Genomic DNA, 57,671 nt, shown 5'->3' with positions numbered 1-57,671 from the left:
AATACCCGGACCGCACCGGTCGTGTCCGCGTCCGGGGGCCGGTGGGCGCGGAACATCCGCGCCGTACGGCGGAAGAACTCGGCCTTGTCCGACGGCGGCAGCCGGTCCGGCTTGGCGAGGATGTCCAGGCAGTGCTCACCCATCTTCCGGTGCAGATAGGGACGCCAACTGGCCAGCTCGGGGCGGGAGTCGAGATAGGCGAAGACCCGCTCGTACTGGTCGTGGATGTCGAAGTGCTTGCGGCTGGTGGTGGACAGGATGTTGCCCTGTCGGCGCTGGCGGTAGTACAGGCAGATCCGGTCGAGCGTGGCGATCCGCCGGGCGGTGAGCAGGACCGGGAACGTCCAGGGAGTGTCCTCGTAGTAGCCGGGCGGGAAGGCGAAGCCGTGCTCCTCGACGAAGTCGCGCCGGTAGACCTTGTTCCACACCACCATCAACAGGTCCAGGATCCGCGGCTGTTCGGCGGCGGTGAAGGTGCCGGGACCGGCCTCGGCCAGCACCGCGGCCAGCACGTTGCGCCGGGTCCCGCCCCACCAGTAGGTGCGGGCGTAGTCGAAGACCAGCACGTCCGGGTCGCCGGTCTCCTCCAGCCGGTCCGCGATGGCCCGCAGCGCGCCCGGGGTGAGGGTGTCGTCGCTGTCGAGGAAGAACAGGAAGTCGCCGGTGGCGAGCGGCATTCCGGCGTTGCGGGCGCGGCCGAGCCCGACGTTCTCCGGCAGGTGCAGCACCCGTACGCGCGGATCGCGGGCGGCGTACTCGTCGAGGATGGCGCCGCTGCCGTCCGGGGAGCAGTCGTCGACGGCGATCACCTCGACGTCGCCGAAGGACTGCGTCAGGACCGAGTCCAGGCAGTCGCGCAGGAACCCCTGCACCTTGAAGCAGGGGACGATGATGCTGAAGCGGGGCACTGCTGCGTCAGCTCCTCAGTGGGTGGCGGCGGGGGCCGGGACGCGCTCGGCGAGCGGGATCACGGGCGGTAGCGCTTCGGGCGGCTGGCCGAGGAACACCCGGCGGACGACTCGCTCGGCGGCCCGCCCGTCGTCGAACTGGCAGAACCGCTCCCGGAACCGGGCCCGCAGCGCCGCCGACTCCGGGCCCGCGTACGAGCCGTCGCGGAAGACCGCCGCCAGTTCGCGCGGTGTGCGGACGACCGGGCCGGGCGGCGTGTCCATGAGGTCGAAGCAGACGCCGCGGGTCTCCCGGTAGACCTCCCAGTCGTCGGCGTACACGACGATCGGGCGGTCCAGGTTGGCGTAGTCGAACATGATCGACGAGTAGTCGGTGATCAGCGCGTCGGCGGCCAGGCACACGTCCTCCGAGGAGCGGTGCGCGGTGACGTCGATGATCCGGCCGTCGCTCCGCGGTCCGCTCCGGTCGTAGAAGTAGTGGGCGCGCAGCAGGACGACGACGTCCTCGCCGGCCGCCGCGCAGAAGGCCGCCAGGTCCAGGCCGGGCTCGAAGCCGGTGCGGTGGTCGCGGTGGGTGGGCGCGTACAGGACGGCCGTCTTCCCCTCCGGGACGCCCAGCTCGCGGCGGACGCGGGCCACGTCCTCGGCGCGGGCGGCGCAGTAGACGTCGTTGCGCGGGTAGCCGTACTCCAGGGGCTCGTAGGAGCCGGGGAAGGCCCGTTCCCACATCTCGGTGGAGTGGCGGTTGGAGGAGAGGTTGTAGTCCCACCGGTCCACGCGGCGCAGCAGTTTGGCGAAGCTGCCGGACTGCGCCGCGACCACCGGGTACGTCGACTGGTCGCAGCCCATCGTCTTCAGCGGGGTGCCGTGCTGGGTCTGGAGATGCACGCTGCCGGGGCGTTTGACGACGGCGTCGGCGAAGTTGGCGTTGTTCACCAGGTACTTGGCGCGGGCCAGCACCTTCCAGTACCGGCGGCTGCCGATCACCGCGTGGTCGACGCCCTCCGGAACGGTGTGTTCCTGGCCGGGTTCCACCAGGAACACACCGCGCAGGTGCGGGGCGAGTTCGCGGGCCTTGGCGTGCAGGGCGGCCGGGCTGCACGCGTAACCCCGGCCCCAGTAGGCGCAGTACACGACGAGGTTCTCGTCGAGCGGGCGGTGCAGGTGCCGGCGGTAGGCGAGGCGGGTGCGCAGCCTGGCCGCGCGCGGCAGGCGACGGCCGGCCTCCGCCGCCCGGCCGGTGGCGCACCGCGCACGGAACGCCGTGTACGCCCCGGTCGCCAGCAGCCGGTGCGGCACGCCGGACCGGCCGCGTGGGGTGCGGTGGCCGGCCGGGCGGTGGCGGCGGTACAAGCGGTGGGCGCGGCGGAAGAACGCGCGGCGCCGGTGAGCGGGCACCCGTTCCGGATGCGCGGCCACCGTCAGCACCGTGTCGAAGAGCTGCTCGAACAGTGGCGTGAACCGTTCCTTGGGCAGTCCCTCGGCGGTGGCTCGGACGAGCACCCGCTCGGTCTGGTCGAGGAGGTCGAACTGGTGCTCGCCCGGGAGGTCGAGCCGGCTGCCCTGCCGGCGCAGCAGATGCCGTACGACGACCCGCCGCAGCACGGCGACGTGCTCGGCCGCGACCGTGACCAGGCCGCCCCAGCCGACGTCGACGCGGTGCCCGTCGGGGAAGGCCAGGCCGCGCCCGGTCACGAAGGAGCGGCGGTAGACCGCGCTCCACGCGGGCAGCGGAACGCCGGTCAGGTCCGGGGCCTCGGCGGGGGAGAAGGCGGGCTCGCGGACGGTGACCGGCGGCGGCCCGGCCGTGGTGGCCGGCTCGCCGTCCCACCAGGGGGTCCGCTCGTGCTCGAAGTACAGCACGTCGACGTCGCCCGTCTCCTCCAGGCGGGCGGCCAGCGCGGACAGCGCGCCCGGCACCAGGGTGTCGTCGCCGTCGAGGAACAGCAGATACGCGCCGCTCGCCGCCCGCGTCCCGGCGTTGCGCGCCGCGCCGAGGCCCGCGGACGGGGGCGAGTGCACCAGGATCACCCGGGAGTCCCGCCCCGCGTGGTCGGCGGCGACGACGGCGGCCGGGGCGGCCGGGCCGTCGCACACCGCGATCAGCTCGAAGTCTCCGAAGGACTGGGCGAGGACCGAGTCCAGCGCCAGGGACAGCCGGCCCGCGACGCCATGCGACGGGACGACGATGCTGAATCGGGGCATTCTGCTCTTTCTTCTGTTGATCTGGTCCGCTGCGTGCATACGGACTCCCAAAAGAGCAAACGATGTTCAAAGGCTCCGGGTGACGGTCTGTGGGCCGGTGGGTTGCGGCAGGGTTGCGAGCGGGCATCGGCCCGGGGTCGTGACCTGCGGCGACACGTGACGGCACGGGGAGACGGCGACCGGTTCGACCATGCCGTGCGGGACCGGGCGCGCAGTACGGCGGCCCGCAGCACGCGCAGCGGCTTGACGGCCCGCTCGACCGCCCGGCGGCCCAGGGCCGTCACCAGCAGCAGCACCCGGATCGCGCGGTGCGGGGCCAGCCGGACCAGGGCGTGCCGCAGCCCGGTGCGCAGCGCCGGCCGGAGGCCGAGGGCGTGGCAACGGCGCCGGCACGCCTCCAGGAACGCGCGCGGGTACGCCGGGACCCGAGACGCGGGGACGGTGACACTGAGCCTGGGCAAGGGGGGCATCCAAGGGCCGACGTGGGCGTTCTGCCCGGGAACGGCCGGTGGAGCGAGTCGGTCACGGCCCGCTGGGGCATCCGGGGGACGGCGGGCCGGCGGCTTGGGGCGGGCCGGTGCCGGACCGCCCCCAACCGCACGTCCCGTGCGATTACTTGACCGCTCCCGCCATCACGCCCGAGACGAACTGCCGCTGGAAGGCGAAGAACACGGCCAGCGGGATCACCATGGAGATGAACGCCCCGGGTGCGAGGACGTCGATGTTGTTGCCGAACTGGCGTACCTGCGTCTGGAGGGCGACCGTGATCGGCTGCGTACCGGACTTGGTGAACACCAGCGCGACCAGCATGTCGTTCCACACCCACAGGAACTGGAAGATGCCCAGGCTCGCGATCGCGGGCCCGCCCAGCGGCATCACCACGCGGGCGAACAGCCGCAGTTCGCCGGCGCCGTCGAGGCGGGCCGCCTCCAGCAGTTCGCGGGGGATCTCCGCGAAGAAGTTCCGCAGCAGGAACACCGCGAACGGCAGGCCGTAGCCCGTGTGGAACAGGATCACCCCGAAGATCGTGCCGAACAGGCCGATGTTGCCGAACAGTTCGGCGATCGGGATGAGCGCGACCTGCACCGGCACGACCAGCAGGCCGACCACGGCCAGGAACCACCAGTCACGGCCGGGGAACTCCATCCAGGCGAAGGCGTAGCCCGCCAGCGAGCCGACCAGGACCACCAGGACCGTCGCCGGCACGGTGATCAGGACCGTGTTCACCAGGGAGTCGGTGATGTCGCCGTTCTCCAGCAGTTTTTGATAACTGCCGAAGGTGAGCTGCGCGGGCTTGCTGAAGACCGTCCACCAGCCGCTCGCGCTCATGTCCTCCGGAGCGCGCAGCGACGACAGCAGCAGGCCGATCGTCGGGACCAGCCAGAACAGGCCCACCACGATCAGGAAGACCCTCAGCGCACCACCGCTCACGGCCTCTGCCAGCCGCGACCCCAGGGACGGCTTCGCCTTCACGGCCTCGGGAACGGGCGCCGCCTTCGTCGGACTCCCGGTCTGCGCCGTCATCGCCGCACCTCCCGCCGCAGCCCGCGCATGTTGCTGTGTTCATCCGGGGGACGACCCCCGGACCCCCGGCGGACAGCCGGACGCGCCGTCATCGCCGCACCTCCCGCCGCAGCCTGCGCATGTTGAACAGCATCACCGGGATGACCAGCAGCAGGAGGAACACCGCGATGGCGCTGGCGATGCCGGGTTGTCCCTCCGAGAAGCCCTTGCGGTACAGCTCCAGGGCCAGGACGTTGGCGTCGTCCTGGGAGGAGCCCGGGGCGATGATGAAGACCAGGTCGAAGATCTTCAGCACGTTGATCATCAGAGTGACCGCGACGACCGCGAGCACGGGTGCCAGCAGCGGCACGGTGACCCGGCGGAACACCTGCCACTCGTTGGCGCCGTCGACCCGGGCCGCCTCCAGCAGTTCCCTGGGCACACCCGCGAGCCCGGCGGCGATCAGCACCATCGCGAACCCGGCCCACATCCACACGTAGGCCCCGATGATGGCCGGAGTGACCAGCGACGGGCCCAGCCAGTCCACGCCGTTGTACGGCGCCTTGAAGTTGCTCGCCGGGAGCCGGAGCCGAGCGCCGTCCGCCTGCGCGGGCAGCGTGAACGTGCCGTCGTCGGCTGCCTTCGCCGACGCGACCACCTTGCCGTCCTTGACCGCCTCGATCCGCATCCCGGCATAGCCGAACTCCGACGGGTCGATCGCGCCGAGCTTCCCGACGCCCTTGCCGCGTGTGAAGTCCTGCCAGGCGGTGCCGGTGATCCTCCCCGGCTGTGGCTCGGCCCGCACGGCCTGTTTCGCGCTCTTCGGCATCTGGTCGGGGGCGACGCCGACGAGGGGGAGGGCCACCGACTCGCCGGTGCGGACCGTGGCCGAGGTGATGAAGCCGCCCTGGTCCGGCTTCAGCGGCGAGTCGCGGCCCGGGTGGGCCTTCGGGAACGCCGAGGACTGCGCGAAGGTGTCGTGCACCCCGACCCACACCGCGTTGGCGACGCCCCGGTCCGGGTCCTGGTCGTACACCAGTCGGAAGATGATCCCGGCCGCCAGCATGGAGATCGCCATCGGCATGAAGACGACCAGCTTGAACGCCGTTCCCCAGCGCACCCGTTCGGTCAGCACCGCGAAGACCAGGCCGAGCGCGGTGGCGACGGTCGGCGCGAACACCACCCAGATGATGTTGTTCTTCAGCGCGGTGCGGATGCCGTCGTCGGTGAACAGGGCCTTGTAGTTGTCGAACCCGGCGAAGCCGTCGCCGGAGGCGTTGTAGAAGCTGCGGACGACCGAGTACCCGATGGGGTAGACCACGAGCGCGCCGAGCAGCACCAGGGCGGGCAGCAGGAACAGGGCCGCCACGGTCCTGCGGGTGCCGGTCACGCTCTTGCGACGACGGGGCGCGGCGGGGCCCGCTGAGGCTCCCGCCGCCGTGGCCGGCGTCATCGCCGGATCAGCTCCCGCCGCCGTACGCCGCCGCCGCGTCCTTCTCCAGCCTCGCCTGGGTGCCCGCGACGTCCGAGGGGTTCTTCAGGAAGTCCTGGAGTTCCTTCCACTCGCCCTTGCCGGGCGTGCCGCCGAAGGCCTGCGGGGCCTGGTCGGACATGTCGAAGCGGAAGTCGTCGCCCGAGTCGATCAGCGCCTTCGCGATCTTCTGCTGGACCTCGTTCGGATACGCGGAGTCCGGCACGTTCTTGTTGGGTGACAGGTAGCCGCCGAGCTTCGCCTGGATCGTCGCCGCGTCCGCCGAGGCCAGGAAGGTGACCAGGGCCTGGGCCGCCTTGGAGTCCTTGAAGATCACGGCCGCGTCGCCGCCGGAGACCACCGGCGAGGTGGAGCCCACGGCCGGGAACGGGAACACCTTCGCGTCCGTGCCCACCACGGCCTTGGTCTCGCCGATGTTGACCTGGGCGAAGTCGCCCTCGTAGACCATGCCGGCCTTCGGCTGGTCGCCGCCGGTGAACGTCTGGGTCACCGAGGCCGGGAACTCGGTCTGCAGCGCGCCGTTCGGGCCGCCCGCGATGTAGTCCTTCTTGGACCAGATCTGGGCGAGCGTGGTGAGCGCGTCCTTGACGGACGGGTCCGTCCACTTGATCTTGTGCTGGGCGAGCTGGTCGTACTTCTCCGGGCCCGCCTGGGAGAGGTAGACGTTCTCGAACCAGTCGGTGAGGGTCCAGCCGTCGGCGCCGCCCACGGAGAACGGGGTGACCCCGGAGTCGTAGACCTGCTGCGCGGTGCTCAGCAGGTCCTTCCAGGTCTTGGGCTCGCTCGCGCCCGCGTTCTCGAAGACCTTGGCGTTGTACCAGATCAGCGACTTGTTGGCGGCCTTGTAGTAGGCGCCGTACTGCGCGCCGTCGACCTTGCCGATGTCCTGCCAGCCCTGCGAGTAGTTCTTGGCGAGCTGCGCCTGGGCCTCCGGGCCCAACGGCTTTGCCCACTTCTTGTCCACGGCCTGCTTGATGGCGCCGGGCTGCGGGAGCAGCGCCACGTCCGGCGGCTGGCCGCCTGCGATCTTGGAGCCGAGGAAGTTGATGATCGGGTCCTGGGCGGGGACGAAGGTGACCTTGGCGCCGGTGCGTTTCTCGAACTCGGCGAGGACCTGCTTGAAGTTCTTCTGCTCGCCGCCGGTCCAGACGGCGGCGACCTCCAGCGTCGCGCCGTCCAGCTTGGGGAGGGTGACGACGCCGCCGGGCTTCGTGCCCCTGCTCTGGTCGTCGCCGCTCTTCTTGTCGTCGCTTCCGCCGCACGCGGTGAGGGAGAGGGCCAGTGCTCCCGCGGCGACGGCCGCCGCGGTCCTGGCTGCCCTGTGGCTGAGGATGGTGCTGCTCGTGCTGCGCATGACTGCCCCGTTCTCCGTTCCTCGTCGAACGTCCGAACGCTGTCCCGTGGGCTCTGGTGTACGCCGGGGTCCGGGAGTCGGCAAGAGCGCCCACAGTGTCAACCGGGCGATCGTGACCACGTCGTGACTCCGAGTCAGGTCTCGATCACGGTGGCGGGGGTTGCTTGCGGCAACGGCGGCGGAGGCTGATTACAGCAACGAGGGAACGTGGGCCGCCGACACCTCCCGTGCCGCGCGCTCCAACGCGCTTGCCAGCAAGGCCAGGTCCGTCGGCCCGTTGCCCAACTCCCGTACCGAGCGCCGGGTGGGCGGGTCGCCCATGCGGTGCCACTCCAGGGGGACGACCGTGGGGCGCTGGGTCGCGGTGCGCGGGATACGGCCGGTGACGCGACCGCCCTGGAACGCCGTCACCCGGCCGTCCGTGCAGGCCAGCCGGCCGCGTCCGGGCACCGGCTCGTCCGGTCCCGGGGCCGGTGCGTCCAGCGTGACCCGCAGCGCGGCCCGGCGCGCCGGTTCGGTCTGCGCCGTACGGCCGCCGGGCGTGGTGGCCGCCACCAGGTGGACGCCGAGCCGCTCGCCCTCCCGGGCCACCGCCTCCAGCGCGCGGATCACCGACCCGGCCGAGGGCCGGCCGGGCGAACCGAGCGAGGGCGAGACCAGGGCGTCCAGGTCGTCGACGACCACCACCAGGCGGGGCAGCGGCGGCGCGGCCTCCGCCTGCCTGCGGGCGGCGGCGGGCCGCAGCCGCATCGTCGAACTGGGCGGGCTGTCGAGATCCCCCGCGTCACCGGCGTTGCCGGCGGCGCCCGCTCCGGTGTGCCCCGGGGCGAACGCGCCGTGAGTGGTCGCCGTGCGCTGGGCGGTGCGGGCCGGGTCCGGGCCGGGCGTGCCCGCGCCGGGCGTCCTTGCGCCGGTCGGGGCCGTGTGGGCCGCGCCCGCGCCGTTCGAGGCCGCGTAGGTCGGGGTCGGGCCGGGCGTGCCGTGCGGTTGCGGTGTGCGTTGGGAGACGATGCGGCCGGAGACCTCGCGTCCGGTGTGCCACTCGGTGAAGTCCGTCAGCCCCACCAGTTCGGCCCGGCGTTTCAGCTCGGCGCTCAGCGACTGGGCGAACTCCCGCATGCGGACGGGGTCGTTGGCGGTGAGGTGGGTGGTCACGTGCGGCACGTCCGTGCAGACCCGCAGGCCGTCGCCGTGCCCGCCGCCCGCGCCGGTGCCGTCCCGGCCGTCCACCAGCACGATGCCGAGGCGGTCGGGCCGCTCGGCGGCGGCGAGTGAGGCGACGACGGATCGCAGCAGTTCCGTACGGCCGCTGCCCGCAGGTCCCTCGATCAGCAGATGCGGTCCCTCGGCCACGAGGTCGGCGCAGACCGGTCCGCGCGGACCGGCGCCCAGTACCGCCCAGGCGCGCCCGCCCAGGGCCGTCGTGTCGTCGGCCGCGTCCGCCCAGCGGGCCTGGAGCGAGGCCGGGGTGGCCCGGGCCAGCCCCAGTTCGTCCAGCAACCGCGCCGACAGGGGCAGCGGCGCCGACACCCGGGCCGGCCGGGCCGCTCCGGGCCCGTCCGTCCGCAAGGGCGCCAGGGCCCGCGCGAACCGCTCGGCCCAGGCGAGGGACACCGCGTCGACGACGGCGACGGTGCCGGGGGGTATGGGGGTGCGGTGCGGAGCCCGTGCCGCCGGGGTTCCGGCGGGCGCCTCGGCGTGCGGTGCGCGGAGGGGGGCGTCCGGGTGCCGCCGGATCCGCTCGGGTCCGCCGTCCGGATGGGCCGTGGCCGGGTGTCCCGCGACGCGCATCAGCCGCAGCGCCGTCGCCACGTCGCCGCTGAGCAGGGCGACGGCTCCGCACTCCCCGAACGCCGGCGACACCGCGCACGCCGCCCCGTAGGTGTCCGTCACCGGGGACGAGGGCGAGGCGGGCGTCGTCTCGGCGAGGCACATCAGGTGTATCCCGGCCCGGGGACCCTCGTGCGCCAGGCGTGCCACCGCCTCGCGCGCCCCCGCGCCGCCCAGGTCGCCGTCCACGACCACCACCGTGTACGGCCCCGCGAAGCCCTGCTCGTCCGCCGGATCGTCTTCCCGCGCCCAGGAGGGCCGCCCGGCGCCTGCGCGCGCGTCCTGCGCCCCGTGGTCGCCGGCCGTGGGGTCCGTCCCGGAAGCAGGGTCGCCGCTCGGTTGGTTCGCGGTGTGGTCCTGGACGCGCCGGAGGAGTTCGTCCGTGCGGGCCGCGGCCTGCTCCCGGTCGTAGGCGAGCAGGAGACGGCAGTCCTGGCCGTGGGCCGGGCGGACGTGCGGCAGCCAGCCGAGCCAGGACCACTCGGCGGTCCGCTCCTCCACCGGGCGGGCGGAGTCGGCGCTGAGCAGCACGATCTCCAACGTGTCCGGGGAGTGCGCCGCGGCGAGCTGGGCGAGCACCGCGCGGGCCAGTCCCGACAGGCGGGCGCGCGGTCCCGCCAGGCCCAGCCCTCCCACCTCGCGCAGATCGGCGGTGACCGGGACCGCGGGCAGCAGCCCCGAGCCGTCGGGGGCCTGCCGGTCGGCCGTGCCGAGCCGTACGGTGAGCGCCTCCGAGTGCCCCGGCCCGCGTTCCCACAGCCGCGGTCCCGGGCCCAGGGCCGCGAGGAGCAGTGCCGCCGGGTCCGGCCAGGTCTCCGGCTGCTGCGGCGCCCTGTACCACGCGGGCGCGTCCTGCGCGCGCACGCCCGCCGCCGTGCCGTCGTACGTCCCGTGCCGGTCGGCCGCCTGCTCGCCGCGTCCGCCGGCCAGCCGCCGCGCCCACGCCCCGAGCCCGCCGCGCCGGCGCAGGACCTGCGGCACACCGGTGCCGCCGTCGGCCGTGATGGCGAACGGCACGGGCGGCTGCGCCTGCGCGCTGTGAGCGCCTTCGCCGCTCTCGATCCGGGGTGCGCCGGCCTGCGGGGGGACCGCGGGGGGCTCGACGGTTCCCGGCGGGTGTGGTGCGAATGTTCCCCGGTGGGTCACGGTCGGGCCGGTGGCATCGCCGTACGCGCGCGTGGCCGCCCCGTGCGCACCGCTGACGTCGCCGTCGCCCACGCCGTCCCGTACGCGCTCGTGTGCGGTGGTGGCGTCCGGTGCGGGCGCGCCCTCGGAGGGGAGCCGCACATGGCCCTCCCCGTCGGGCGTCGTCCGTACGCGGGCGTCCGGTCCCGCGGCCGGTGTCAGGCGCAGGGCCGACTCGCCGATGCGCAGCAGCGCCCCCGGGGCGAAACGGACCGGGCGGGACCCGACGGGCCTGCCGCCCAGCACCGTGCCGTTGGTGGAGCCCAGGTCGGCGACCGAGACGCCGCCGTCGGGAGCCACCGTCACCGCGCAGTGCACGCGCGAGACGTCGGGGTCGTCCAGCGGCACGTCGGCGTCGGCGGAACGGCCCACCGTGATCTGCCCGCCGTGCAGCAGGTGCACCCCGCCCGCGTCCGGCCCCGCGACCACGTGCAGCTGGGTCGGGGCGTCGTCGAGCTCGGGGTGCGGCTCGGGGTCGGCGGGGGCGCCCAGGGACAGCACCGCGCCGTCGAGCAGCGGGGGCTCGCCGAGCGTGCAGCGCTGGGCGTCCAGCCGCTCCGCGCCCGCGTACAGCACCACGGGGCCCGCGCCCGGCTCCCGGCCGCCGGACGCGCCCCGCTCCCGGCCGCCCCGCTCGGACGCCGACGCCCCCTCGCCGGAGGCCGCCGCGGCCAGCGCCGCCGCCACGGCGGCCAGGGCGGTGCCGGCGGGCGCCGTGACCAGCACGTCGCAGCTCGCGGCGCGGCTTCGGGCCGGTGGGTGGCCGCCCCGCTCCTGCGAGGCCGAGACCGTGGGGGAGGGCGGGCCCAGCGGATCTACGACGGTCAGCCGGATCTGCATCGCCGTCAGCGGTCCCTTCTGCGCGGGCGCCCGCGACCGGCGTGGGGCGAAACCGCCCCGCGGTCCCCCACCGCGGACTTTCCCCCACCACCGCACGAGCACGTCGGCCAGTTCTGGAGGCATCCTCGCACCTACCACTGACACCGCGCCCGCCGCCCACCGGCAAGTGATCTTGATTGGTCGGCTCTGCCCGCAAAAGTTCCCGGCCTATGCCCGGCGAATGTCCGCTCGATGCCTGCTTGGGATCGGTCATGTCCGTACCGGGCAACCAACCGACCCGAGCCGAGCGTCTTTCCATCGAACATGTACGGGGCCCCGTGCGTACGTCGCCGTGGAAGGAGCCGGTGCGGCGCGGGCGGCGGCACGGGCGCGGCAGCTCGACCGCCCGGTACCGCGGAGGGCGGCACTAAAGTGGGTCGGAACACCCGCGCGGCGGGTCGCAGCACCCGCGGGACGCCCCAGAAGCGCGGGTTCAGGCAAGCAAGCAACAGGGAGCGCATGACGTGCGGCCGGTAGGCAGCAAGTACCTCCTGGAGGAGCCGCTCGGACGCGGTGCCACCGGGACCGTCTGGCGAGCCCGCCAGAGGGAGGCGGCGGGCGCGGAGGCAGCCGTGCCCGGGCAGCCCGGTGAGACCGTCGCCATCAAGGTCCTCAAGGAGGAGCTGGCGAACGACTCCGACATCGTGATGCGGTTCCTGCGGGAGCGGTCCGTCCTGCTCCGGCTGACCCACCCGAACATCGTGCGGGTGCGCGACCTGGTGGTCGAGGGTGATCTGCTGGCGCTGGTCATGGACCTCGTCGACGGCCCCGACCTGCACCGCTACCTGCGCGAGAACGGCCCCTTCACGCCCGTGGGCGCCGCGCTGCTCACCGCCCAGATCGCCGACGCGCTCGCCGCGAGCCACGCCGACGGGGTCGTACACCGCGACCTGAAGCCGGCGAACGTCCTGCTGAGGCAGGACGGCGAGCAGATGCACCCGATGCTGACCGACTTCGGCATCGCCCGTTTGGCCGATTCGCCCGGACTCACCCGCACCCACGAGTTCGTCGGCACGCCCGCGTACGTCGCGCCCGAGTCCGCCGAGGGCCGGCCGCAGAACTCCGCGGTCGACGTCTACGGCGCCGGAATCCTGCTGTACGAGCTGGTCACCGGCCGTCCGCCGTTCTCCGGCGGATCGGCGCTGGAGGTCCTGCACCAGCACCTGAGTGCCGAACCACGCCGCCCGTCCACCATTCCCGACCCGCTGTGGACGGTCATCGAACGCTGCCTGCGCAAGAACCCCGACGAACGGCCCAGCGCCGAGAACCTCGCCCAGGGGCTGCGCGTCGTCGCCGACGGCGTGGGCGTGCATGCAGGCGCCGCGCAGATCGCCGCCGCGGAGGCCGTGGGGGCGCTGCTGGCGCCCGACCCGGCGCCCGCGAGCGTGCCCGCTCCCGACGTGGTCGGCGCCGCCGACCCCACGCAGGTGCTGCCGCAGGGCGCGGCCTCGTACGACCCGAACGCGGCGACCAGCTTCCTGCCGCACACGGGTGGCCCGGCCGGCGCGGCCGACCCGACCACCGCGCTGCCCGCTCACGGCGGCGACTCCACGCGCGTGATGCCGCCGATGCCGCAGGGGGCGCCGGGCGACATGAACGGCCCCGGCGGGCCGTACGGGGACCAGCAGCCCGATCAGCCGCACCCCTGGCAGAACCAGTTGCGCGCCGCCCGCGACCGCAACGAGCAGACACAGGTCCAGTACCTGGACCCCAGCGAGGACCCGCTGCGCCGCCGCCCCCAGCGGCAGGTCGCCCGGCCCCAGCAGCAGCCGCAGCGTCCCCAGGCGCAGCCCGGTCGCGGCTATCAGCAGCAACAGCCCCAGCGGTACGCGCCCCAGCCCCAGCGGTACGCGCCGCCCGCCCAGCCGGAGCCCCGGCAGCCGGTGCGCGAGCCGAGGCCGCCGCGGCAGCGCAGCGCGAACCCGATGAAGATCCCCGGTCTCGGCTGCCTCAAGGGCTGCCTGGTCACGATCGTCATCCTGGTGGTGGCCGGCTGGCTCATCTGGGAACTGACCCCGTTGCAGCACTGGATCGGGACCGGCAGGGGCTACTGGGACCAACTGGGTTCCTGGGTCGGCACGGTGAGCGACTGGGTCAAGAGCCTGAACGGCAACTAGGACAGGCCCGGGCGCGAGTCTGGGGATTTGTCGACAGCCGGGGGGTGAATTCCGGCTCCGTGGTGAGGGTTGGCTCGCCGGACGCGTAGCTTTGTCGGCAACACGCGTCTGTAGGAGCAGTCTTGGCACGGAAGATCGGCAGCCGGTACACCGCCAACCAGATCCTGGGGCGGGGCAGCGCCGGCACGGTGTGGCTCGGCGAAGGACCCGACGGCCCCGTCGCCGTCAAGCTGCTGCGCGAGGACCTCGCGTCCGACCAGGAACTCGTGGGTCGCTTCGTGCAGGAGCGGACGGCGCTGCTGGGCCTGGAGCATCCGAACGTGGTCTCCGTACGGGACCTGGTGGTCGACGGCAACGACCTGGCCCTCGTCATGGACCTCGTCCGCGGTACGGACCTGCGCACCCGGCTGGAGCGGGAGCGGCGACTGGCGCCCGAGGCGGCCGTGGCGATCGTGGCCGATGTGGCGGACGGGCTTGCCGCGGCGCACGCGGCCGGGGTGGTGCACCGGGACGTCAAGCCGGAGAACGTGCTGCTGGACATGGAGGGGCCGCTCGGCCCCGGCGGCGCGCACCCGGCGCTGCTGACCGACTTCGGTGTGGCCAAACTCATCGACTCGCCCAAGCGGACCCGGGCGACGAAGATCATCGGTACGCCGGACTATCTCGCGCCGGAGATCGTGGAGGGGCTGCCCCCGCGGGCCGCCGTGGACATCTACGCGCTGGCCACGGTCCTGTACGAGCTGCTGGCGGGCTTCACCCCGTTCGGCGGCGGGCATCCGGGCGCGGTGCTGCGCCGGCACGTCACGGAGACGGTGGCGCCGCTGCCGGGCATCCCGGACGAGCTGTGGCGGCTGATCGTGCAGTGCCTGGCCAAGGCGCCGGCGTCGCGGCTGCGGGCCTCGGAGCTGGGCGCCCGGCTCAGGGAGCTCCAGCCGATGCTCGTGGGGATGCCACCGCTGGATGTGGACGAGCCGGAGGCGGAGTCTTCGCAGGAGGCGGGCGAGGAGGCGTCGTCCGACCGGCCGGCGGATCCGGCCGGGGGCGGGGCCGGGGCTGGGGGCAGGTCCGAGGAGCGGGTGCGGCGACGGGGAGCGGTCCCGTTGGTGCCCGGGGCGAAGCCGGACTCCAACCGGGACACGCATACGTCGATGCGGGTGCCGGCGCCGGACGAGCTGGCGGGGGGTGCGCGGGGGACGGCGCGGGTGCCGCGGGCGGCGGGGGCGCCGAGGCCTGGTTCCGCCGCGCGCCACCGGGCCGCGGCGCGGCGGCGGCGGGTGACGCTGGGAGTCGCGGGGGTGGTGGTCGCGGGAGTGCTCGGGGCGGGGGTGTGGTGGGCGTCGTCGGGGGACGGGGCGGATGTGGCGCCGCGGGAGCCTGGGCAGTCGGCGTCTCCGTGACAGCGGTCTCGGTTTTTGGGGCTTCGCCCCGTCTCCGCCCACCGCCCGCCCGTCTCGGTGGGTGAGGGGCTTCGGTCCTGGGGCTCTGTCCCAGACCCCGGGAGGGGGCTTTGCCCCCTGCGCCCCGGTTTCTCCTCCGCGGCCCGCCGCTTCCGGGGCGTACCCGTCCACCATGGCGCGCCACGGCCGGGTGCCCGCCCCCATGGTCCGCCGTTACCGGGCGCAACTCGCCCCACACCGCCCCTCCGGGGCCACCCCTCCCCCTCTCCTCCACCGAGTCGGGTGGGTAGGCACCCGGGGCGCAGCCCCGTCGGGGTCTGGGACGGAGCCCCAGGGCGGGGTAGGTGGCGCATACGCCGGTGCCGTGGTGGGTCCCGAGGGGGCAGGGGTTGTGAGCTGCTGTCGGTCGATAGTGGCTGAGCATGTTCTGGCGTGCATGAGTGAGCGTCGCGGCGACGGTGCGCGGCGTGGAAAGGCGACGGGCGTTCTGGTTTCGAATGCGTGACCTTTGACCGGGGTGGTCGTTGGGTGCGGTAAGGAGTCCTTCGGTGTCGGGCGGGGTGAGGTGTGGGCGGGTTGCGTGAGGTAGCGGCGGCGTTCGTGGTGCCCGGCCCGTCCGGGGTGGCGGTCCGCTCCGGTCTCAAGGGCTTGTCCGGGCAGGACGAGGCGGTGCTACGTCGGGTCGGCACTCTGCTCGGCTCGCTGGCCTCGGGCGATCTGAGGGCGCGCTGCGCGGCGGGCCTGGGCCACGACGGCGAGCAGTGGGCGCGTCGCAAGCAGGCTTTGACCGGCCAGTCGTCCTCCCGCTGGGCGGGCAGCATCACCCGGGCCACGCACGATCAGTGGGCTTTGGCCCGGCGCGGGCAGCTCGCCCACCTTCAGAGTCTCCGGGCGGGCATCGACACGATCAGGCACCGGCTCGCGCAGCCCCTCGGGGCCAAGGGCTCCCGGGGCGCGCCGGGCGGTTACCGCTCCCGGCGGGAGTGGTTCGCCAAGGCCCGGCGCCTGCACGTGCTTGAGGACCGGCTGCGGCAGGTAGGGGCCGACTGGGAGGCCGGACGAGTGCGCGTGGTGCGCGGCGGCAGGAAGCTGCTTCACGCCCGGCACCACCTTCAGGATGCCCAGATGAGCGAGGCCGACTGGCGGCTGCGGTGGCAGGCCCAGCGGTGGTTCCTGCAGGCCGACGGCGAGTCCGGCAAGCGGTACGGCAACGAGACGATCCGCGTCTCACCGGACGGTGAAGTGAGCATCAAGCTCCCGGCGCCGCTGGCCGACCTGGCCAACGCCCCCCACGGCAGGTACGTGCTCGCCTGCCGGGCTGTCTTCCGCCACCGCGGCGAGCAGTGGGCTGACCGCGTCGCCGCGAACCGGGCCGTGGCCTACCGCATCCACTACGACGTAGACCGCAACCGCTGGTACGTGACCGCCTCCTGGCAGACCCCGCAGATGCAGACGGTGCCGCTGGAGGCGGTCCGCGCGGGCGGGCTGGTGGGGGTGGACATGAACGCCGACCACCTGGCCGCCTGGCGCCTGGACGAGCACGGCAACCCCGTCGGCGCGCCCCGCCGCTTCGACTACGCCCTGACCGGCAGCGCGGGCCACCGCGACGCGCAGGTGCGCCACGGGCTGATCCGTCTGCTGCACTGGGCCGCCCGTCACGGCCTGGCCCTCGCGATCGAGGACCTGGACTTCTCAGCGGAGACGACCCGGGAGAAGCACGGGCGCCGCAAGCGTTTCCGCACGCTCATCTCCGGCCTGCCCACCGCCAGACTGCGGGCCAGACTGGTTTCGATGGCCGCCGAGCTGGGCGTCGCTGTCGTCGCCGTCGACCCGGCCTACACCAGCCGCTGGGGCGCCCAGCACTGGCAAAAACCCCTCACCAGCAAGAACAGGAAGGCCACGCGGCACGACGCTGCCGCCGTGGCGATCGGACGACGCGCCCTGGGATACCCGATCCGGCGACGGACGGCACCGTCCTCGCAGCACCGGAGTGATGCTGCGGGGCATCGGACCGTGCAGGCCCGACCGGGCAGCCCGGGGTGCGAGGGACCCCGCCCCCGCGTTCCCGGACCGCGGACACGATCCGTGCCGCCCGGATGCGGAGCGAAAGCGGGCGACCAGTGTGCCCACAACCGTTCGGGGCACACGGCTGAGCACGAGTCCTGGCACCGGGACTCACTCCCGCTCAGCCCCTAGGAACGGTGTGCGGCGTTTGTCGGTTGGCGGAGCCGTTACGCTGGATGCGTGGCAGTCGTCGATGTATCCGAAGAGCTGAAGTCCCTCTCCTCGACCATGGAGTCGATCGAGGCCGTTCTGGACCTCGACAAGTTGAGGGCAGACATCGCCGTGCTCGAGGAGCAGGCGGCCGCGCCCTCCCTGTGGGACAACCCCGACGAGGCGCAGAAGATCACCAGCCGGCTCTCCCACCTCCAGGCGGAGGTCAGGAAGGCGGAGGCCCTGCGCGGCAGGATCGACGATCTCGGTGTGCTCTTCGAGCTCGCCGAGGCCGAGGACGACCCGGACACCCGCGACGAGGCCGAGGCCGAGCTCGTCGAGGTCAAGAAGGCGCTGGACGAGATGGAGGTCCGGACGCTGCTCTCCGGTGAGTACGACTCCCGCGAGGCGCTCGTGAACATCCGGGCCGAGGCCGGCGGCGTCGACGCCGCCGACTTCGCCGAGCGGCTTCAGCGCATGTACCTGCGCTGGGCCGAGCAGCATGGCTACAAGACCGAGATCTACGAGACGTCGTACGCAGAAGAGGCCGGCATCAAGTCGACCACCTTCGCCGTGCAGACGCCCTACGCCTACGGCACCCTCTCCGTCGAGCAGGGCACCCACCGCCTGGTGCGCATCTCGCCCTTCGACAACCAGGGGCGCCGGCAGACCTCCTTCGCCGGTGTCGAGATCCTGCCCGTCGTCGAGCAGACCGACCACATCGACATCGACGAGTCCGAGCTGCGCGTCGACGTCTACCGCTCCTCCGGCCCCGGCGGCCAGGGTGTGAACACGACGGACTCCGCGGTCCGCCTCACGCACATCCCGACCGGCATCGTGGTCTCCTGCCAGAACGAGCGCTCGCAGATCCAGAACAAGGCCACGGCCATGAACGTCCTCCAGGCGAAGCTGCTCGAGCGCCGCCGCCAGGAGGAGCAGGCCAAGATGGACGCCCTCAAGGGCGACGGCGGCAACTCCTGGGGCAACCAGATGCGCTCCTACGTCCTGCACCCGTACCAGATGGTCAAGGACCTGCGCACCGAGCACGAGGTCGGCAACCCCGAGGCCGTGTTCAACGGCGAGATCGACGGGTTCCTCGAGGCCGGTATTCGCTGGCGCAAGCAGCAGGACCAGGGCAAGTAGCCGCCTGGGAATTCAGAAATCGACCCTTTGTCGACAAGGCAACTGCCGCTGTACTGGCGGCAGTTGCCTTTTCTGTTGGCCGATGTCCGGGTTTTACGTCACGCTCACAGAGTCCAACCACGTGCAAACAACGCACAGTTGGACATCGCGCCCGCAACGACCTTGACGGTCCCCCGAAAAGCGGGAAAGGTAAAACGTGGCATGCGCATTTCTGGGGCGCATGTGAACCGGGGGGATCTGCACTGCGCCAACTACCCCCGTTGATCACTGCCCCGCGCGCCGCTCGAAGACGATTCAGCTACTGGGGGTAGCAACCATATGACGAAGAAGACGCGGGTCCGTGTCGCGCGCATCGCGGCCGGTGCCGTGATCGCTGCCGGCGCCTCGCTGACCGCCGCGGGCGCGGCCTCGGCCCTCGACCTCGGTGTCAGCGCCGGCGTCGGCGGCACCGGCATCAAGGCCAACGTGTCCCTGACGGGCGAGGGTGGCCCGAGCGACGAAGACCCGGGCAACCCTTGCGACATCGTCGTCGACCCGTCGTGTGAGACCGGCGGTAACGAGAACGGTGGCGGTTCCGGCGAGAACGGTGGCGGCAACGGCGAGAACGGTGGCGGTTCCGGCGAGAACGGTGGCGGCAACGGCGACGGCGGCTCCGGTAACAACGGTGGCGGCAACGGCGACGGCGGCTCCGGTAACAACGGTGGCGGCAACGGCGACGGCGGCTCCGGTAACAACGGCGGCGGTAACAACGGCGGCGGCTCCGGTAACAACGGTGGCGGCAACGGCGACGGCGGTTCCGGCAACAACGGTGGCGGCAACAACGGCGGCGGCTCCGGTAACAACGGTGGCGGCAACGGCGGCACCACCCCCAACGGCGGCGGCAATAACACCGTCCCGCAGGAGCAGGGCTCCTCGGCCCTGACCGAGACCGGCTCGGACAGCAACCCGTCCGCGCAGGGCAACGGCCAGGAGCTCGCCGAGACCGGTGCCGCGGAGACCACGTTCCTGCTGGTCGGCGCGGCCACGATGATTGCCGGCGGTATCGGCTTCCGGTTCCTGCCGCGCCTCATGGAGGGCCGCGGCGGCGCCGCTGCCTGAGCGTGGCGACCGGCGTACGCACCGTATGTGGCATCCGGTACGGGGCGTACGTGTGAGTGAATGACCAGGGGCCCGGAGCGGCAAGCTCCGGGCCCCTGCACGTCGTCTTCGGTGTGCGTCCTACACGGTCTGGTGGGCCAGCAGCGCCACCGCGGCGATCAGCACCACCAGCAGCGCGATCAGCGCCGTCGGGTTCAGCCCGGCGAAGAAGTTCTCCTGTTGCAGCCGCTCGCGGTTCGCACGGCACACGGGGCACCGGCCCTCGCTCACGGGCGCCGCGCAGTTCGCGCACACCAGCCGGTCGTACGTCATGCGCTCGCCCTCCTTGCACCGGTTCCACTCTGTCAACGCCCACGCGCGCGCGAACGTTCCCTCCCCACCATGCCAGGTTCGCCGGGACGGCGCGCGGGTCGCTCCACAAGCACGGGCCTTGTACCAACTCCGCGAGAATATGCCCCGTACAAAAACACACAACCCTCACGTAACCCTGACCGGCGACTGCGCGCCCGTACTCGGTTCGCGTATGGTCACGCTCATCTACCCCCGGCGACACGTGGTGCATCCGTGATCCGATTCGACAATGTCTCCAAGGTCTACCCCAAGCAGACCCACCCCGCCCTCAGGGATGTCTCCCTGGAAGTGGAGAAGGGCGAGTTCGTGTTCCTCGTGGGGTCCTCCGGCTCCGGAAAGTCCACCTTCCTGCGGCTGATCCTCCGCGAGGAGCGGTGCAGCCACGGCCAGGTGCACGTCCTCGGCAAGGACCTCGCGCGCGTCTCCAACTGGAAGGTCCCGCAGATCCGCCGCCAGCTGGGCACGGTCTTCCAGGACTTCCGCCTCCTGCCCAACAAGACGGTCGCCGAGAACGTCGCCTTCGCTCAGGAGGTCATAGGCAAGTCCAAGGGCGAGATCCGCAAGTCCGTGCCGCAGGTGCTCGACCTCGTCGGGCTCGGCGGCAAGGAGGACCGCAGGCCCGGCGAGCTGTCCGGTGGTGAGCAGCAGCGCGTCGCCATCGCGCGCGCCTTCGTCAACCGGCCCAAGCTGCTCATCTGTGACGAGCCCACCGGCAACCTCGACCCGCAGACCTCCGTCGGCATCATGAAGCTGCTCGACCGCATCAACCGGACGGGCACCACCGTGGTGATGGCGACCCACGACCAGAACATCGTGGACCAGATGCGCAAGCGCGTCATCGAGCTGGAGAAGGGCCGTCTCGTCCGAGACCAGGCGCGCGGCGTCTACGGCTACCAGCACTGACCAGTCCACGACGGAAAGGCTTGACCAGACGTCATGCGCGCCCAGTTCGTCCTGTCGGAGATCGGTGTCGGTCTTCGTCGCAATCTGACGATGACCTTCGCCGTCGTCGTCTCCGTCGCCTTGTCGCTCGCCCTGTTCGGCGGGTCGCTCCTGATGAGCGACCAGGTCAACAACATGAAGGGCTACTGGTACGACAAGGTCAACGTCTCGATCTACCTCTGCAACAAGAGCAACGCCCAGGGTGATCCCAACTGCGCCAAGGGTGCGGTCACCGAGGACCAGAAGAAGACGATCCTCTCCGACCTGAACAAGATGTCGGTGGTGCAGAAGGTCACCTACGAGTCGCAGGACGAGGCGTACAAGCACTACAAGGAGCAGTTCGGCGACACCCCGCTGGCCAGCACCATCACGCCGGACCAGATGCAGGAGTCGTACCGGATCAAGCTGAAGAACCCGGAGCAGTACAGGGTCATCGCGAGCGCCTTCAACGGGCGTGACGGGGTGCAGTCAGTGCAGGACCAGAAGGGCATCCTGGACAACCTCTTCGGGCTGCTGAACGGCATGAACTGGGCTGCCCGCGCGGTGATGGCGCTGATGCTGGTCGTCGCGCTGATGCTGATCGTCAACACCGTGCGCGTCTCGGCGTTCAGTCGCAGGCGTGAGACCGGGATCATGCGCCTGGTGGGCGCCTCCGGCTTCTACATCCAGGCGCCGTTCATCATGGAGGCGGCGGTCGCCGGGCTGATCGGCGGCGGGGTCGCCTGCGGATTCCTGGTGACCGCGCGGTACTTCATCATCGACCACGGTCTCGCCCTGTCGGAGAAGCTGAATCTGATCAACTTCATCGGCTGGAACGCGGTGCTGACGAAGCTGCCGCTCATCCTCGCGACGAGTGTCCTGATGCCGGCGTTGGCCGCGTTCTTCGCGCTGCGCAAGTACCTGAAGGTGTGACGCACGCCAAAGAGGCCGTACGGTCGAGCAACCGTACGGCCTCTGGGCGTTGTCCTAGACTCACCGCCATGTCGGGCCGTGACCTGTTCCGCCAGCCCCGCCGCGGCCGCGCCGGGGCCGCCCTGACATTGGTCTTCGCGAGCGTGCTGGTGGCGGGCGCTGCGACGGGTTCCCTGCCCGGCCACGACGACCGCAAGTCCGAGGCGCGCGAGGCCGGTTCGGCCGTGCCCGTGGGCCGGCCCGAGGAAGTGACCCGGGCGGCGGCCGAGGCCATGGCCGTCGGCGAGTCCCCCGTGCAGGCCGCCGCACGTGCCGTCAGCCGCAGTGGCGACCGCTGGGGCGCCGTCTACTCCCGGGGCGAGTACGAGGAGTTCCAGGAGGCCCTGGACGGCCAGTACACCGGCGTCGGACTGTCGACGCGGCGCGGGCGGGACGGCCGGGTCGAGGTGGCGAAGGTCCGGGCGGGCTCGCCCGCGGCGGCCGCCGGTATCCGCCGGGGCGACCGGTTGCGCAGCGTCGACGGCGAGCCGACCGACGGGCTTCCGGTGACCGACGTGGTCGCGCTGCTGCGCGGAGACGCCGACGATGCGCCCGCCGGCACCGCCGTCACCCTCGGCCTGCAACGCGGCAAGCGCGCGTGGACCGAGACGCTGCGCCGGGCCCGCCTGTCGACGGACCCGGTCACGGTACGGCGGCCGACGGGCGGCGTGACCATCATCAAGATCGCCGCGTTCACGAAGGGCGTGGGCGACAAGGTCCGCACCGCCGTACGCCGCTCCCCGGCCGTCGGCGGGATCGTCCTCGACCTGCGCGGCAACTCCGGCGGCCTGGTCACCGAGGCCGTCACCACCGCCTCCGCCTTCCTCGACGGTGGCCTGGTCGCCACCTACGACGTCGACGGCGACCAGCGCGCCCTGCACGCCGGCTCCGGCGGGGACACCATCCGGCCCCTGGTCGTACTCGTCGACGGCGGCACGATGAGCGCGGCCGAACTGCTCACCGGCGCCCTCCAGGACCGCGGCCGCGCGGTCGTCGTGGGCTCGCGGACCTTCGGCAAGGGCTCGGTGCAGATGCCGAGCCGGCTGCCCGACGGCTCGGTCGCCGAGCTCACGGTCGGGCACTACCGCACCCCCGGCGGGCACGCCGTGGACGGCCACGGCATCGCCCCGGACCTGGACGCCGGGCAGGAAGCGCTGCGACGCGCGCAGACGGTTCTGACGGGCCTGGGCGAGGCGTCCTAGTCCGGGCGGGCACGCCTTTTAATACGCTTCCCGCACACCCCCTCCGTAGTGCGAAAATGGGGGGCACTATGGCTAAGGAAAAAGGGCGCAAGCTGATCGCGCAGAACAAGAAGGCGCGGCACGACTACCTCATCATCGACACCTACGAGGCCGGTCTGGTGCTGATGGGGACCGAGGTGAAGTCGCTGCGTCAGGGGCGGGCGTCGCTGGTCGACGGGTTTGTGCAGCTCGACGGGCACGAGGCGTGGCTGCACAACGTGCACGTGCCCGAGTACAGCCAGGGCACCTGGACCAACCACAGCGCCCGCCGCAAGCGGAAGCTGCTGCTGCACCGGGAGGAGATCGACAAGCTGGAGTCGAAGTCCCAGGAGACGGGTCACACGATCATCCCCTTGGCGCTGTACTTCAAGGACGGCCGGGCCAAGGTCGAGATCGCGCTGGCGAAGGGCAAGAAGGAGTACGACAAGCGGCAGACACTCCGCGAGAAGCAGGACCGCCGTGAGACGGACCGCGCGGTGTCGGCGGCGCGGCGCAAGCAGCGGGCGTAGCGGCAGGTCCGGGACGCGGGGAATACGCTGGCACGGACCTGCGTCGGTCACGTACGATGACATCAGCACCGCGAAGCCGGTGCGGATCCCCTCTGCGGAGGGGCTTTGAAAAATCAACATGGGGATGATCGGTTTCGACAGCGGTTGTCGAGGCAGGGGAAGCGTGTCGAGGAAGCGGCCATGATCTCGTAAACCACAGGCCGAAAAAAATAATCGCCAACACCAAGCGCGATTCCTCCCAGCAGGCCTTCGCCCTCGCTGCCTGATCTCAGGTAGCAGAGCGAGCCTCCTACTAAAGGGAGTGTCAGCCCGGGGCTGTTCCCGACCCGGATCCTGGCATCAGCTAGGGGACTAAACCTTGATCCCGGTCACGGGGTGAAGAGGGAAACCAAACAGTGACTGAGCCCGTCGGAGACTTGTCCGCGTGATCTTCGGGGCTGAGAAAAGCGAAGCGGACTGCACACGGAGAAGCCCTGGTTCCGCACCGTTGGACGCGGGTTCGATTCCCGCCATCTCCACGATCGGGAGGCTCCCGAGCCTCCTTCACCCATGTGGGCAAGGCCCCGTCGCTTTCGAGCGGCGGGGCCTTTGCCTTGCGCGCAGCGTCACTCCAGAGGCAGGACGGCTGTCACGGAGAACTCTCGGGCCTCCGGACCGGCGTGCAGGGTTCCGCCGAGTGCGGCGACTCGGCCTCTGAGGCCGGGGAGGCCTGTGCCGCGGCCGGGCGCCGGGGTGGCGCGCGGGGGCGATCCGGCGGGGACGCCGTCGTTGCGGACGGTCAGGCGGACGTTGTCCGGGCCGGCGCGGAGTTCGATCTCGCAGAACGCCCCGCGCTCGCCGCCTGTCGCGGGGTGCCTTCTTACAGGTAGGTCACCTGGTGGACGTAGAGGCATTCGTGCCGGGGGACGATCAGGTAGAGGAAGAATCCGCCGGGTACGTGGGCGATGTCGCCCCTCGGCCCCAAGCCCTGGTATGCCGTGCCGTCCAGGTAGAACGCCGCAGCGGCGTCGACCAAGTCGTCGGCCTTCTTCTCGACCTCTGCCACGAAGGCGGGCGGGGCGCCACCGGCGACGTGTGCCTCGTCCGGGTCGTACTCCCATCTCCAGGTCACGCCGACACCGCCCGCCGGGCCTCGGCCTCGACCGCGTGGAGTTCGTTCATCGCGGTACGGAATGCCGGGGCGTTCCTGTCGCCGCTCTCGTTGATCGCCGCGAGGGCGGCATGGTGGCGGGCGTGGAGTTCGGGCCGGCGCTCGATCTCGACCTGGACCTGCCAGTGCGTGAGCCAGTGCTGCAAGTGACCGATCTTGCCGTCCTGGATGGCCGTGGCCAGAGCCTGTTCCTTGTGCTGTTCCATCTCGCCCAGCCGGTGCGGAGCGACGCGGGCCAGGGCGACGCGGACGGCTTCAGGGGTTCGTTCGGGGCGTGGGACGAGCTCGTGCCCCTGTTCGGGTTGCGTGGTCACGCCGGGCTCCTTCAGGTGGGCTTCCGGTGCCCACGGTACTGGCAGCGCTGACATCACATCTCTGCCGTCGCTCGAGGGCCCAGCTCAAGCTCGAACCACACCGCTTTGCCGATGCCGCCGGGGCGGGGCTCGGCGCCCCAGTCGTTCGCCAGTGTCTCCACCAGAGTCAGGCCCCGGCCCGACTCGTCCTCCGGTGATGCCTCCCGGGGCGTCGGCAGCGTGTCGTTCGCGTCCGTGACCGAGATGCGCAGGCGGCCCTCCTCGCTCAGTACGCAGCGCGCCCGGATCTCCCGGCCGGGCGCCTTCGCGTGGCGGTAGGCGTTCGTCATCAGCTCGCTGAGCAGGAGCACCGCCGTCTCCGTCACCTCCTCGGGCAGCTTCCACGACGTTGCCTGTTCGCGCAGGAGCACCCGGGCCCGGCCCACGCTCCGCGCGTCGCGGGCGAAGCGGAACTCGATGTCCTGGGGGAGCGCGGTGGGTGAGCGGTGCGGCGTCGGCATACGGGCTGGTTCCTTGCGTGTGATTCTCCGTCGTTCGGCGGGAAAATGCTGCTGGCCTGTGCCTAGCCTCGGAAGTAGCGGGTCGGGTACGCAGCGTGGCTGTACACGGTGCGGCGGCGGGAGGCGGGTGAGGGCGCGTGGCTACGGGGGACTCCCAGCAGGCGCAGCAGAACTGGCGTTACTGCGGTGGGCAGATCAAGCTGTGGCGGGAGGAGGCCCAGGTCACCCGGCAGGCCCTGGCCGAAGAGGCCGGCTACGACTACGAGTACGTCAAGTCGATGGAGTGCGGGCGGCGTCGGCCAACGCTGAGGTTGTTGCAGGTCGCGGATCAACTCTGCGGTGCACGAGGCAAGTTGTCGGCCGCGCACGAGTTCTTGAAACCCGAGCCGTTCCCCCAACGTACGCAGCAGTACGTGCTGGTGGAGGCCGAGGCCATCACGGTCCAGTGGTACGAGCCCCTGTTGATTCCCGGCCTGCTCCAGACTCCGGAGTATGCGCGAGCGCTGATCAGCAGTAACTGCCCTCCCCTGGACGAGGAGACGGTGGACGAGCGGGTCGCGGCGCGACTGAAGCGGCAGGAGAAGCTGACCAGCAAACCACCGACGCACTTCAGCTTCGTGGTCCACGAGGCCGCGCTGCGCTCGGTCGTCGGTGGCCGGGACGTGATGCGCAAGCAGTGCCAGCACCTGACGGAAGTCGGCAGGCGGCGTCACCTGTCGATCCAGGTACTTCCGTTCTCCACCGCTCCCACGGCGGCGCTCAGTGGGCCGATGGTGCTGGTGGAGACCGCCGATCACGAGCGCTACGCCTTTGTCGACGGGCAGTCGACAGGCGCCCTTTACTCTGACGGAAACAAGCTCAGTACATTGACTCAGCGCTATGGCATGATCCGCATGCAGGCGCTTAGTGTGGGGGAGTCTGCCCAGTTCACCAGGAAGGTGGCGGAGGAGCTGTGAGCGACGAACTGTCATGGTTCAAGTCGAGTTATAGCGACTCCGAAGGCAGTGCCTGCGTCGAAGTCGCCGCCTCCCCCCGCATCATCCACGTCCGTGACTCCAAACTCGGTGTCGACAGCCCGCGCTTCGCGGTGAACGCCGACGCCTGGTCAGAGTTCCTTGCGTACGCCGCTCACTGAGATCAGCAGCGCGACCGCCGCCGCCGTCACCGGGACCGTGTAACCCGCCGTCGCCGAGACGTGTTCGACCATCCAGCCGCCGGTCGCGCTGCCGCAGGCGATGCCGCCGAGCAGGCCGGTGACCGCGAGGGTCATGCCCTCGTTGAGGCGGCCCTCCGGGGAGCGTTGCTGGACCAGGGCCATGTTGGTGACCATGGTGGGCGCCGTGGCCGTACCCGCGACGAGCAGCGCCCCGGACAGCGCGAGCAGTGAACCGGTCAGCGCTGCGGCCAGCAGTGGCAGCGTCATGAGTGCCGTCATCGCCGCCACGCACCACGGCAGTCGCCGTCCTGCCGGGCCCGCCGGTCGAAGGGCCCCGTACACCAGCCCGGCCACGCACGAACCGGCCGCCTGGAGGCCGAGTGCCACGCCCGCCACCGACCGATGGCCCTGCTCGTCCGCGAACGCCACGGTGACGACCTCCATCGCGCCGAACACCGCGCCCATGGCGAGGCACACGGCGAGCTGGGCCGGCATTCCGGGGGCGCGCAGGGGCGCCCGCGCGGGAGTGCGGGGACTCGGCGGCGGCTCGGTCGAGCGCTGGGCGGCGAACACGAGGATGCCGGTCAGCAGCAGTACGGCGCCGACCAGTGTGCCGGCCTCCGGGAAGAACGTCCCGGTGAGGAAGGCCGCGAGGACCGGGCCGAGCATGAAGCACAGCTCGTCCGCGGCCTGTTCGAAGGAGTTGGCGGTGTGCAGGGCCTCGGGGTCGGACTTCAGCAGGTGCGCCCAGCGGGCGCGGGACATGCCGCCGGTGTTGGGGGTGGTCGCGGTGGCGGCGTACGCGGCGAACAGGGTCCAGTCGGGGGCGTCGTAGCGCACGCAGAGCAGGAGGGCCAGACTGCCCAGGACCGCGCAGACGGTGGCGGGTACGGCGATCCGGGCCTGTCCGTACCGGTCCACCAGCCGGGCGATCCAGGGTGCGGTCACCGCGGTTGCCGCGAGGCCGGCGGCGGTGACGGCGCCGGCCAGCGCGTACGAGCCGCGCGTACCGGCGATCATGACGACGGCGCTCACGCCGAACATGCCCGACGGCAGCCGGGCTATCAGGTTCCCGGCGGTGAAGGCACGGGTGCCGGGGAGGGTGAACAGACGGCGGTAGGGGGCGAGTAGGGAGGTGCGGCCGTCCGAGGCGGTCGGAGCGGTCGGGGTGGAGGCCGAGGGGGCGGGTGGGACAGGGGTTTTCGGCATGACGTCACCGTCGCCCCTGCGCTGACCTGCGGTCCAACACTTGATGGGGTGCGATTGACGCATCTGCGTTGTAAGTTCGGCCGGTGCCTGCCGAACCCGGACCGCCGTACCTCCCCGCCGAGGGGATCGCCCCCCGCCTGCTGTGCGCCTTCGTCGCCGTCGCCGAGGAACTGCACTTCACGCGCGCCGCCGCGCGGCTGTACGTCGCCCAGCAAGCCCTCAGTCGCGACATTCGGCGGCTGGAAGGGGAGTTGGGCGCCGTGTTGTTCGTACGGACCACCCGGCAGGTCATGCTGACCTCCGAGGGCACCCGGCTGCTGCCGTACGCCCGCCGGGTGCTTCAGGCGCAGCGCGCGCTGCTCGACGCCTTCGGTAAGGGCGAGCCGGACCGGCCGCTGCTCGTCGACGTCAACAGCCCGGGCCTGTTCGGGGAGCGGGTGCTGGACCGGGCGCGTTCCCGTGTCCCGCACCTGGAACTGATGACCCGCTTCGAGAGCGGCCTGACCGGTGCCGCCGCCGAGATCCTGGCCGGCCGGCTCGACGCGTCGTTCGGACGGTTCGCCGGGCTCGATCCCGTGGTCCGGCAGGGACTGCTGCACCAGCCCGTGCGGTACGAGCGGATGGCCGTCATCCTGCCCGAAGGGCACCGGCTCGCGCACCTGGAGCAGGTACCGCTCGACGCCCTGGCGGGGGAGACCGTGTACGCGGGCGCGGGCAATCCCCGCACGCCGGAGTGGACCGACCTCGCGCGTGACCTGTTCGAGGGGCGCGGCATCGGCATCGCACCGCCCGCTCCGCTCGCGATCGGCGTGGCCGAGTTCCGGCGGATCATGGCCAAGCACCGGAACCCGATCCTCGCCGTGGTCGACTTTCCGGCGATGCCCCAGACGGCTCTGCGGCCTCTCGTCGAACCTGTTCCGCTGTCGCCGGTGTCGCTGGTGTGGCGAAAAGGGCTGTTTCATCCTGGATTGGAAGCGCTCAGGCGTTCTGCCGCCGAACTGGCGGACGAGGAAGGTTGGTTGAACAGACCGGTGGAGGGGTGGATTCCGGCCATGGACGCGCTCATGATGGGTGCACACATCTGAGACCGATCTCCATGGCATGGCCACATGCGATACATTCAGGGACCCGGGTGCACTGTGATAAGGGGAGCGCTCGGGCCGGGTGGGGGTCCTGGCCCGACCACAGTACGTAGGCCCGGATTCGTAAGCCCACCTGGAAGTCATGCCCCTGGGGGGAAAGTACGTGCGCGTCGACAAATGGCCAGATCACGCCCAACCGAGCGGATCCGGATCGCTGTCCGGAGCGGGCCGCGAGACGGCCGGGGCCGTGGACCCGGGCGAGTCACCCATAACCGGTGACGCTCTCGACGCGGAACCGGAATCAGGCCATCACTCCGAAGCGGCGCCGGAATCAGGTGACCGGGGCGCGTGGCCGGATGCCGCCGGACGGACGGCCGCCTGGCCGACGACCGGTCAGGGCGGTGCGCGGAGACGCCCGCAGGGAGCCGGCGAGGGCCGGGACACGGGTTCGGCGGAGGGCTCCTGGTTCGACAAGGGCCGCCCCGCCGAAACGGCGGCCGCGGCGGAGACCCAGGTGCTGCCCGGGTCGGGGCCGATGGCGGACACCTGGATGACGGCCGACCCGGAGGCCGCTGCGGAGACGCGGATGCTCCCCGGATCGGCTGCCGCTGCCGAGACGCAGATACTCCCCCGCTCGGCGGCTGCCGCTGAGACCCAGCTGCTCCCCGGACCCGCGGCCGCCGCGGAGACCCAGGTGCTGTCCGGAGCGTCGAGCGCCGCGGCACCCGGGGTGTCGGCGGGCGTGGGCAACGGCCCCGCCGGCACCGGCCCCCTGCGGGTGCAGGTCGAGGACCCGTGGGAGACCCACGACCCGCACGAGGTCACCGTGCAGCTCGACGCCGTGAGCATGCGGCCGGGCGGCACCCTCGGCTCGGCCGGCCCCGTCGGCAAGGAGGCCGACCGGCCCGTCTTCGTCGACGAGTCCGGCCGCCGCAGCCGCCGCTTCCGCCGGCTCGGCATGGCCATCGGCCTCGCCTGCGCGGTCTACGCGGTCGTCATCGTCGTCACCCTGCTGTCCGGCAACGCCGCCGCGCCCTGGGTACCGGTCCCGGTCCCGGGCGCCGACGATCAGCCGGCGAGCAAGGTCAAGGAGTCCCCGCGGCAGTCGGATGCCACGAGCCCGTCCCCGGAAACCAGCAGTTCGCCCGAGGCCGCCACCGCCCCCTCCGCCCCCACCGTCCCGAGCACCGATGTGAACCCGCCCGCGGGATCCACCGCCGTGACGGGAGCCCCGGCCGTGTCCGGCGGGACACCCGCCGCGCCGAGCAACCCCGCGCCCTCTGTGTCCAGCACGAAGAAGGCCACCCCGGACCGCAGCGTGCCGCCCGCCACCGGGGGCACCGGCTCGTCCCCGGACACCAACACACCGCCGACCGACGCGGGCTCGGCCGATCCCGGCCCGGACCCGACCGCGACCAGCAAGCCCGGCGATTCCGGCGGCAGCGGCGTCACCACCAACAACGCCGGGGGAGCCCCCACGGCGAACCCCGTCGCCACCGGCCCGGCCGCCGACCGGCCCGGCGTCACACCCAACCACTCTCCGGAGAACGTCCTCTGATGGCCTCCCGTTCCAACCGTCGCCGCTCTTCCAGCGGCGACGGGCGATCCCAGCGTGCCCCGGCACACGTCAATCTGCGACGCCGCCGACTGCCCATGCGCTGGGTGCTCCCCGTCATGCTGCTGGTCGCCATGACCGCGATGCTGATGCTGCGCGGCTATGTGCACAGCGAGATCCTCGCCGACTACCGCATCAGGCCCGAGGCCGCCTACGACAAGGTGCCCGAGGAGATCCTCGAGGGCGGTCCGGTCATCGACACCCGCAGTGGCAAGGCCGCCAGCCTGAGCGTGCCCAAGCAACGGCTCGTCCTCACCTTCGACGACGGTCCCGACCCCGAGTGGACCCCAAAGGTGCTCGACGTGCTCAAGAAGCACAACGCGCACGCGGTGTTCTTCATCACCGGCACCATGGCCTCGCAGTACCCGGACATGGTCAGGCGCATTGTGCGCGAGGGACACGAGATCGGGCTGCACACCTTCAACCACCCCGACCTGTCCTACAAGTCGCCCAGCGGCATCGACTGGCAGCTCTCCCAGAACCAGATGGCCCTGGAGGGCGCCGCCGGCATCCGTACGTCGCTGTTCCGGCCGCCGTACTCGTCCTTCGCCGACGCGATGGACAACGCGTCCTGGCCGGTCACCAAGTACGTCGGCTCCCGCGGCTACCTCACGGTCCTCAACAACACCGACAGCGACGACTGGCAGAAGCCGGGTGTCGACGAGATCATCCGCAGGGCCACCCCGAAGCACGGCGACGGCGCCATCGTCCTGATGCACGACTCCGGTGGCGACCGGCACCAGACCGTCGAGGCGCTCGACAGGTTCCTGCCCGACCTCCAGGCCAAGGGCTACAAGTTCCAGAACCTCACCGAGGCCCTCGGCGCACCCAGCGCGCACACCCCGGTCGCCGGCGCCGAACTGTGGAAGGGCCGGGCCTGGATCTTCCTGGTTCAGGCCTCGGACAAACTCACCGGCGCGCTGGTCGTCGGCCTCGCCGTCATCGGCTCCCTCGTCCTCGCCCGCTTCGGCCTGATGCTGCTGCTCTCCGGAGCGCACGCCCGCCGGGTACGCAAGAAGAACTTCCGTTGGGGCCCCGACGCGCCGATCACCCGGCCGGTGTCGGTCCTCGTCCCGGCGTACAACGAGGCCAAGTGCATCGAGAACACGGTGCGTTCGCTCGTGGCGAGCGACCATCCGATCGAAGTGCTCGTCATCGACGACGGTTCCAGCGACGGTACGGCCCGCATTGTCGAGAACCTGAACCTGCCGGGCGTGCGGGTCATCCGGCAGCTCAACGCGGGCAAGCCGGCCGCACTCAACCGGGGCCTGGCCAACGCCCGGTACGACATCATCGTGATGATGGACGGCGACACCGTGTTCGAGCCGTCCACCATCCGCGAGTTGGTGCAGCCCTTCGCCGACCCGAAGGTGGGGGCGGTTGCCGGTAACGCGAAGGTGGGGAACAAGGACCTGCTCATCGGGGCCTGGCAGCACATCGAGTACGTGATGGGCTTCAATCTCGACCGCCGCATGTACGACATGCTCGGCTGCATGCCGACGATCCCCGGAGCGGTCGGCGCCTTTCGGCGCAGCGCGCTGGAGCGGGTCGGCGGCATGAGCGAAGACACGCTCGCCGAGGACACCGATGTCACCATGGCGCTGCACCGCGACGGCTGGCGGGTGGTGTACGCGGAGAACGCCCGCGCCTGGACCGAGGCCCCGGAGTCCGTGCAGCAGCTGTGGTCCCAGCGGTACCGCTGGTCGTACGGCACCATGCAGGCGATCTGGAAGCACCGCCGGGCCGTCCTGGAGCGGGGCCCCTCGGGCCGCTTCGGCCGCGTCGGTCTTCCACTCGTCTCCCTGTTCATGGTCGTGGCGCCACTGCTTGCCCCCCTGATCGACGTCTTCCTGCTGTACGGACTGTTGTTCGGCCCTACGGAGAAGACCGTCGGTGCCTGGCTCGGCGTGCTCGCGGTGCAGGCGATCTGCGCTGCGTATGCCTTCCGGCTGGACCGTGAGCGGATGAGCCACCTCATCTCGCTGCCGCTCCAGCAGATCCTCTATCGGCAACTGATGTACGTCGTCCTGCTCCGGTCCTGGATGACGGCGCTCACCGGCGGTCGGCTGCGCTGGCAGAAACTGCGGCGCACGGGCGGAGTGTCCACGCCGCCGACCGGGTCGACCCAGCACCAGCCTGCAGTCGGCGGGAGGACGGTCTGATGTCGAATCCGCCGTTCCCTTCCCGGGCGACGCCTCCACAGTCGCCCTATCTTCCGCCGCATTTCCCGGCGTCGTCCATTCCGGCATCAACTTCCCAGGAAGCCCCGCACGTGACCGCACCCACCCTGCCGCAAGGGACGGACGACACCAACCCGCCGGCGCCGGCGGAGCAGCCCCGGCGCGTCCCCGTCCGCGACCGCTACTTCGACCTGCTACGCGCGGTGGCGCTCTTCCGCGTCGTCTTCTATCACCTGATGGGCTGGGCCTGGCTGCCCGTGGTCTTCCCGTCCATGGGAGTGATGTTCGCACTGGCGGGCAACCTCATGGCCCGCTCCCTCAAGCGCCCGCCCGTGCAGGTCATACGCAGCCGGATGCGCCGTCTGCTGCCGCCGCTGTGGCTGCTCGGTGCGATCGGCGTGAGCGGCATGGTGTTGCAGGGATGGGGTCCGAACAGCGACGGGCACCCCGGCTGGTGGTGGTTCCACCTCACGTACTGGATCGTTCCGCTCAGCGACCCGCCGTATGCCGACGGCCTGCACGGGGTCCACGGGGTCCTCGGCGACGACTGGGCCGCGGAACTGGCAGGACCCCTGTGGTACATCCGCGCTTACCTCTGGTTCGTCCTGCTGTCCCCGTTCCTTCTGAAGGCCCTGCGTTCGCTGCCGTTGGTGACCATTCTCTCGCCGATCGCCCTGTCGGCGGCGTTCGAGTTCAACTACCTCCACCTGCCAGGCGAACGCTTCCCGTCCGCACTCACCGACTTCAGTACGTTCGGTGCCTGCTGGATCCTGGGCATGGCCCACCAGCAAGGCATTCTGCAACGCATCCCCCGCTACATGGTCCCGTCCGTGGTGCCGGCGATCGCATGTTTGGGCCTGTGGTACGCGCTGACGCACGGTTTCAAGGAGGGCCACGACCTGGATGACATTCCGTTCGCCCAGTCCCTGTGGTCCTTCGCGACAGTGCTGTTGCTTCTCCACGTCAGCCCTTCCTGGTCGGAGTGGCCCCGCTGGCTGCGCCCCTTCGACCGCCTCATCACACTGCTCAACTCCCGTGCGGTGACTATCTACCTCTGGCACAACATCTGCATCCTCGTCGCCTCCACCTGGTGGGACCAGCTGTGGCGCATCGACGCGTTGGAGGAGCACGTCTCCTGGCTTCTGAACAGTTCCTGGCCGGTCCTCGCCATCACCTGGCTGCTCATCGGCAGTTGCATCGTCTGGTTCGGCTGGATGGAGGACGTGGCGGCAAAGCGCAAGCCCCAGTTGTGGCCGGACGGTTCGTCACGCAGCCGGCCCAAGACCCGGCGCGGTGCGCACGCCGGATAGACGTCCGGGGCCGGCCTCTCGGTGAGAGACCGGCCCCGGCGGCCGACCAGACCGGCGAGAACGTGCGACGTATCGTCACCGGCGGATCAGTCGGCTGGTGGAGCAGAGCAAGGCGATCGAGCCGCCGACGATCTTTGTGAAGATCCTTTGGGGTTGTAGTGGCGAAATCGTCGTGATCTATGGCTGAGAAGTGAGGATCGGGCATCTCTCGGCGGCGCCGGAATTAAAGAACTGAACGTCCACCGCCTTCTGGCCAACGCGCGTAGACAGGCGCATCATGGGGGTGCTTTGTGCGCACAACCCTCGCACTGAAATTGTCATGCATGCGTCATTTCATTCACGCGCGTCATTCAGCGACAAAGGGAGACGGCACGATGGCTTGCGGATCGACCAGCCTATGGGCCGGTGAAACGAGCTGGTTCTGTTGCGGATCCTCCTGGGGTCCGTGCGGCAGCGCAGGTGGCGGCGCCTGCGGCAACTGCCGGTCCAGCGCGAATCACGGCGCCTGGCCCAACGCGTCACAGGCATGCTGGAACATCACCCGGCCCGACCTGTGCGGCGAGAACATCCCCAGACGCGGCTGCGGTGCGGTGATGAACATCAGACACCAGTGCTCCGGCGCCACCGTCTGCATCACGATCACCGACTGCGGACCGCGCACCAAGGACTGGTGCGGCGAGGCCACCTGCTGCAACGGCGCCTGCCGCACCAACCGCGTCCTGGACCTGACCCCGGCCGCCTTCTCGGCGATCGGCAACCTCAGCTCCGGCAAGCTGCCGGTCTACATCTACGAGTGAGGGGGAGTTCGTCATGACGTACCGTCAGAAGGACGACGGCGGCCTGGGCCGGCGGCGCTTCCTCACCACGGCGGCGCTCAGCGGCGCCACCATCGTCGGCGCGTCCGCCCTCGGCGGCTTCGACGCCGACGCGGCCTTCGCCGCCGAGCCGTCGCTCGACCCGGCGATCCCCAAGTCGGCCTTCGTGGAGGGCCGGATCACCGGTATCACCGGCAGTGTCCTGGAGGTCGCGGGATCCTACGGCGACCACTCCCGGGTCCAGATGACCAACGTCACCAGCGTCTGGAAGGTCCGGCCCACCACCGCGGCCGAGATCGAGATCGGGGACGGGCTGTACGCGCGGGGCGTCCCGATGCCGGACGGCACCGTCGCCGCCGACGCGGTGTGGGTGAACATCGTGAACCTCGACACCACGATCCGGGGCATCGCGAAGAACCGGGTGCACCTCTCCCACGGGCAGCACGAGATCGTCGGCCACGTCCGTCAGGACACGACGAACGCCTCCTACGCGGGGCGCGCGCTCACCTCGGACCTGTCCCGGCTGCGTATCGGACAGAGCGCCCAGGTGCTCGGGGCCTGGCGGCCGTCCGACAACTCGGTGGACGTCGTCCGTATCTCAGTCGGGCACTGACGGCCGGATCCGAGGAGGAGAAGGGGAGGGAAGGATGCTCTCACTGACAACGGGCCTCGTACCACTGGTCCTTGCGGGTCTGCTGGGGTGGACCGGCGCGGTCAAGCTCTTCGACCGGGACACCGCGCGCCGGGCACCCAAGATGGCGCTGGCCCGGATGCTGCGCAGCAGCGAGCGGGCGGCGCTGGTGCTGCGCGGCACCGGCGCCGTGGAACTCCTGCTCGCCGCGGGGCTGCTGGCCGTACCGGCGAACCCGGTGCCGGGCGTGGCCACCGCCGTCCTCGGGGCCGGGTTCCTCGGCTATCTCGGCTACGGCCGGGCGTTGGCACCGGAGTCGTCCTGCGGCTGTTCCGCCAACGAGGACACCCCGATCACCTGGCGCGCGTTCGCGCGCGCCGCTCTGGTGCTCGTGGGCGGCGCGACGGCGGCGGTGGCACACGGGGCCTGGTGGTCCACGCTCACCGAACGGCCCGGTGGCTCGCTCGTGTTCCTGGCCGTGGCGGTGGCCGTACTGGTGGCGCTGTCGGTCGACCTGGACCGGTGGTGGCTGCTGCCGCTGCGTCGGCTGAGGCTGCGTGTCTTCGGGCATCCGCTCTTCGGCAGCGAGCCGGGGGAGCGTGTGCCGGTCGCCGCCAGCGTCGAACTGCTGGAGAACTCCCTCGCCTGGCAGACCGCGTTCCCGGTGGTCCGGTCGGGTCTGCTGGACCACTGGGAGGAGGACGGCTGGCGGATCCTGCTGTACTCGGGCGTGTACGTCACGCGGGAGAACGCGCGGCCGGTCTCCGTGGTCTTCGCCCTGGACGCCACCGCCGGCCGCGACACCCCCGGCGATCCGGTGGTCCGCGTCAGCTTCATCGACGCGAACACCGGCGAGTCGCTGGCGGCGGACCTACTGAACGCGGTCCCACCCCGCAAGGCTCTGCCCACACTCGGCTGACGGTTCAGCCCTACACGGCTCACCGTCCCTGCGTAAACCCACGCAGGGACGGTGAGCCGTCGGCCTCGTGGTGTGGGCGCGGGTGATCTCGGTAGCGGGCCGGCTGTAGCTCACTTGGTGAGGAAGCTGTGCGGGAGCGAGGGCTCGCGCTGGTGTGGGTGTAGGTGATCTCGGTAGCGTGTCGGCTGTTTCGCCCAACCCACCTGCCCCACCAGGAGCCTGCTGTGACCCGCCGTCCAACCCGCCTGCTCACCACAGTCGTCGCCGGCACGGCGGCCGTTCTGCTCCTCGCCGGTTGCGGCGGGAGCGGCGGCGGCGCCAAAGCCAACGACAAGATCGCGGGCGCGGACACGGGTACGGGTACGGAGACGCCGGCCTCCCCGACTCCGTCCGCGACGGCGGGGCGACCGGAGATCGCGTTGCCGTCGGATCTCACCTACACCTTCGAGTGGCCCAAGACGGGCGACAAGGCCAAGGACGCCGTTCTCTACGACAGCCAGCAGCTCATCAAGGCAGTGGACATGGCGATCGCCGAGCAGAAGCCGCTCGACAAGGGGTATCGCTTCTACTCAGAGGGTGAGGCGGCGGCGGGAAGCGAGAAGTTCATCCAGGAGTTCGTGGACTACAAGGACCGGATCACCGGCGCCAAGCGGTACTACGCCGTCAAGGTCCAGGTCAACGATGGCGGAACGGCGAGCCTCGTCTACTGCGAAGACCAGAACAAGGCGTACAACAAGAGCCTGAAAACCGGAAAGACGGAGGTGACCCCGCAGTCGAAGGACAACTACGTCCTCTACAGCAGCCGACTGCGAGTCAACAAGCAAGGCATCTGGGTCACTGAGAAGCTGATGTCGCAGCGGGGGAGCTCCGTATGTCAGCCCTGAGCAAGCTGCGGCGCGCAGGCGTCGTCACCGCCACAGCCGCGCTGTTGCTCTGCCCGACACAGGTATGGGCGGGCTACGGGCACGGCGGCAGCACCAATGGCGGCAGCGACACCGCCGCTTCGGGCGGAGCCGACGGTGACACGATCTCCGCGACGGCCGGAGGCATTGTCTTCGATCGCTCCAAGAACGGCACCGGCAGCTCCGTGGGACCGGTCGCCCCGGTTTCGTCCTGGACGCCGCCCGCCTGCTGGTATGCCCCCAAGTACACGCCGGAGCAACTGCAGAAGTACCTGGAGCCGATCTGGGAGGCCGAGTCCACCGGGCACGAGTGGGACGCCCAGCAGCGTGACCGGTACGTCGACGGTCACCCGTACAAGGACTTCAACAAGGACAAGTCCGGCAAGGGCTACTGGTGGGACTCGTACGTCAACAAGGACTTCCCGCCGGGTCGGACAAGTGCGACGAGCCGATCTTCTGGGTCGACCAGGGCACTGCACCGCCCGCGAACATCGAGAATGCCGTGACCCCACGGATCCTCGCCGAACTCGCCTACAACGAGATCCGTGTCCCCGGTACCGAGGTGACGCTTGCCCCGGCGGGGGCGACCAAGGTGAATCTGCCGACCTGGGCGTGGCTGGACGGGGCGCGGTTCAGGCCGGTTTCCGTGACGGCTTCCGTGCCGGTGCTGGGGATTTCCGCGACCACCACCGCCGAGCCGGTCTCGTTGAAGATCGATCCCGGTACGGCGGACGCCGAGACCTACCCCGCCTCGGGGGTCTGCGCGATCAACGGTGGCCGTATCGGTGAGGCGTACGCCAAGGGGAAGGCCGACCGGACGCCGCCCTGCGGAGTGAAGTACCTGCGGTCGTCGGGCGACGGCTCGTACCGGTTGAGGGCCACCATCACCTGGAAGATCCACTGGACGGGTACCGGCGGCACCGACGGGAATCTGCCCGAGGGAACATTCGGCAACACCCAGGACGTCATGGTTCAGGAGATCCAGGCCGTGAACCGCTGAGCCGGAGTCGGACAACCGAAAAAAGGGGCCCGTACGGCAGCGGGCCCTACTGTCCGCAGTAGAGGGCGGCCCCGCGCCGCCCGGGGTCTACCGGTCCGGCCGGTGGGCGGGCACTGTGGGAGGGAACGGATTTCCGGCCTCCGACGATGCCCCGGCGAGGCCTGCCGGCCGGGGTGAGCCTAGGCGGTGACAGGCACATGGCACTGGCTGCGGCCACGGTCCCGTACGAGCTGAGGTTCGACGCCGGGCGGGTCTGCCTGGATCTCCTCTCGACCACCCATCCCGTGGAACGGCTGGACTCCCTCGCGCCGCTGCGCGCGTGGATCACCGGATCGGGGCTGGTCCCGCCCGGCTACCCGCTGGCGCACGCCGACGCCTCCTGGCTCACGGGCTTCCGGGAACTGAGGCGGGACGTAGGGGAGTTGGTGCGCGGATATCTCGCCCAGGAGGCCCGGGCGTACGATCTCGCGCTCGCCCGCGTCAACGACATCGCCCGTACGGCGCCGCCGGCACCCCGTGCCGTACGAGGCGAGGACGGCACCCTCGTACGCGAGTTGGCGGGCCCACCCGCGTGCGCGGCCCTGCTCGCGGCCGTCGCCCGGGACGCCGTGGAGCTGCTCACCGATCCCGTGGCACGGGCGGGCCTGCGCCAGTGCGAGGGCGACAACTGCCCGATCGTGTACCTGGACACGTCCCGGGGGCGCCGGAGGCGCTGGTGCTCCAGCGAGGTCTGCGGGAACCGCGAACGGGTGGCCCGCCACCGCCGACGTGTCGCCCTCTCGCAGCCGTAGAGGGACAGGGAGCGTCAACTCCCCGACCCTGTTTGTCGGTTGTGGGCGTTCCGCGCCGAAGTGATTTCGGTAACACTCCGTTTGGTTTCCGTCAGGGGCGGGAAGCGCCCGCACTCCCGCTCCTGTGTCGTAAATGTAAAGATCAAGCGGGGGGAATGTGCGCCCATGTCCTCCCTCGTCACGGCACCCCCCAGAAATCCGTCGGCCGGTTTTGAACACGGTGTGCCCGAGATCCGTACCCGTCGGCGAGCGACCGACTGGGGGGAAGCCCCGGACACCGGAGGTGGGCGTGCGCAAGGATGCGGCCGTGGCCAATGAACGTGGATCGAGGGCCCGACATCGCATGTCCCAGTCCTCGGAACCTGATGAGGAGTTGATGCGTGCGCTCTATCGCGAGCACGCCGGACCTCTCCTCGCGTATGTCCTGCGGTTGGTGGCCGGAGACCGGCAGCGTGCCGAGGACGTGGTCCAGGAGACGCTCATCCGTGCCTGGAAGAACGCCGGTCAGCTCAATCGAGCCACCGGTTCGGTACGCCCCTGGCTGGTGACGGTCGCCCGGCGCATCGTCATCGACGGCCACCGCAGCCGGCAGGCCCGGCCGCAGGAGGTCGATCCGTCGCCGCTGGAGGTCATCCCCGCGGAGGACGAGATCGACAAGGCGCTGTGGCTGATGACGCTGTCGGACGCGCTCGACGACCTGACCCCGGCCCACCGGGAGGTGCTCGTCGAGACGTACTTCAAAGGGCGTACCGTCAATGAGGCGGCCGAGACGCTGGGCATACCCAGCGGCACCGTCCGCTCTCGGGTGTTCTACGCCCTGCGGTCGATGAAGCTGGCACTGGAGGAGCGGGGGGTGACGGCGTGATGAGCGTGTACGGGGGATTCGGAACGGGTGGTGCGGGTATGTCTGGGGCCATGCAGGGAACCCCGGCTCCGAACGAGCACGAGACCGTCGGCGCCTACGCCCTCGGGATTCTCGACGACGCCGAGGCAACCGCTTTCGAGGCGCACCTCGCCACCTGCGAGTGGTGCGCCCAGCAACTCGACGAACTCGCCGGGATGGAGCCGATGCTGGCCGCGCTCGCGGACCTGCCGGGCTCCGGCGCACCCGCGGTCGGCGAGTCCCTTTCGGCCAAGCCCAGCCCGCGTCTGGTGGAGAAGCTCGTCGACGAGGTCGCCGAGCGCCGCGCCCAGAAGCGCCGGCGCGGCTTCTACATGGTCGCGGCGGCGGCAGCGCTGATCATCGGCGGCCCGCTGACCGCAGTCGCGGTGAGCGGCTCGGACGGCGGCGGCAACACCACGGTGGCCGCGAGCCCCGCGAAGTCCGCCTTCGAGTCGATGCCCGACAAGGTCACGGCGACGGACCCGACGACGAACGTCACCGCGACGGTCGCCGTCGAGAAGAAGGACTGGGGCACGAACGCCGTTCTCGAGCTGAACAACGTCACCGGCCCGCAGAAGTGCTCGCTCATCGCCGTCGGCAAGAACGGCGAGCGTGAGACGGTCACGTCCTGGTCCGTCCCGAAGTGGGGCTACGGCGTCCCGAACGCCAAGACGCAGGAGGCCAAGGACCCCCTCTACGTCCGAGGCGGTGCGGCCCTGGAGCCGAACCAGATCGACCACTTCGAGGTGATGACCTTCGACGGGAAACGACTCGTCGAGGTACCCGCCTAGCTTCCGTGAGCGGGCCCCCTTCGCGTACGGTTGACGGCTGCCCAGCACGTCAGAAGGGGGCCCGGTGGCCGCACAGGCTCAACAGGATTCCGCGGTCGGATCTCTCGGTCCCGTATCGGTCCACGCCGCAGCGCACGAAGCGGCGCACGACTCCGTACGGGACCGAGAGATCGGTGTGGAACAGCAGCACCTGGACCGGGTGTACCGCCGCCTCGAGGAGAAGATCCACGAGGCCGAGTTCCTCATGCGCGACGCGGCCCAGCGCGGCCAGGTGGGCACACCCGGCGCGCTGGCCGAGCGCGACGCGCAGGTCTTCCGGGCGGGTGTCCACCTCAACCGGCTGAACAACGAGTTCGAGGACTTCCTCTTCGGCCGTATCGACCTGCTGCTCGGCAAGGACGGCAGGAAGGGCCCGGACGGCGCGTACACCGCGGTCGAGCCGGCCGACGGCGCGGTCCGCGAGGACGGCACGGCGGACATCGCCGAGACCCTGCACATCGGCCGCATCGGCGTCCTCGACGAGGACTACGCCCCGCTGGTCATCGACTGGCGGGCACCGGCCGCGGCCCCGTTCTACCGCTCCACCCCGGTCGACCCGGGCCGGGTCGTGCGCCGGCGGGTCATCCGCTCCAAGGGGCGGCGCGTGCTCGGGGTCGAGGACGACCTGATGCGTCCCGAGCTGAAGGCCCGCCTCGACGGCCGCGAACTGCCCGCGATCGGCGACGGCGCGCTGATGGCCGCGCTCGGCCAGGCCCGCGGCCACACCATGCGGGACATCGTCTCCTCCATCCAGGCCGAGCAGGACCTGGTCATCCGCGCCCCCGCCGCCTCGGTGACGTACGTCGAGGGCGGTCCGGGGACGGGGAAGACGGCGGTGGCGCTGCATCGGGCGGCCTACCTGCTCTACCAGGACCGGCGCCGCTACGCGGGCGGCATCCTGATCGTCTCCCCGACACCGCTGCTCGTGGCCTACACCGAGGGTGTGCTGCCCTCGCTCGGCGAGGAGGGCCAGGTCGCCATCCGGGCGATCGGCTCGCTCGTCGACGGCGCCGAGGCCACGCTGTACGACTCTCCGGCGGTGGCGCGGGCCAAGGGCTCGTACCGGATGCTGAAGGTGCTGCGCAAGGCGGCGCGGGGCGCGCTGGAGTCGAACGGCTCACCGGACCGGCTGCGGGTCGTCGCCTTCGGCCGCCGGCTGGAGCTGGAGGCCGAGGAACTCGACCACGTCCGGCGCACCGCCCTCGGCGGCACGGCGCCGGTCAACCTGCTGCGCCCGCGCGCCCGCAAGCTGCTCCTTGACGCCCTGTGGGAGAAGTCGGGCGCCGTCGGCCGGCACACCGACCCGGAGCTGGCCGCCGAACTGCGCTCCTCCTTCGACGAGGACGTGACCGGTGAGGACTCCTTCGTCTCCTTCCTCGACGCCTGGTGGCCCGAGCTGACCCCGCCGGCCGTGCTCACCGCCATGGCCGACGAGCGGCGGCTGGGCCGCTGGGCGCGCCGGATCCTCAACCCCGGTGAGGTGCGCCGGGTGGCCCGCTCGCTGCGGCGGAACGGGTACTCGGTGCACGACATCGCCCTCCTCGACGAGCTCCAGGCGATCCTCGGCACCCCGGCCCGCCCGCGCCGGAAGCGCGAACTGGACCCGCTGGACCAGCTCACCGGTCTCGAGGAGCTGATGCCCGTGCGCGAGGAGTCGCAGCGGGAGCGGGCGGAGCGTCTCGCGCAGGAGCGCACCGAGTACGCGCACGTCATCGTGGACGAGGCGCAGGACCTCACGCCCATGCAGTGGCGGATGGTCGGCCGCCGCGGCCGGCACGCCACCTGGACGGTCGTCGGCGACCCCGCCCAGTCCTCCTGGTCCGACCCGGACGAGGCGGCCGAGGCCCGCGACGAGGCCCTGGGCACCCGGCCGCGCCGCCGCTTCGAGCTGACCGTGAACTACCGCAACCCGGCGGAGATCGCCGACCTGGCCTCGAAGGTCCTCGCCCTGGCCATGCCCGGCTCCACCGCGCCGACGGCCGTGCGCTCCACCGGGGTGGAGCCGCGCTTCGCCGTTGTCCGGGGCTCCGTGGAGAAGAGCGCGCGGGCGGAGGCCGAGCGACTGCTGGACCTGGTGGACGGCACGGTCGGCGTGGTCGTCGCCATGAACCGGCGCGAGGAGGCCCGGCGCTGGCTGGCCGGGCTCGGCGACCGGGTGGTGGCCCTCGGCAGCCTGGAGGCCAAGGGTCTGGAGTACGACGCGACGATCGTCGTCTCGCCCGCGGAGATCGCGGACGAGTCCCCGGCCGGCCTACGGGTCCTGTACGTGGCCCTGACCAGGGCCACCCAGCAGCTGACGGTGGTCTCCGGGGAGCGGGACGAGCCGGACGGGGCCGGGGTGCCGGATCTGCTGCGGGACTGAACCCGGGGGTAACCGCAGCGACGGGAATGGCCACGAGGGATCCGTTTGTTAGCCTGGGTACGGCACCGGCCCGATCCAAGCCCCCGGGCCCAACCTTCGTCGCTACGAGCGACCACTTGCCGCGAGGCGAGCATGGCGGGTCGGTGTCATACAAGTCTCCAGGAGGCCCACGTCACTCATGTGACGTGGGCCTCTTTTGTCGCCTGCGCATCTTCCGTCACCCCGACTGTTCTCGTATGGTGGAATTCAGTTTCCGAAAACTGCACCTCTCAGTGAACACTACGTCCACAACCCGGGGCGGCTAGCACGTACTCGGGGGTAGGTGCGACGATCGGACGGCAGAACTTCGCGACACGGTGAAAGCAGAGGAAGTCGGCCATGGCAACGGCGCCCAGCGTCTCCTACTCGATGACCATCCGTCTGGAGGTGCCGGCGGGCGGAACCGCCGTATCGCAGCTCACCACGGCCGTGGAGTCCTCCGGAGGCTCGGTGACCGGCCTCGACGTCACCGCGTCGGGCCACGAGAGACTCCGTATCGACGTCACCATCGCGGCCACCTCGACGTCCCACGCCGAGGAGATCGTCGAGAAGCTGCGCGGCATCGAGGGCGTCACGCTGGGCAAGGTCTCGGACCGTACGTTCCTCATGCACCTCGGCGGCAAGATCGAGATGGCGTCCAAGCACCCCATCCGCAACCGTGACGACCTGTCCATGGTCTACACCCCCGGTGTGGCCCGCGTGTGCATGGCGATCGCGGAGAACCCCGAGGACGCCCGGCGCCTGACCATCAAGCGCAACTCGGTTGCGGTCGTGACCGACGGCTCGGCCGTGCTGGGCCTGGGCAACATCGGCCCCATGGCCGCACTGCCGGTCATGGAGGGCAAGGCGGCCCTCTTCAAGCGCTTCGCCGGCATCGACGCCTGGCCGATCTGCCTGGACACCCAGGACAGCGACGCGATCGTCGAGATCGTCAAGGCGATCGCCCCCGGCTTCGCGGGCATCAACCTGGAGGACATCTCCGCGCCCCGCTGCTTCGAGATCGAGGCCCGGCTGCGCGAGGCCCTCGACATCCCGGTCTTCCACGACGACCAGCACGGCACCGCGATCGTCGTGCTCTCCGCGCTGACCAACGCGCTGCGCGTGGTCGGCAAGCCGATCGACAGCGTGCGCGTGGTGATGTCCGGCGCCGGCGCAGCCGGCACGGCGATCCTGCGGCTGCTGCTCGCGGCGGGCGTGAAGAACGCCGTCGTCGCCGACATCCAGGGTGTGGTGCACGCCGGCCGTGAGGACCTCGTCGGGGCCGCCCCGGACTCCCCGCTGCGCTGGATCGCGGACAACACCAACCCGGAGGGCCTGACCGGCACGCTGAAGGAGGCCGTGCACGGCGCGGACGTCTTCATCGGCGTCTCGGCGCCCAACGTGCTCGACGGCGACGACGTGGCCGCCATGGCGGAGGGCGCGATCGTGTTCGCGCTCGCGAACCCCGACCCCGAGGTGGACCCGGCAATCGCCCGTCAGACGGCGGCAGTTGTGGCCACCGGCCGTTCCGACTTCCCCAACCAGATCAACAACGTGCTGGTCTTCCCGGGTGTCTTCCGCGGCCTGCTGGACGCGCAGTCCCGGACCGTCAACACGGAGATGATGCTGGCCGCCGCGCACGCCCTCGCCGACGTGGTCACGGCGGACGAGCTGAACCCGAACTACATCATTCCGAGCGTCTTCAACGAGAAGGTCGCCGGCGCGGTGGCCGGGGCCGTCCGGGAGGCGGCCGCGAAGACGGAGGCAACGGCGTGACGATTGCCACGGCGCGGCGAAACCGGCGCGTCGCGAAGCGCCCCACCGCCGGTGGAGCCTTATCGTGACGGCCAGGCTCGGGCATCTCTTCGTGTGACTCCCAAGGGTGTTCTCACGACTCCTATGGGTGCCGGATTGGCATTCGCGCCGCAGGTGGGGGCAGGATGCCTCTCTGGGCGCGAGGGTTCGGCGACGGACCCGGGTCCGGGGACTCACCGAGGACCCTGGCAGCATCGGCTTCGCTGTGCCCAACATGCGGCCTCGCCGCAACGGTAAGAAGAACACGGGAGTAACAACATGAACCGCAGTGAGCTGGTGGCCGCGCTGGCCGACCGCGCCGAGGTGACCCGCAAGGACGCCGACGCCGTGCTGGCCGCGTTCGCCGACGTCGTCGGCGACATCGTCTCCAAGGGGGACGAGAAGGTCACCATCCCTGGTTTCCTGACCTTCGAGCGCACCCACCGTGCCGCTCGCACCGCTCGCAACCCGCAGACCGGCGAGCCGATCCAGATCCCGGCCGGCTACAGCGTGAAGGTCTCCGCGGGCAGCAAGCTCAAGGAAGCGGCCAAGGGCAAGTGACCTCGCAGTCTCGTACGCCGGGGGACGGCGTACGAGGCGCTGCAGGGCGGCCCTCGGGCCACCACGACGCCCATGGGGCGGTCCCCCTCACCGGGGGCCGCCCCAACGTCGTACACACCCTCCCCGGCGGCCACCGGGGCAGCACGGATCAGCCGAGGGCCTGACCGGGAGGCTGTGCCTGCCCGGGGGATGACCCCCGGCCCCCCAGCCGGGGCGGCGTCGGCCGGCCCGGCTGGGGATCGTGGATCAGCCGAGGGCCTGGCCGGGGAGTTCCACCTTGGCGCCCAGTTCCATGAGCTTCTCCATGAAGTTCTCGTAGCCGCGGTTGATCAGGTCGATGCCGTGGACACGGGAGGTGCCCTGGGCGGCCAGGGCCGCGATCAGGTAGGAGAAGCCGCCGCGCAGGTCGGGGATGACCAGGTCGGCGCCCTGGAGCCGGGTCGGGCCCGACACCACCGCCGAGTGCAGGAAGTTGCGCTGGCCGAAGCGGCAGTCGGAGCCGCCCAGGCACTCGCGGTAGAGCTGGATGTGGGCGCCCATCTGGTTGAGCGCGGAGGTGAAGCCCAGCCGCGACTCGTACACCGTCTCGTGGATGATCGACAGGCCCGTGGCCTGGGTCAGGGCGACCACCAGCGGCTGCTGCCAGTCGGTCTGGAAGCCGGGGTGCACGTCCGTCTCCAGCGCGATGGACTTCAGCTGACCGCCCGGGTGCCAGAAGCGGATGCCCTCGTCGTCGATCTCGAAGGCACCGCCCACCTTCCGGTAGGTGTTCAGGAAGGTCATCATCGACCGCTGCTGGGCGCCGCGCACGTAGATGTTGCCCTCGGTCGCCAGCGCCGCCGACGCCCAGGACGCGGCCTCCAGCCGGTCCGAAAGGGCCCGGTGGGTGTAGCCGCCGAGCTTCTCCACACCCGTGATCCGGATCGTGCGGTCGGTGTCGATCGCGATGATCGCGCCCATCTTCTGCAGGACGCAGATCAGGTCCTCGATCTCCGGCTCCACGGCCGCGTTGGACAGCTCGGTGACACCCTCGGCCAGCACGGCCGTCAGCAGCACCTGCTCGGTCGCGCCGACGGACGGGTACGGCAGCGCGATCTTCGTACCCCGCAGCCCCTTGGGCGCCTCCAGGTACTGCCCGTCCGCCCGCTTCTCGATGACCGCGCCGAACTGCCGCAGCACGTCGAAGTGGAAGTCGATGGGCCGGCCGCCGATGTCGCAGCCGCCCAGGCCGGGGATGAACGCGTGCCCCAGGCGGTGCAGCAGCGGCCCGCAGAACAGGATCGGGATGCGCGAGGAGCCCGCGTGGGCATCGATGTCGGCGATGTTCGCGCTCTCCACCCGGGTCGGGTCGAGCACCAGCTCACCCGGTTCGTCACCCGGACGGACCGTCACCCCGTGCAGTTGCAGCAGACCGCGCACGACACGCACGTCACGGATGTCCGGAACGTTGCGGAGGCGACTTGGTTCACCTCCCAGCAGGGCGGCGACCATGGCCTTCGGTACGAGGTTCTTCGCACCGCGGACACGGATCTCGCCCTCCAGCGGGGTTCCGCCGTGGACAAGCAGTACGTCATCAGTGCCGTTGACGGTCATGTATCTCGCGTTCCGATGAGGTGGGCAGGGTCCGGCCGATCACTTCGGAGGGGGCCGGACAGACAGGGTAATCGCCATGCGCCCCCCTTCAGAAAGCCCGTCGGCGGCCCGGGTTGGCTCAGGACCCTGCGCCAACACGCGCCGTTGAGCACCGGGCACGTGCGGTCACCGCGGCCGCCGTGCGCCGGTGACGCTTCCGTGTCCCCTGAGCTGCGCTCACCCCCGTAGCCGGATTGGCTCCCCATGCGCAGGGAAGATGCGGGATCATGTCTGGCATGACCGAGGTGTCCTCGCTCACAGGGCGGCTGCTCGTGGCCACGCCCGCCCTGGCGGACCCGAACTTCGACCGTGCGGTGGTGCTCCTTCTCGACCACGACGAGGAGGGCTCCCTCGGTGTCGTCCTCAACCGCCCCACCCCCGTGGACGTGGGCGACATCCTGGAGGGCTGGGCCGATCTCACCGGGGAGCCCGGAGTCGTCTTCCAGGGCGGCCCGGTGTCGCTGGACTCCGCACTCGGCGTCGCCGTCATCCCCGGCGGCTCCGGCGAGGGCGCCCCGCTGGGCTGGCGCCGGGTGCACGGCGCGATCGGTCTCGTCGACCTGGAGGCACCTCCCGAGCTGCTGGCCTCCGCCCTCGGCTCGCTGCGGATCTTCGCCGGATACGCCGGCTGGGGCCCCGGCCAGCTCGAGGACGAGCTGGCGGAAGGGGCCTGGTACGTCGTCGAGTCGGAACCCGGCGACGTGTCCTGCCCGTCCCCCGAGAGACTGTGGCGCGAGGTGCTGCGCCGCCAGCGCAACGAACTGGCGATGGTCGCCACATATCCTGACGACCCTTCGCTCAACTGATGCCCGGGGCCTTCAGTACCCTTGCCGTATGAGCACTCTCGAGCCCGAGCGCGGCACTGGTACGGGTACCCTCGTCGAGCCGACGCCGCAGGTGTCCCACGGCGACGGCGACCATGAGCGCTTCGCCCACTACGTCCAGAAGGACAAGATCATGGCGAGCGCCCTCGACGGTACGCCCGTCGTGGCGCTGTGCGGCAAGGTGTGGGTGCCGGGCCGCGACCCCAAGAAGTACCCCGTCTGCCCGCTGTGCAAGGAGATCTACGAATCCATGACCGGCGGCGGCGAAGGCGGCGACGACAAGAAGAAGTAACCGGCTCCCCGCTCGGCAGAGACTCGCAGGGCCCCCGAGGCGCGCTCCGGCGCGCCTCGGGGGCCTGTGCCGTTCGGACGGCCTGTGCACGATGTGCAACGCTCATTGCGCTGTGTCGCGGCCGACGCTACCCATGGGTGGCATGACCGACGTGATTCCGGCTCCGCGCGCCGCGGCCGGCTCCCCGGACCGCGCCGTCCCGCTCGACCGGGGCACCACCCTCTGGGCCGCCGAGGGCACCGGCGGCACCGAACGCTGGCTGCGCGGCACGCTCGGCGCGGCCCTCGGCCTGCCCCTCCCGCCCGGCGCCGAGGACGACCCGGACTCCGTACGGCTGCGCCTGGACGACTCCCTGGAGCCCGAGGCGTACCGGCTCGCCGCCGCTGCCGGCCGGGGCGTCGAGATCCGCGGCGGCTCCCCGGCCGGGGTGTTCTGGGGTGCGCAGACCCTGCGCCAGATGCTCGGCCCCGACGCCTTCCGGCGCGCCCCCCTACGGCCGGACGCCGCCCACGCGGTCCCGGCGGGGGTGATCGAGGACGCCCCCCGCTTCCGCTGGCGCGGCCTGATGCTCGACGTGGCCCGCCACTTCATGCCGAAGGACGGCGTCCTGCGCTACCTCGATCTGATGGCGGCGCACAAACTCAACGTGCTGCACTTCCACCTGACGGACGACCAGGGCTGGCGGATCGAGATCAAGCGGTACCCGAGGTTGACGGAGGTCGGCTCCTGGCGGGCGCGGACGAGATTCGGCCACCGGGCGTCCCCGCTGTGGGAGGACAGACCGCACGGCGGCCACTACACCCAGGACGACATCCGGGAGATCGTCGCCTACGCGGCCGAGCGGCACATCGCCGTCGTCCCCGAGATCGACGTGCCCGGGCACTCGCAGGCAGCCATCGCCGCGTACCCGGAACTCGGCAACACCGACGTCGTCGACACCGCCGCCCTCACCGTCTGGGACGACTGGGGCGTCAACCCGAACGTCCTCGCCCCCACCGACACCACCCTGCGCTTCTACGAGGGCGTCTTCGAGGAACTGCTCGAACTGTTCCCGGCGGACGCCGTGACGTCCACCGGATTCGCAGGGTTCTCGAGGTTTGTCCACATCGGCGGTGACGAGTGCCCCAAGGAGCAGTGGCGGGCCTCGCCCACCGCGCAGGCGCGGATCGCGGAACTCGGACTGGCCGGCGAGGACGAGCTCCAGGCCTGGTTCGTCGGCCACTTCGACGCCTGGCTCACCGCGCGCGGGCGCAGGCTCATCGGCTGGGACGAGATCCTGGAGGGCGGCCTGGCGGCGGGGGCCGCGGTGTCCTCCTGGCGCGGGTACGCGGGCGGGATCGCCGCCGCGCGGGCCGGCCACGACGTCGTCATGTGCCCCGAGCAGGAGGTGTACCTGGACCACCGCCAGGCCCCGGGCGAGGACGAGCCCGTGCCGATCGGCTTCGTGCGCACCCTGGAGGACGTCTACCGGTTCGAGCCGGTCCCCCCGGAGCTGGACGCGGCCCAGGCCCGTCATGTGCTGGGCGCGCAGGCCAACGTGTGGACCGAGGTGATGGAGGATCAGGCGCGCGTGGACTACCAGGCGTTCCCCAGGCTGGCCGCGTTCGCCGAGGTGGCCTGGAGTGCCCTGCCCACCCCGGCGGAACGGGACTTCGCGGATTTCGAGCGGCGGATGACCGCCCACTACGGGCGTCTGGACGCCCTGGGCGTCCGCTACCGGCCGCCCACCGGGCCGTACCCGTGGCAGCGGCGCCCCGGCATCCTCGGGCGGCCCCTCGACGGTCCGCCGCCGAGGTAGCGGAACGGCCGGCTCCACCCGCCGTCTCGAACAGGTGCCGGAAAAAGGCCGCAAGAATCAGCGAAGAGTGGGAATTCGCTCGCACCGGTGATGGTGTGCCAAATCGGACCATGTCCCCTATGAGGTGGGCGAATGCCACCTAGCGGACCCCTGTCTTCGGGCCCTGCGAAGATGTGCCAGAGTTGCCACGTCCGCCTTGTCGGCACGTACCGTACGGCAGCACAGGTGGGACCAGCGGGGGCAGCGGGAAGGGGCAGCCGGTTTTGACCACGCACGCACCTCAGGCGGCGCAGGCCGTCACGCTGCCCACGACGCTGAACGAGGCGGTGGCGGCACTCACCGCCATGCCGGCCGCGGTGCCCGTGGCGGGCGGCACCGACCTCATGGCCGCCGTCAACTCGGGGCAGCTCAGGCCCACCGCGCTGGTCGGCCTCGGCCGGATCAGCGAGATCCGCGGCTGGCAGTACCAGGACGGCCACGCGCTGCTCGGCGCCGGCCTCACCCACGCGCGCATGGGGCGCCCCGACTTCGCCGCGCTGATTCCAGCGCTGGCCGCCGCAGCGCGCGCCGCGGGACCGCCGCACATCCGCAACGCGGGCACCTTGGGCGGCAACGTCGCCTCCGCCGCCCCCACCGGGGACGCGCTGCCGGTGCTGGCCGCCCTGGAGGCGATCCTGATCATCGCGGGTCCGGGCGGAGCCCGCCGGGAGATCCCGGTGTCGCACCTGCTGGCCGGCGTGGAGATGCTCCGCGCGGGCGAGCTCATCGGCTACGTGCGCGTGCCGCTGCTGCACGCGCCGCAGGTCTTCCTCAAGGCGACCGGCCGCACCGGACCGGGCCGCGCGGTCGCGTCCGTGGCGCTGGTCCTCGACCCGGCCCGGCGCGGGGTGCGGTGCGCGGTGGGCGCCATAGCGCCGATGCCGCTGCGGCCGTTGGACGCCGAGCGCTGGGTGGCCCAGCTCATCGACTGGGACAACGGCCGCGTGATCGTCCCGGAGGCGCAGAACGCCTTCGGCGAGTACGTGGCCGCGGCCTGCATCCCCGATCCGGTCCCGGCCGAGGACGGCTCCGTGCAGCAGCTTCCGCCCGCCGTACTGCACCTGCGGCGCACCGTCGCCGCGCTGGCCCGACGAGCACTGGGGAGGGCGCTGTCGTGACCGACGACCAGCACGCGGAGGGCACGCCGGGCAGCGGCGGCCGATGGGACCCGCTGCCGCAGGGCGAGTACGACGACGGCGCCACCGCGTTCGTGAAGCTGCCCGAGGGCGGCATCGACGCCCTCCTGGCCGCCCACAGCCCGCTCGCGGCGCCCGGCCACGGCTACGTGCCGCCGCCGATAGCGGTCACGCCCGCCCCGTCGGCGGCGAACGACCCGGCGGGTACGGGAAATTGGGCCGTGCCGGGCGCGCCCGACCAGGGCGCCCAGTGGCCCGACCCGAATGCCGTGCCGCAGGACGCGGGCGTGGACGACCGGTTCACGTACCGTCCGGAGGCCACCCAGCAGTGGAACTTCGACGAGACGCAGACGGGCCCGGCGGGCCAGGCCGCTCAGGCCCCTCCCGCGCCCGGACAGGACGTGACCGGGCAGTGGTCGATCCCGGTCGCCGGGGGTGACATCCCGGACGAATCAGGCGAGTTCACCACGTCGTCGCTGGTCCAGCAGTGGGGCGGCACCCCCCCGACCACCCTCCCCGGCGGCGCGGCCGCCCCGTGGGCCACGGAGGAGGTCGGCCAGGCCTGGAGCCGCCCCCGCACCGAAGCCGAGGCGCCCGGACAGCCCGGCGAGCCCCCGGCGGGCGGCCCGCACGGGAGCGCACCGGCCGCGAACGCCTACGAGAACGGACCGACCGGCACCGCGTTCCCGGCCGGAGGGCCGGGCGGTGGCGGACAGGGTGCCGGGGCGGCTGAGGCGGCGTACGGCGCGCGTGGAGATGTGCGGTTGCCGGGGGCTTCCCCTGCGGACGGTGTGGCCGGTGGTGGTTCCCCGGCCGCGCGGCCGGGCGATGGCGGACACGGTGCCGGGGCGACTGAAGCCGCGTACGGGACGGTGGCGGACGACACGCGCGCGGACGTGCGGTTGCCGGGGGCTCCCGCTGCGGGTGGCGTGACCGGTGGTGCTTCCCCGGCCGGCGGGCCCGGCGCGGCCGCGCACGGTGCCGGGGCGGTCCAGGACGCTTACAGGGCCGGGACTTCGGCGGGCGGTGCGCGTGAAGGCGAGCCGGCGGCTCCGGGCGCGGGCCGTGCGGACGGCCGTCCGGCGGGGGTTGAGCACGTGGGCGGGGAGCCGGCGGCGGAGGCCGCCCGGCCGTTCCCGCCGACCGTGACCGGACCCGGCGCGGACACCGCCGCCGCGCAGGGACCCGGGGCTCCGCGCGGACAGGGCACCACCGGTTCCCCGGCGGAGCGGCAAGCCCGACTCCGCGCGGAACACGACGTCCAGGCCTCGCCGCCCCGGTCCGAGTCCCCGGCCGAGTCCGACGCGGACTCCCCGCGGCCGGCCTCCGGCGCGGTCGAGGCCGGCGAGGACCCCCGAGGGTCCATGGAGGCCACGGAGGGGCCCACCGAGCCGCCCGCGCTGCCCGGCTCGCCCCAGGAGACCCAATCGCCCTCCCGGGCCGCCGGAGAGCCCGTCACGGGCTCCGGCTCCGCGGCCCCGGACGGCGCGGCCGCCGGCCCGGACCCGGACGCCGGACAGCCGGACGCCGCCACCGAGGAGGACCCGCCTTTCGCGCCCCCGCAGGACGAGCACCCGCTCGCCTCGTACGTGCTGCGCGTCAACAGCGCCGACCGGCCCGTCACCGACGCCTGGATCGGCGAGTCGCTGCTGTACGTGCTGCGCGAGCGGCTCGGGCTCGCGGGCGCCAAGGACGGCTGCTCGCAGGGCGAGTGCGGCGCCTGCAACGTACAGGTCGACGGACGCCTGGTCGCCTCCTGCCTGGTGCCCGCGGTCACCGCGGCCGGCAGCGAGGTGCGCACGGTCGAGGGACTGGCCGTGGACGGGCAGCCCTCGGACGTGCAGCGGGCGCTCGCCCGGTGCGGCGCGGTGCAGTGCGGCTTCTGCGTGCCCGGCATGGCGATGACCGTGCACGACCTGCTGGAGGGCAACCCGGACCCGACCGAGCTGGAGACCCGCCAGGCACTGTGCGGCAACCTGTGCCGCTGCACGGGCTACCGGGGCGTCCTCCAGGCGGTCAAGGAGGTCGTCACCGAACGCGAGGCGCACACCGCGGCGGACGAGGCCGAGCAGGAGGCCGACGAGCCGCGCATCCCCCACCAGGCGGGTCCGGGCGCCGGCGGGGTCCACCCCTCCGCGTTCGACACCCCGGCACCGCACGACCCCTACGGCCAGGACGGAGGCCAGGCGTGAGCAACGAAGCCGCCACCGCCGCCGCGGAGACCGCCCCCGCGCCCGAACCCCTGCCGCACGGTCTCGGCTCCTCGCTGCCGGCCGCCGACGCCCGCGCCAAGACGGAGGGCACCTTCCCGTACGCGGCCGACCTGTGGGCCGAGGGCCTGCTGTGGGCGGCCGTACTGCGCTCGCCGCACCCGCACGCGCGCATCGTGTCCATCGACACGGCACACGCGCGCGAGATGCCCGGCGTACGGGCCGTCGTCACCCACGAGGACGTCCCGGGCCGCCCGGTGTACGGCCGCGGCACGCCCGACCGCCCGGTGTTCGCCTCCGAGGTCGTACGCCACCACGGCGAGCCCATCGCGGCCGTCGCCGCCGACCACCCGGACACCGCCCGGATGGCCGCCGCCGCCGTCATCGTCGAGTACGAGGTGCTCGACCCGGTGACCGACCCCGAACAGGCCTTCGAGGCCGAACCGTTGCACCCCGACGGCAACCTGATCCGGCACATCCCGCTGCGCCACGGCGACCCGGAGGCGGCCGGCGAGGTCGTCGTCGAGGGCCTGTACCGCATCGGCCGCCAGGACCCGGCCCCCATCGGCGCCGAGGCCGGACTCGCGGTGCCCCGCCCCGACGGCGGCGTGGAGCTGTACCTGGCCTCCACCGACCCGCACGCCGACCGCGACGCGCTCGCCGCCTGCTACGGGCTGGAACCCGAGCGCGTGAAGATCGTCGTCACCGGTGTGCCGGGCGCCACGGCCGACCGCGAGGACCAGGGCTTCCAGCTCCCGCTCGGCCTGCTGGCGCTGAGGACCGGCTGCCCGGTGAAGCTCACGGCGACCCGCGAGGAGTCGTTCCTGGGCCACACCCACCGCCACCCGACGCTCCTGCGCTACCGCCACCATGCCGACGCCGAGGGCACGTTGGTCAAGGTCGAGGCGCAGATCCTGCTGGACGCGGGCGCCTACGCCGACACCTCCTCCGACGCCCTCGCCGCCGCCGTGTCCTTCGCCTGCGGCCCCTACGTCGTCCCGAACGCCTTCATCGAGGGCTGGGCCGTGCGCACCAACAACCCGCCCTCCGGCCATGTCCGCGGCGAGGGCGCGATGCAGGTGTGCGCCGCCTACGAGGCGCAGATGGACAAGCTGGCCAAGAAGCTCGGCCTGGACCCGGCCGAGGTGCGCCTGCGCAACGTCATGGCGACCGGCGACGTGCTGCCGACCGGCCAGACGGTGACGTGCCCGGCCCCGGTCGCCGAACTGCTCCAGGCCGTACGGGACCACCCGCTGCCGCCGCTGCCCAAGGACGTCCCCGAGGACGAGTGGCTGCTGCCCGGCGGCCTTGAGGGAGCGGGCGAACCGGGCGCGGTGCGCCGGGGCGTGGGCTACGGCCTGGGCATGGTGCACATGCTCGGCGCTGAGGGCGCCGACGAGGTCTCCACGGCGACCGTGCGGGTCCAGGACGGCGTGGCGACGGTGCTGTGCGCGGCGGTGGAGTCCGGCCAGGGCTTCACGACGCTCGCCCGGCAGATCGTCCAGGACACGCTCGGCATCGACGAGGTGCACGTGGCCCCGGTCGACACCGACCAGCCGCCGGCCGGCGCCGGCTGCCGCGGCCGCCACACCTGGGTGTCGGGCGGCGCGGTGGAACGCGCGGCGAAGATGGTCCGCACCCAGCTTCTCCAGCCGCTCGCCCACAAGTTCGGCATGTCCACCGAACTGCTCCAGATCACCGACGGCAAGATCACGTCGTACGACGGCGTGCTGTCGACCACGGTCACGGAGGCGCTGGACGGCAAGGAGCTGTGGGCGACCGCCCAGTGCCGCCCGCACCCCACCGAGCCGCTGAACGAGTCGGGCCAGGGCGACGCCTTCGTGGGCCTGGCCTTCTGCGCCATCCGCGCGGTGGTGGACGTGGACATCGAAGTGGGCTCGGTACGGGTCGTGGAGATGGCCCTCGCCCAGGACGTGGGCCGGGTGCTCAACCCGGCCCAGCTCGCCGCCCGGATCGAGGGGGGCGTCACCCAGGGCGTGGGCATCGCCCTCACCGAGAACCTGCGCACCCCGCGGGGGCTGGTCCGCCACCCCGACCTCACCGGCTATGCCCTGCCCACGGCCCTGGACGCGCCCGACGTCCGGATCGTGAAACTGGTCGAGGAGCGGGACGTCATCGCCCCCTTCGGCGCGAAGGCGGTCAGCGCGGTACCGGTGGTGACCTCCCCGGCGGCCGTCGCCTCCGCGGTGCGCGCCGCCACGGGCCGTCCCGTCAACCGCCTGCCGATCCGCCCGCAGGCCGCGGTCGTGACCACGCAGTGAGCGGTGTTCGCCCGCGGTTACCCGGGCCGGAAGGGAACGCCGGGCGCCCGCCCGGCGTCTTCCGTTTTGGGGCGTTGTCAGTGAGGGGGCGTAGTCTTCGGGCAGTGGAGACGAGGGCCGTCGCCCGAGGCGCGGCGCCGGACCCGCCAGCCCGGGACGCCGTCCGTTCCGGAACCTGAACCGAACCGCACGGGGGAGCGATGAGCACGACCGACACCGTTGTCAGGGTGATCACCCTGCCCGAGACGGGCCTCGATCTGCGCCGCGGGTACGGCGAGTTCGCGTTCCGCCCGGCGGCGGCTCGCACCCGTCCGGCGGCCCGTGTCCGCCCGGCGGTGCCGGCCGTGAGGCCCGGCACGGCCTCCGGGCTGACCCTCGACCTGCGTGCCCGCCTGCTGCACCGTGAGTTCGGTCACGGCCGGATCGCGCGCTACGAGGAAGTCGACTTCCCCGCCACGCTCACCCACGAGCCCACCCGCCGCTTCCTGCGCGACACGGGCCTGCCCGAGGACGGCGTACTCCTCCAGTCCGACACCGACGTACCCTTGCCGACGCTCGCCGAGTTCTGCGCCGACGAGTGCCCCGACGACTTCTGGCCGGAAGAACTCCCCGCCCGCGCCCACCAGTTGATACGCCTCGGGCGCTTCGCCGGCGGCAGCAGCCTGCTGGTCGACGGCACCACCGGCGCGGTCCTCACCTGGACCGGCCCCGAAGCCGCCCCGGCCCCCCTCACCAAGGACGTCTCCACCCTCGCCTTCACCCTCTGGCTCCTGCGCCGCCGGGCCGCCCGCCGCTGAACCGCTCGGTCGTACGGCCTACGACCAAGGTCCCGGCCACGGGCCGACTCCCGACAGGGGCCAAAGCGGGCTGCGCACCTTACGCTGGCGACCATGAGCGCCCTGGAACCGCGCGACACCGAGGTCGCGGACATCTCTGACAGATCCGGTCCCCACGACGTGGCGACCGACACCGTGCTGAGCCGCAACCACCGGGCACTGAGCATCGGGATCGTCTCCGTCGTCCTGCTGATCGCCTTCGAGGCGACCGCCGTCGGTACGGCGATGCCCGTCGCGGCGCGGGAACTGGACGGGGTGTCGCTGTACGCGTTCGCGTTCTCGGGGTTCTTCACCACCAGCCTGTTCGGGATGGTGCTGTCCGGGCAGTGGTCGGACCGCCGGGGACCCCTGGCGCCGCTGACCGCGGGGATCGGCTCGTTCGTGGCCGGGCTGCTGCTGGCGGGAACGGCGAGCACGATGTGGGTGTTCATCGCGGGGCGGGCCGTGCAGGGACTCGGCGGCGGCCTGGTGATTGTCGCCCTGTACGTCGTTGTCGGCCGGGCCTACCCCGAGCGGCTGCGCCCGTCGATCATGGCGGCGTTCGCCGCGGCCTGGGTGGTCCCGTCGATCGTCGGCCCGCTCGCCTCGGGCGCCGTGACGGAACACCTGGGCTGGCGCTGGGTGTTCGTCGGCATCCCGGTGCTCGTGGTGTTCCCGCTGGCCATCGCCCTGCCGCAGATTCGGCGGCGGGCGGGCGGCCCGGTGGGGGAGGGCGCCGGGGAGGACGCTGAGCGGTCCTCCTTCGACCTGCGCCGCATCCGGCTTGCCCTAGGCATCTCCCTGGGCGCCGGGCTGCTGCAGTACGCGGCCCAGGACCTGCGCTGGCTGTCGCTGCTGCCCGCAGTGGCGGGGGCCGCACTGCTGGTCCCGGCCGTGCGAGGGCTGCTGCCGCGCGGCACGTACCGGGCGGCGCGCGGGCTGCCGTCCGTGGTGCTGCTGCGCGGGGTCGCGGCGGGCTCCTTCATCGCCGCCGAGTCCTTCGTGCCATTGATGCTCGTCACCCAGCGGGGGCTGTCCCCGACGCTCGCCGGGTTCTCCCTCGCGGCGGGCGGGGTCACCTGGGCGCTGGGCTCGTGGGTGCAGTCGCGGCCGCGGATGGCGCAGCACCGCGAGCGGCTGATGACCCTCGGGATGGTGCTGGTGGCCGCGGCCATCGCCGCCGCGCCCAGTGTGCTGATCGAGGCCGTCCCGGTCTGGACGCTCGCCGTGGCCTGGGCCTTCGGCTGCTTCGGCATGGGCCTGGTCATCGCCTCCACCAGCGTGCTGCTGCTGCGGCTGTCC

Annotated in this window: 45 protein-coding genes, 1 other RNA gene and 1 pseudogene (2 of these 47 running past the window's edge); 35 read left to right on the top strand and 12 right to left on the bottom strand. The window is 71.8% G+C overall.

The window, feature by feature from the left end:
* From ACIQFZ_RS06295 to ACIQFZ_RS06270, 6 genes are all read right to left on the bottom strand, one after another.
* Positions 1-908: the start of a CDP-glycerol glycerophosphotransferase family protein gene (locus ACIQFZ_RS06295; protein ID WP_402690738.1), read on the bottom strand. Its footprint begins 1,339 nt before the window's first position; the window shows 908 of its 2,247 coding nt (coding positions 1-908); its start codon is at positions 906-908; the stop codon falls past the left edge of the window.
* A 15-nt stretch (positions 909-923) separates the two neighbouring features.
* The gene (locus ACIQFZ_RS06290; protein WP_402690737.1) at positions 924-3,113 is read right to left on the bottom strand and encodes a CDP-glycerol glycerophosphotransferase family protein; all 2,190 of its coding nucleotides are present in this window, start codon (positions 3,111-3,113) and stop codon (positions 924-926) included.
* Positions 3,114-3,725: 612 nt separating this feature from the next.
* Positions 3,726-4,637: a carbohydrate ABC transporter permease gene (locus ACIQFZ_RS06285; protein WP_376653428.1), complete on the bottom strand. Its 912-nt coding sequence runs from the start codon at positions 4,635-4,637 to the stop codon at positions 3,726-3,728.
* 88 nt (positions 4,638-4,725) lie between these two features.
* Positions 4,726-6,069, bottom strand: a complete 1,344-nt coding sequence (locus tag ACIQFZ_RS06280) for a sugar ABC transporter permease (RefSeq protein WP_365421170.1) — start codon at positions 6,067-6,069, stop codon at positions 4,726-4,728.
* A 7-nt stretch (positions 6,070-6,076) separates the two neighbouring features.
* The gene (locus ACIQFZ_RS06275) at positions 6,077-7,462 is read right to left on the bottom strand and encodes an ABC transporter substrate-binding protein (RefSeq protein ID WP_402690736.1); all 1,386 of its coding nucleotides are present in this window, start codon (positions 7,460-7,462) and stop codon (positions 6,077-6,079) included.
* A 189-nt stretch (positions 7,463-7,651) separates the two neighbouring features.
* On the bottom strand, positions 7,652-11,317 hold the full coding sequence (locus ACIQFZ_RS06270) for an FHA domain-containing protein (RefSeq protein ID WP_402690750.1): 3,666 nt from the start codon (positions 11,315-11,317) through the stop codon (positions 7,652-7,654).
* Between the two features lie 503 nt (positions 11,318-11,820).
* On the opposite strand from ACIQFZ_RS06270, the gene ACIQFZ_RS06265 reads away from it, so the two are divergent.
* From ACIQFZ_RS06265 to ACIQFZ_RS06245, 5 genes are all read left to right on the top strand, one after another.
* On the top strand, positions 11,821-13,473 hold the full coding sequence (locus tag ACIQFZ_RS06265; RefSeq protein WP_402690735.1) for a protein kinase: 1,653 nt from the start codon (positions 11,821-11,823) through the stop codon (positions 13,471-13,473).
* Positions 13,474-13,595: 122 nt separating this feature from the next.
* Complete coding sequence (locus ACIQFZ_RS06260; RefSeq protein ID WP_383057868.1) at positions 13,596-14,870, top strand: serine/threonine-protein kinase; 1,275 nt, start codon at positions 13,596-13,598, stop codon at positions 14,868-14,870.
* Positions 14,871-15,437: 567 nt separating this feature from the next.
* On the top strand, positions 15,438-17,066 hold the full coding sequence (locus tag ACIQFZ_RS06255; protein ID WP_402690734.1) for an IS200/IS605 family accessory protein TnpB-related protein: 1,629 nt from the start codon (positions 15,438-15,440) through the stop codon (positions 17,064-17,066).
* 48 nt (positions 17,067-17,114) lie between these two features.
* A complete protein-coding gene (gene prfB / locus ACIQFZ_RS06250) occupies positions 17,115-18,227 on the top strand; it encodes a peptide chain release factor 2 (protein ID WP_376605246.1) in 1,113 nt (370 codons plus the stop codon).
* Positions 18,228-18,545: 318 nt separating this feature from the next.
* Positions 18,546-19,325: a hypothetical protein gene (locus tag ACIQFZ_RS06245; protein ID WP_402690733.1), complete on the top strand. Its 780-nt coding sequence runs from the start codon at positions 18,546-18,548 to the stop codon at positions 19,323-19,325.
* A 120-nt stretch (positions 19,326-19,445) separates the two neighbouring features.
* On the opposite strand, the gene ACIQFZ_RS06240 is transcribed toward ACIQFZ_RS06245, so the two are convergent.
* Positions 19,446-19,637 (bottom strand): hypothetical protein, encoded by a 192-nt coding sequence (locus ACIQFZ_RS06240; protein ID WP_141360499.1) that lies wholly within the window; start codon positions 19,635-19,637, stop codon positions 19,446-19,448.
* A gap of 252 nt (positions 19,638-19,889) precedes the next feature.
* Here ACIQFZ_RS06240 and ftsE point away from each other — a divergent pair, with 252 nt between their 5' ends.
* The 5 genes from ftsE (at position 19,890) to ssrA (ending at position 23,840) form a co-directional block, all read left to right on the top strand.
* A complete protein-coding gene (gene ftsE, locus ACIQFZ_RS06235; RefSeq protein WP_225078664.1) occupies positions 19,890-20,579 on the top strand; it encodes a cell division ATP-binding protein FtsE in 690 nt (229 codons plus the stop codon).
* A gap of 33 nt (positions 20,580-20,612) precedes the next feature.
* Entirely contained in the window at positions 20,613-21,530 is a 918-nt protein-coding gene (gene ftsX, locus ACIQFZ_RS06230) for a permease-like cell division protein FtsX (protein WP_365420451.1), read from the top strand.
* A gap of 68 nt (positions 21,531-21,598) precedes the next feature.
* A complete protein-coding gene (locus ACIQFZ_RS06225; protein ID WP_402690732.1) occupies positions 21,599-22,771 on the top strand; it encodes a S41 family peptidase in 1,173 nt (390 codons plus the stop codon).
* 68 nt (positions 22,772-22,839) lie between these two features.
* A complete protein-coding gene (gene smpB / locus ACIQFZ_RS06220; protein WP_383057872.1) occupies positions 22,840-23,319 on the top strand; it encodes an SsrA-binding protein SmpB in 480 nt (159 codons plus the stop codon).
* 120 nt (positions 23,320-23,439) lie between these two features.
* Positions 23,440-23,840: a transfer-messenger RNA gene (ssrA, locus tag ACIQFZ_RS06215) on the top strand.
* 338 nt (positions 23,841-24,178) lie between these two features.
* Here the strand turns inward: ssrA and ACIQFZ_RS06210 are convergent.
* Genes ACIQFZ_RS06210 through ACIQFZ_RS06200 form a run of 3 tightly spaced genes read right to left on the bottom strand, consistent with a single transcriptional unit; the run spans position 24,179 to position 25,283 of the window.
* Positions 24,179-24,430: a hypothetical protein gene (locus tag ACIQFZ_RS06210; RefSeq protein WP_383057873.1), complete on the bottom strand. Its 252-nt coding sequence runs from the start codon at positions 24,428-24,430 to the stop codon at positions 24,179-24,181.
* Positions 24,427-24,783, bottom strand: a complete 357-nt coding sequence (locus tag ACIQFZ_RS06205) for a DUF6247 family protein (RefSeq protein ID WP_383057874.1) — start codon at positions 24,781-24,783, stop codon at positions 24,427-24,429. The genes ACIQFZ_RS06210 and ACIQFZ_RS06205 overlap by 4 nt, the downstream gene beginning before the upstream one ends.
* Positions 24,784-24,836: 53 nt before the next feature.
* Positions 24,837-25,283, bottom strand: a complete 447-nt coding sequence (locus ACIQFZ_RS06200) for an ATP-binding protein (protein WP_402690731.1) — start codon at positions 25,281-25,283, stop codon at positions 24,837-24,839.
* 137 nt (positions 25,284-25,420) lie between these two features.
* On the opposite strand from ACIQFZ_RS06200, the gene ACIQFZ_RS06195 reads away from it, so the two are divergent.
* Positions 25,421-26,239 carry a helix-turn-helix domain-containing protein gene (locus tag ACIQFZ_RS06195; RefSeq protein ID WP_402690730.1) on the top strand — a complete coding sequence of 273 codons (819 nt, stop codon included), beginning with the start codon at positions 25,421-25,423 and terminating at the stop codon, positions 26,237-26,239.
* Entirely contained in the window at positions 26,236-26,418 is a 183-nt protein-coding gene (locus ACIQFZ_RS06190; RefSeq protein ID WP_376650854.1) for a DUF397 domain-containing protein, read from the top strand. Before ACIQFZ_RS06195 ends, ACIQFZ_RS06190 begins: the two co-directional genes overlap by 4 nt.
* Here ACIQFZ_RS06190 and ACIQFZ_RS06185 read toward each other — a convergent pair.
* Positions 26,389-27,648, bottom strand: a complete 1,260-nt coding sequence (locus ACIQFZ_RS06185) for an MFS transporter (RefSeq protein ID WP_402690729.1) — start codon at positions 27,646-27,648, stop codon at positions 26,389-26,391. The two genes, ACIQFZ_RS06190 and ACIQFZ_RS06185, sit on opposite strands and share 30 nt — an antisense overlap.
* Positions 27,649-27,731: 83 nt before the next feature.
* Here ACIQFZ_RS06185 and ACIQFZ_RS06180 point away from each other — a divergent pair, with 83 nt between their 5' ends.
* The 15 genes and pseudogenes from ACIQFZ_RS06180 to ACIQFZ_RS06110 all read left to right on the top strand — a co-directional run bounded on the left by ACIQFZ_RS06180 (position 27,732) and on the right by ACIQFZ_RS06110 (position 45,341).
* Positions 27,732-28,733: a LysR family transcriptional regulator gene (locus ACIQFZ_RS06180; RefSeq protein ID WP_402690728.1), complete on the top strand. Its 1,002-nt coding sequence runs from the start codon at positions 27,732-27,734 to the stop codon at positions 28,731-28,733.
* Positions 28,734-28,893: 160 nt separating this feature from the next.
* On the top strand, positions 28,894-30,288 hold the full coding sequence (locus ACIQFZ_RS06175; protein ID WP_402690727.1) for a hypothetical protein: 1,395 nt from the start codon (positions 28,894-28,896) through the stop codon (positions 30,286-30,288).
* Entirely contained in the window at positions 30,288-32,507 is a 2,220-nt protein-coding gene (locus ACIQFZ_RS06170; RefSeq protein WP_402690726.1) for a glycosyltransferase, read from the top strand. The genes ACIQFZ_RS06175 and ACIQFZ_RS06170 overlap by 1 nt, the downstream gene beginning before the upstream one ends.
* A 110-nt stretch (positions 32,508-32,617) precedes the next feature.
* Positions 32,618-33,835, top strand: coding sequence for an acyltransferase (locus tag ACIQFZ_RS06165; protein ID WP_402690725.1), 1,218 nt, complete (start codon positions 32,618-32,620; stop codon positions 33,833-33,835).
* 593 nt (positions 33,836-34,428) lie between these two features.
* Positions 34,429-34,632 (top strand): RlpA-like double-psi beta-barrel domain-containing protein, encoded by a 204-nt coding sequence (locus ACIQFZ_RS06160; RefSeq protein WP_324838204.1) that lies wholly within the window; start codon positions 34,429-34,431, stop codon positions 34,630-34,632.
* A gap of 13 nt (positions 34,633-34,645) precedes the next feature.
* On the top strand, positions 34,646-35,263 hold the full coding sequence (locus ACIQFZ_RS06155) for a cell wall protein (RefSeq protein WP_383057882.1): 618 nt from the start codon (positions 34,646-34,648) through the stop codon (positions 35,261-35,263).
* Between the two features lie 34 nt (positions 35,264-35,297).
* Entirely contained in the window at positions 35,298-36,200 is a 903-nt protein-coding gene (locus tag ACIQFZ_RS06150; RefSeq protein WP_402690724.1) for a MauE/DoxX family redox-associated membrane protein, read from the top strand.
* Between the two features lie 224 nt (positions 36,201-36,424).
* Positions 36,425-37,084: a hypothetical protein gene (locus tag ACIQFZ_RS06145; RefSeq protein WP_402690723.1), complete on the top strand. Its 660-nt coding sequence runs from the start codon at positions 36,425-36,427 to the stop codon at positions 37,082-37,084.
* A pseudogene (locus ACIQFZ_RS06140) lies at positions 37,072-38,102 on the top strand (hypothetical protein). The gene ACIQFZ_RS06145 and the pseudogene ACIQFZ_RS06140 overlap by 13 nt, the downstream one beginning before the upstream one ends.
* A gap of 197 nt (positions 38,103-38,299) precedes the next feature.
* Positions 38,300-38,893: a CGNR zinc finger domain-containing protein gene (locus ACIQFZ_RS06135; RefSeq protein ID WP_402690722.1), complete on the top strand. Its 594-nt coding sequence runs from the start codon at positions 38,300-38,302 to the stop codon at positions 38,891-38,893.
* Between the two features lie 343 nt (positions 38,894-39,236).
* Positions 39,237-39,758 carry a sigma-70 family RNA polymerase sigma factor gene (locus tag ACIQFZ_RS06130; protein ID WP_019056398.1) on the top strand — a complete coding sequence of 174 codons (522 nt, stop codon included), beginning with the start codon at positions 39,237-39,239 and terminating at the stop codon, positions 39,756-39,758.
* On the top strand, positions 39,758-40,567 hold the full coding sequence (locus tag ACIQFZ_RS06125; protein WP_376541128.1) for an anti-sigma factor family protein: 810 nt from the start codon (positions 39,758-39,760) through the stop codon (positions 40,565-40,567). The genes ACIQFZ_RS06130 and ACIQFZ_RS06125 overlap by 1 nt, the downstream gene beginning before the upstream one ends.
* A 64-nt stretch (positions 40,568-40,631) precedes the next feature.
* Positions 40,632-42,968: a HelD family protein gene (locus ACIQFZ_RS06120; protein ID WP_383057887.1), complete on the top strand. Its 2,337-nt coding sequence runs from the start codon at positions 40,632-40,634 to the stop codon at positions 42,966-42,968.
* A gap of 378 nt (positions 42,969-43,346) precedes the next feature.
* Positions 43,347-44,762 carry an NAD-dependent malic enzyme gene (locus tag ACIQFZ_RS06115; protein ID WP_383057888.1) on the top strand — a complete coding sequence of 472 codons (1,416 nt, stop codon included), beginning with the start codon at positions 43,347-43,349 and terminating at the stop codon, positions 44,760-44,762.
* Positions 44,763-45,059: 297 nt separating this feature from the next.
* Positions 45,060-45,341, top strand: a complete 282-nt coding sequence (locus ACIQFZ_RS06110) for an HU family DNA-binding protein (protein ID WP_003990598.1) — start codon at positions 45,060-45,062, stop codon at positions 45,339-45,341.
* A 246-nt stretch (positions 45,342-45,587) separates the two neighbouring features.
* Here ACIQFZ_RS06110 and murA read toward each other — a convergent pair whose 3' ends face one another.
* Complete coding sequence (gene murA / locus ACIQFZ_RS06105) at positions 45,588-46,934, bottom strand: UDP-N-acetylglucosamine 1-carboxyvinyltransferase (protein ID WP_402690721.1); 1,347 nt, start codon at positions 46,932-46,934, stop codon at positions 45,588-45,590.
* Between the two features lie 275 nt (positions 46,935-47,209).
* Between murA and ACIQFZ_RS06100 the strand changes: the two genes are divergently transcribed.
* From ACIQFZ_RS06100 to ACIQFZ_RS06065, 8 genes are all read left to right on the top strand, one after another.
* Positions 47,210-47,779: a YqgE/AlgH family protein gene (locus ACIQFZ_RS06100; RefSeq protein WP_361415031.1), complete on the top strand. Its 570-nt coding sequence runs from the start codon at positions 47,210-47,212 to the stop codon at positions 47,777-47,779.
* A gap of 28 nt (positions 47,780-47,807) precedes the next feature.
* The gene (locus ACIQFZ_RS06095; RefSeq protein WP_365420505.1) at positions 47,808-48,089 is read left to right on the top strand and encodes a DUF3039 domain-containing protein; all 282 of its coding nucleotides are present in this window, start codon (positions 47,808-47,810) and stop codon (positions 48,087-48,089) included.
* Positions 48,090-48,231: 142 nt separating this feature from the next.
* Positions 48,232-49,887: a beta-N-acetylhexosaminidase gene (locus tag ACIQFZ_RS06090; protein ID WP_402690720.1), complete on the top strand. Its 1,656-nt coding sequence runs from the start codon at positions 48,232-48,234 to the stop codon at positions 49,885-49,887.
* A 263-nt stretch (positions 49,888-50,150) separates the two neighbouring features.
* Positions 50,151-51,044 (top strand): FAD binding domain-containing protein, encoded by an 894-nt coding sequence (locus ACIQFZ_RS06085; RefSeq protein ID WP_365435327.1) that lies wholly within the window; start codon positions 50,151-50,153, stop codon positions 51,042-51,044.
* Positions 51,041-53,254: a 2Fe-2S iron-sulfur cluster-binding protein gene (locus tag ACIQFZ_RS06080; protein WP_402690719.1), complete on the top strand. Its 2,214-nt coding sequence runs from the start codon at positions 51,041-51,043 to the stop codon at positions 53,252-53,254. The genes ACIQFZ_RS06085 and ACIQFZ_RS06080 overlap by 4 nt, the downstream gene beginning before the upstream one ends.
* Positions 53,251-55,554: a molybdopterin cofactor-binding domain-containing protein gene (locus tag ACIQFZ_RS06075; RefSeq protein WP_365430078.1), complete on the top strand. Its 2,304-nt coding sequence runs from the start codon at positions 53,251-53,253 to the stop codon at positions 55,552-55,554. The genes ACIQFZ_RS06080 and ACIQFZ_RS06075 overlap by 4 nt, the downstream gene beginning before the upstream one ends.
* 200 nt (positions 55,555-55,754) lie before the next feature.
* The gene (locus tag ACIQFZ_RS06070; RefSeq protein WP_402690718.1) at positions 55,755-56,351 is read left to right on the top strand and encodes an SUKH-4 family immunity protein; all 597 of its coding nucleotides are present in this window, start codon (positions 55,755-55,757) and stop codon (positions 56,349-56,351) included.
* Between the two features lie 93 nt (positions 56,352-56,444).
* Positions 56,445-57,671 carry the 5' portion of an MFS transporter gene (locus ACIQFZ_RS06065; RefSeq protein ID WP_365430080.1) on the top strand. The gene runs 240 nt beyond the window's last position, so only the first 1,227 of its 1,467 coding nucleotides appear in the window; the start codon lies at positions 56,445-56,447; its stop codon lies beyond the right edge, outside the window.

This window comes from Streptomyces sp. NPDC093064 (assembly GCF_044754605.1).
Lineage (GTDB): Bacteria > Actinomycetota > Actinomycetes > Streptomycetales > Streptomycetaceae > Streptomyces.
This window is presented reverse-complemented; position numbering and strand designations above follow the sequence as displayed.

What these genes read in the sequence shown, in the direction of transcription:
- ACIQFZ_RS06150 (WP_402690724.1), top strand. Translation starts at nt 35,298, where the DNA reads ATGCTCTCACTGACAACGGGCCTCGTACCACTGGTCCTTGCGGGTCTG.
- ACIQFZ_RS06185 (WP_402690729.1), bottom strand. Translation starts at nt 27,648, where the DNA reads ATGCCGAAAACCCCTGTCCCACCCGCCCCCTCGGCCTCCACCCCGACC.
- ACIQFZ_RS06200 (WP_402690731.1), bottom strand. Translation starts at nt 25,283, where the DNA reads ATGCCGACGCCGCACCGCTCACCCACCGCGCTCCCCCAGGACATCGAG.
- ACIQFZ_RS06290 (WP_402690737.1), bottom strand. Translation starts at nt 3,113, where the DNA reads ATGCCCCGATTCAGCATCGTCGTCCCGTCGCATGGCGTCGCGGGCCGG.
- murA (WP_402690721.1), bottom strand. Translation starts at nt 46,934, where the DNA reads ATGACCGTCAACGGCACTGATGACGTACTGCTTGTCCACGGCGGAACC.
- ACIQFZ_RS06225 (WP_402690732.1), top strand. Translation starts at nt 21,599, where the DNA reads ATGTCGGGCCGTGACCTGTTCCGCCAGCCCCGCCGCGGCCGCGCCGGG.
- ACIQFZ_RS06285 (WP_376653428.1), bottom strand. Translation starts at nt 4,637, where the DNA reads ATGACGGCGCAGACCGGGAGTCCGACGAAGGCGGCGCCCGTTCCCGAG.
- ACIQFZ_RS06095 (WP_365420505.1), top strand. Translation starts at nt 47,808, where the DNA reads ATGAGCACTCTCGAGCCCGAGCGCGGCACTGGTACGGGTACCCTCGTC.
- ACIQFZ_RS06245 (WP_402690733.1), top strand. Translation starts at nt 18,546, where the DNA reads ATGACGAAGAAGACGCGGGTCCGTGTCGCGCGCATCGCGGCCGGTGCC.
- ACIQFZ_RS06090 (WP_402690720.1), top strand. Translation starts at nt 48,232, where the DNA reads ATGACCGACGTGATTCCGGCTCCGCGCGCCGCGGCCGGCTCCCCGGAC.
- ACIQFZ_RS06155 (WP_383057882.1), top strand. Translation starts at nt 34,646, where the DNA reads ATGACGTACCGTCAGAAGGACGACGGCGGCCTGGGCCGGCGGCGCTTC.
- ACIQFZ_RS06160 (WP_324838204.1), top strand. Translation starts at nt 34,429, where the DNA reads ATGAACATCAGACACCAGTGCTCCGGCGCCACCGTCTGCATCACGATC.
- ACIQFZ_RS06070 (WP_402690718.1), top strand. Translation starts at nt 55,755, where the DNA reads ATGAGCACGACCGACACCGTTGTCAGGGTGATCACCCTGCCCGAGACG.
- ACIQFZ_RS06170 (WP_402690726.1), top strand. Translation starts at nt 30,288, where the DNA reads ATGGCCTCCCGTTCCAACCGTCGCCGCTCTTCCAGCGGCGACGGGCGA.
- ACIQFZ_RS06125 (WP_376541128.1), top strand. Translation starts at nt 39,758, where the DNA reads ATGAGCGTGTACGGGGGATTCGGAACGGGTGGTGCGGGTATGTCTGGG.
- ACIQFZ_RS06275 (WP_402690736.1), bottom strand. Translation starts at nt 7,462, where the DNA reads ATGCGCAGCACGAGCAGCACCATCCTCAGCCACAGGGCAGCCAGGACC.
- ACIQFZ_RS06240 (WP_141360499.1), bottom strand. Translation starts at nt 19,637, where the DNA reads ATGACGTACGACCGGCTGGTGTGCGCGAACTGCGCGGCGCCCGTGAGC.
- ftsX (WP_365420451.1), top strand. Translation starts at nt 20,613, where the DNA reads ATGCGCGCCCAGTTCGTCCTGTCGGAGATCGGTGTCGGTCTTCGTCGC.
- ACIQFZ_RS06135 (WP_402690722.1), top strand. Translation starts at nt 38,300, where the DNA reads ATGGCACTGGCTGCGGCCACGGTCCCGTACGAGCTGAGGTTCGACGCC.
- smpB (WP_383057872.1), top strand. Translation starts at nt 22,840, where the DNA reads ATGGCTAAGGAAAAAGGGCGCAAGCTGATCGCGCAGAACAAGAAGGCG.
- ACIQFZ_RS06115 (WP_383057888.1), top strand. Translation starts at nt 43,347, where the DNA reads ATGGCAACGGCGCCCAGCGTCTCCTACTCGATGACCATCCGTCTGGAG.
- ACIQFZ_RS06100 (WP_361415031.1), top strand. Translation starts at nt 47,210, where the DNA reads ATGACCGAGGTGTCCTCGCTCACAGGGCGGCTGCTCGTGGCCACGCCC.
- ACIQFZ_RS06110 (WP_003990598.1), top strand. Translation starts at nt 45,060, where the DNA reads ATGAACCGCAGTGAGCTGGTGGCCGCGCTGGCCGACCGCGCCGAGGTG.
- ACIQFZ_RS06270 (WP_402690750.1), bottom strand. Translation starts at nt 11,317, where the DNA reads ATGCAGATCCGGCTGACCGTCGTAGATCCGCTGGGCCCGCCCTCCCCC.
- ACIQFZ_RS06280 (WP_365421170.1), bottom strand. Translation starts at nt 6,069, where the DNA reads ATGACGCCGGCCACGGCGGCGGGAGCCTCAGCGGGCCCCGCCGCGCCC.
- ACIQFZ_RS06130 (WP_019056398.1), top strand. Translation starts at nt 39,237, where the DNA reads ATGTCCCAGTCCTCGGAACCTGATGAGGAGTTGATGCGTGCGCTCTAT.